37 protein-coding genes and 3 pseudogenes are annotated in these 44462 nt (G+C 43.6%); 14 read left to right on the top strand and 26 right to left on the bottom strand.

Annotated elements, in window-relative coordinates; all coding sequences use genetic code 11:
• Both QUB51_RS24020 and QUB51_RS24025 read left to right on the top strand, forming a co-directional pair.
• Positions 1–746: pseudogene (locus tag QUB51_RS24020) on the top strand (hypothetical protein); the annotation flags it as partial.
• Between the two features lie 368 nt (positions 747–1114).
• Complete coding sequence (locus QUB51_RS24025) at positions 1115–1507, top strand: hypothetical protein (protein WP_333233846.1); 393 nt, start codon at positions 1115–1117, stop codon at positions 1505–1507.
• Positions 1508–1583: 76 nt separating this feature from the next.
• On the opposite strand, the gene QUB51_RS24030 is transcribed toward QUB51_RS24025, so the two are convergent.
• Both QUB51_RS24030 and QUB51_RS24035 read right to left on the bottom strand, forming a co-directional pair.
• Positions 1584–2765, bottom strand: coding sequence for an aspartate aminotransferase (locus QUB51_RS24030; RefSeq protein ID WP_333104198.1), 1182 nt, complete (start codon positions 2763–2765; stop codon positions 1584–1586).
• 99 nt (positions 2766–2864) lie between these two features.
• Entirely contained in the window at positions 2865–4010 is a 1146-nt protein-coding gene (locus QUB51_RS24035; RefSeq protein WP_333211154.1) for an iron-containing alcohol dehydrogenase family protein, read from the bottom strand.
• 201 nt (positions 4011–4211) lie between these two features.
• Here QUB51_RS24035 and QUB51_RS24040 point away from each other — a divergent pair, with 201 nt between their 5' ends.
• Both QUB51_RS24040 and QUB51_RS24045 read left to right on the top strand, forming a co-directional pair.
• Positions 4212–4670 (top strand): DUF29 domain-containing protein, encoded by a 459-nt coding sequence (locus tag QUB51_RS24040; RefSeq protein ID WP_333298339.1) that lies wholly within the window; start codon positions 4212–4214, stop codon positions 4668–4670.
• 97 nt (positions 4671–4767) lie between these two features.
• Positions 4768–5235, top strand: coding sequence for a DUF29 domain-containing protein (locus tag QUB51_RS24045; RefSeq protein ID WP_333298340.1), 468 nt, complete (start codon positions 4768–4770; stop codon positions 5233–5235).
• A 93-nt stretch (positions 5236–5328) separates the two neighbouring features.
• Here the strand turns inward: QUB51_RS24045 and QUB51_RS24050 are convergent, their stop codons facing one another.
• The 7 genes from QUB51_RS24050 to QUB51_RS24080 form a co-directional block, all read right to left on the bottom strand.
• The gene (locus tag QUB51_RS24050; protein WP_333150180.1) at positions 5329–5466 is read right to left on the bottom strand and encodes a hypothetical protein; all 138 of its coding nucleotides are present in this window, start codon (positions 5464–5466) and stop codon (positions 5329–5331) included.
• Complete coding sequence (locus QUB51_RS24055; RefSeq protein WP_333298341.1) at positions 5441–5860, bottom strand: DUF2281 domain-containing protein; 420 nt, start codon at positions 5858–5860, stop codon at positions 5441–5443. Before QUB51_RS24055 ends, QUB51_RS24050 begins: the two co-directional genes overlap by 26 nt.
• A gap of 181 nt (positions 5861–6041) precedes the next feature.
• Positions 6042–6326 (bottom strand): type II toxin-antitoxin system RelE/ParE family toxin, encoded by a 285-nt coding sequence (locus tag QUB51_RS24060; RefSeq protein ID WP_293183690.1) that lies wholly within the window; start codon positions 6324–6326, stop codon positions 6042–6044.
• Positions 6323–6547, bottom strand: a complete 225-nt coding sequence (locus QUB51_RS24065; protein WP_293183692.1) for a hypothetical protein — start codon at positions 6545–6547, stop codon at positions 6323–6325. The genes QUB51_RS24060 and QUB51_RS24065 overlap by 4 nt, the downstream gene beginning before the upstream one ends.
• An 83-nt stretch (positions 6548–6630) precedes the next feature.
• A complete protein-coding gene (locus tag QUB51_RS24070; protein WP_333298345.1) occupies positions 6631–8793 on the bottom strand; it encodes a WD40 repeat domain-containing protein in 2163 nt (720 codons plus the stop codon).
• Between the two features lie 105 nt (positions 8794–8898).
• A complete protein-coding gene (locus QUB51_RS24075) occupies positions 8899–10584 on the bottom strand; it encodes a DNA repair helicase XPB (RefSeq protein WP_333298347.1) in 1686 nt (561 codons plus the stop codon).
• Between the two features lie 224 nt (positions 10585–10808).
• Positions 10809–12674: a hypothetical protein gene (locus tag QUB51_RS24080; RefSeq protein ID WP_333298348.1), complete on the bottom strand. Its 1866-nt coding sequence runs from the start codon at positions 12672–12674 to the stop codon at positions 10809–10811.
• 523 nt (positions 12675–13197) lie between these two features.
• Between QUB51_RS24080 and QUB51_RS24085 the strand changes: the two genes are divergently transcribed.
• Both QUB51_RS24085 and QUB51_RS24090 read left to right on the top strand, forming a co-directional pair.
• Positions 13198–14622 carry an aspartate ammonia-lyase gene (locus tag QUB51_RS24085; protein WP_333057292.1) on the top strand — a complete coding sequence of 475 codons (1425 nt, stop codon included), beginning with the start codon at positions 13198–13200 and terminating at the stop codon, positions 14620–14622.
• A gap of 173 nt (positions 14623–14795) precedes the next feature.
• Positions 14796–15122 (top strand): hypothetical protein, encoded by a 327-nt coding sequence (locus QUB51_RS24090; protein WP_333057269.1) that lies wholly within the window; start codon positions 14796–14798, stop codon positions 15120–15122.
• Between the two features lie 865 nt (positions 15123–15987).
• Here QUB51_RS24090 and QUB51_RS24095 read toward each other — a convergent pair.
• Positions 15988–16320, bottom strand: a pseudogene (locus QUB51_RS24095) (transposase); the annotation flags it as partial.
• A 1125-nt stretch (positions 16321–17445) separates the two neighbouring features.
• On the opposite strand from QUB51_RS24095, the gene QUB51_RS24100 reads away from it, so the two are divergent.
• The gene (locus QUB51_RS24100) at positions 17446–17715 is read left to right on the top strand and encodes a glycosyltransferase (protein ID WP_333057268.1); all 270 of its coding nucleotides are present in this window, start codon (positions 17446–17448) and stop codon (positions 17713–17715) included.
• 23 nt (positions 17716–17738) lie between these two features.
• A complete protein-coding gene (locus QUB51_RS24105) occupies positions 17739–18077 on the top strand; it encodes a hypothetical protein (protein ID WP_333057267.1) in 339 nt (112 codons plus the stop codon).
• Positions 18078–18247: 170 nt separating this feature from the next.
• Here QUB51_RS24105 and QUB51_RS24110 read toward each other — a convergent pair whose 3' ends face one another.
• The 4 genes and pseudogenes from QUB51_RS24110 to QUB51_RS24125 all read right to left on the bottom strand — a co-directional run.
• Positions 18248–18601, bottom strand: coding sequence for a DUF1257 domain-containing protein (locus tag QUB51_RS24110; protein ID WP_006635781.1), 354 nt, complete (start codon positions 18599–18601; stop codon positions 18248–18250).
• A gap of 130 nt (positions 18602–18731) precedes the next feature.
• On the bottom strand, positions 18732–20252 hold the full coding sequence (gene ycf46, locus QUB51_RS24115) for a stress-responsive protein Ycf46 (RefSeq protein ID WP_333057291.1): 1521 nt from the start codon (positions 20250–20252) through the stop codon (positions 18732–18734).
• A gap of 107 nt (positions 20253–20359) precedes the next feature.
• Entirely contained in the window at positions 20360–20710 is a 351-nt protein-coding gene (locus tag QUB51_RS24120) for a hypothetical protein (protein WP_006635783.1), read from the bottom strand.
• A 672-nt stretch (positions 20711–21382) separates the two neighbouring features.
• Positions 21383–22419: pseudogene (locus tag QUB51_RS24125) on the bottom strand (IS5 family transposase); the annotation flags it as partial.
• Here QUB51_RS24125 and QUB51_RS24130 point away from each other — a divergent pair.
• Entirely contained in the window at positions 22364–22687 is a 324-nt protein-coding gene (locus QUB51_RS24130; RefSeq protein WP_333393095.1) for a hypothetical protein, read from the top strand. The pseudogene QUB51_RS24125 and the gene QUB51_RS24130 overlap by 56 nt on opposite strands.
• A 67-nt stretch (positions 22688–22754) precedes the next feature.
• Here QUB51_RS24130 and QUB51_RS24135 read toward each other — a convergent pair whose 3' ends face one another.
• The 9 genes from QUB51_RS24135 to QUB51_RS24175 all read right to left on the bottom strand — a co-directional run bounded on the left by QUB51_RS24135 (position 22755) and on the right by QUB51_RS24175 (position 33073).
• Positions 22755–23561 (bottom strand): WecB/TagA/CpsF family glycosyltransferase, encoded by an 807-nt coding sequence (locus QUB51_RS24135; protein WP_333211143.1) that lies wholly within the window; start codon positions 23559–23561, stop codon positions 22755–22757.
• A 117-nt stretch (positions 23562–23678) separates the two neighbouring features.
• On the bottom strand, positions 23679–24761 hold the full coding sequence (locus QUB51_RS24140; RefSeq protein ID WP_333211141.1) for an NAD-dependent epimerase/dehydratase family protein: 1083 nt from the start codon (positions 24759–24761) through the stop codon (positions 23679–23681).
• A 59-nt stretch (positions 24762–24820) separates the two neighbouring features.
• Complete coding sequence (locus tag QUB51_RS24145; protein ID WP_333263579.1) at positions 24821–26050, bottom strand: glycosyltransferase; 1230 nt, start codon at positions 26048–26050, stop codon at positions 24821–24823.
• Positions 26051–26149: 99 nt separating this feature from the next.
• The gene (locus tag QUB51_RS24150) at positions 26150–27310 is read right to left on the bottom strand and encodes a glycosyltransferase family 4 protein (RefSeq protein WP_333263582.1); all 1161 of its coding nucleotides are present in this window, start codon (positions 27308–27310) and stop codon (positions 26150–26152) included.
• A 1-nt stretch (position 27311) separates the two neighbouring features.
• Entirely contained in the window at positions 27312–28220 is a 909-nt protein-coding gene (locus tag QUB51_RS24155; RefSeq protein WP_333211137.1) for a glycosyltransferase family 2 protein, read from the bottom strand.
• A gap of 62 nt (positions 28221–28282) precedes the next feature.
• Positions 28283–29536, bottom strand: coding sequence for a glycosyltransferase family 4 protein (locus QUB51_RS24160; protein WP_333211135.1), 1254 nt, complete (start codon positions 29534–29536; stop codon positions 28283–28285).
• A gap of 24 nt (positions 29537–29560) precedes the next feature.
• The gene (locus QUB51_RS24165; protein WP_333211133.1) at positions 29561–30502 is read right to left on the bottom strand and encodes a glycosyltransferase family 2 protein; all 942 of its coding nucleotides are present in this window, start codon (positions 30500–30502) and stop codon (positions 29561–29563) included.
• Positions 30503–30512: 10 nt separating this feature from the next.
• Positions 30513–31739 carry a hypothetical protein gene (locus QUB51_RS24170; RefSeq protein ID WP_333211131.1) on the bottom strand — a complete coding sequence of 409 codons (1227 nt, stop codon included), beginning with the start codon at positions 31737–31739 and terminating at the stop codon, positions 30513–30515.
• Positions 31736–33073 carry a flippase gene (locus tag QUB51_RS24175; protein WP_333211129.1) on the bottom strand — a complete coding sequence of 446 codons (1338 nt, stop codon included), beginning with the start codon at positions 33071–33073 and terminating at the stop codon, positions 31736–31738. Before QUB51_RS24175 ends, QUB51_RS24170 begins: the two co-directional genes overlap by 4 nt.
• A gap of 449 nt (positions 33074–33522) precedes the next feature.
• On the opposite strand from QUB51_RS24175, the gene QUB51_RS24180 reads away from it, so the two are divergent.
• Together QUB51_RS24180 and QUB51_RS24185 are read left to right on the top strand one after the other, a co-directional pair.
• A complete protein-coding gene (locus QUB51_RS24180; protein ID WP_333211127.1) occupies positions 33523–34446 on the top strand; it encodes a glycosyltransferase family 2 protein in 924 nt (307 codons plus the stop codon).
• Between the two features lie 70 nt (positions 34447–34516).
• On the top strand, positions 34517–35479 hold the full coding sequence (locus QUB51_RS24185) for a polysaccharide pyruvyl transferase family protein (protein ID WP_333211125.1): 963 nt from the start codon (positions 34517–34519) through the stop codon (positions 35477–35479).
• Between the two features lie 718 nt (positions 35480–36197).
• On the opposite strand, the gene QUB51_RS24190 is transcribed toward QUB51_RS24185, so the two are convergent.
• Positions 36198–37619, bottom strand: a complete 1422-nt coding sequence (locus QUB51_RS24190; protein WP_333211121.1) for an O-antigen ligase family protein — start codon at positions 37617–37619, stop codon at positions 36198–36200.
• Positions 37620–37824: 205 nt separating this feature from the next.
• Between QUB51_RS24190 and QUB51_RS24195 the strand changes: the two genes are divergently transcribed.
• The 3 genes from QUB51_RS24195 (at position 37825) to QUB51_RS24205 (ending at position 42457) form a co-directional block, all read left to right on the top strand.
• Positions 37825–39297, top strand: coding sequence for a polysaccharide biosynthesis/export family protein (locus tag QUB51_RS24195; protein WP_333263585.1), 1473 nt, complete (start codon positions 37825–37827; stop codon positions 39295–39297).
• Positions 39298–39432: 135 nt separating this feature from the next.
• Positions 39433–41769 (top strand): polysaccharide biosynthesis tyrosine autokinase, encoded by a 2337-nt coding sequence (locus QUB51_RS24200; protein WP_333057254.1) that lies wholly within the window; start codon positions 39433–39435, stop codon positions 41767–41769.
• 322 nt (positions 41770–42091) lie between these two features.
• Complete coding sequence (locus tag QUB51_RS24205; RefSeq protein ID WP_039886668.1) at positions 42092–42457, top strand: response regulator transcription factor; 366 nt, start codon at positions 42092–42094, stop codon at positions 42455–42457.
• Positions 42458–42523: 66 nt separating this feature from the next.
• On the opposite strand, the gene QUB51_RS24210 is transcribed toward QUB51_RS24205, so the two are convergent.
• Positions 42524–43021: a hypothetical protein gene (locus QUB51_RS24210; protein ID WP_333057253.1), complete on the bottom strand. Its 498-nt coding sequence runs from the start codon at positions 43019–43021 to the stop codon at positions 42524–42526.
• A 351-nt stretch (positions 43022–43372) separates the two neighbouring features.
• Positions 43373–43615: a transposase gene (locus QUB51_RS24215; protein ID WP_333057252.1), complete on the bottom strand. Its 243-nt coding sequence runs from the start codon at positions 43613–43615 to the stop codon at positions 43373–43375.
• Between the last annotated feature and the right edge of the window lie 847 nt (positions 43616–44462).

A 44462-nucleotide genomic window follows, 5' to 3' on the forward strand; every position in this document is an offset into this window, starting at 1 on the left:
GCGATCCTGAACAGATTTTTGAAGAGTTTCTCGGTGCGGATGCTAATGAAGACCTATTTTGGCAGAAGGTTAAAACTAATTTGCAAGCGGGTAAAGTTCGCTTAGTGTTTGTAGCTGACGAGATTTCCGCTGAAATGCGCCGAGTTGTGGAATTTCTCAACGAACAAATGGACCCCGTTGAAGTTTTGGCCCTGGAAATTAAGCAGTATGTAAGTGAAGACGGTTTGAAAACGCTGGTTCCCAGAGTGATCGGTCAGACAGCGGAAGCACAGCAGAAAAAATCCAGCGCAACGCGCGAAAGAAGGCGCTGGGATGAATCTTCATTTTTTGCCGAAATCAAAGCTAGACGAGGCGCGGACGAGGCGCAAATGGCAAAAGCTATTTACCGATGGGCAAAAAGTCAAGAACCCGAAGTTCAAATCCACTGGGGAACGGGGGATGCCTACGGCGGTTTCGCCGCTCAATTGCCTCAAAAGGGAAGAAAACCTTATCAGTTATTCACTGTAGATATTGCTGGCAGAATGGAGATTTCTGCTAACAATTACGGTTCCCAGCCGCCGTTTAATGCGGAACAAAATTGGCTGGAATTGAGAAGTAAGCTGAGTGCGATCGGTCTGTCGCTACCTATAGAACCGGGTGAGAGAAGGTCGCCGAGTCTGGCTTTGTTTACTTTGCAAGACGAATCGGATCTCAAGCAAGTTATGGAAACTTTTGACTGGATTACTAATGAAATTAAAAAAGCGTAGTTATTGGGAATTGGGATAGGGCATGGGGCATGGGCATTGGTGTCAACTTAAGCTTTTGGTCCACCAGTCCTCCCGCCCACCCGTCAGTCCGCCAGGGAATGAATTCCACGGGGCTTATAGCTAAAGTCCTCTCAAAGAGGACTAATGAGTTCTTCAGTCCTCTTTGAGAGGACTTTAGCTTTGAGGCAGGGGTTTAAACCCCTGCCGGACTATCGGTTTGATGTTAAGTTGACACCAATAGGGCATGGGACGCCGCCTACTTACTTCACTTTCTTGAGAACCGCTATAAATGGTTTCAGAGAAAAGTTAAGAGCGTAGAATGGGAAGTTCCGGTTAAAATAGCTCACCAAAACAAGTGGATTAAGTTTATGATGGTGTTTGAACTTTTTGCACAACTTGTGGGAATTGAAGACCCATTTTCTATCGGTTTTTCTTCTGAGGAGGATGAGGATAGCGAAAACTATAATTATTTTGTTATGGAAAGAAATGAATTTTATAAAAAAGCTCCTCCTCCTAACCTAGGATGTGTTTACTGGGAGATAGACGATCAGTGTTGGGGAGAATATGGAGGAATTCAAGAAGTTACTTTAAGCCGAGATCGATTAATTGTTAGTTTCGATCCTTCAAGACCCAACTCCAATACAGATTACGATGAGGCAATAATTTATTTTTCTGTAAGTGATTCAGAATTTCAGAAGTTGCAGAACACCTTGCAGAAGATAATGCTGGGTTATGAGGATAGGTTGAATTTAATTAATTAGTCACTTGCCTCAAGATTGTACTTGAAAGTCAATGCCCAATTCCCATGCCCTATGCCCCATGCCCCATGCCCAATAACTAATATCGAATATTAGCTTGTTTCAAACGCCGCAATGCTTCTCCCAGTCGATCGCAATCTGCAATTAAACTAATTCTCACATATCCTTCGCCGCCCGGCCCAAAAGCATTGCCAGGAGTCACCACAACACCCGTTTGCTGCAAAACATTGAGGGCAAAATCAGTCGAACTCATGCCCGGAGTGCAGGGAACCCAAAGATACATTGCAGCCAGAGGTTTAGGAATATTCCACCCTAATTCTGCCAATCCTTCCACCATGAAATCCCGGCGAGTCCTGTAACGATTCTGCACTTCGTGCAAGTAACTATCCGGCAATTGCAGTGCTGTTTCTGCTGCTGTTTGCAAAGCGGAAAATATACCGTAATCTAGGTTAGTTTTTAATGTCCGCAAACCTTGAATAATTTTGCTATTTCCTACTACAAAACCGACGCGCCAGCCGGCCATATTGTAGGTTTTGGACATGGTGTGAAATTCCACCCCGATTTCTTTACCGCCGGGAATTTCTAATAAACTTGTCGGTTGATAGCCGTCAAAGGCTAATTCCGCATAACACAAGTCGTGAACCAGCAAGATTTGATGTTTGTGTGCGAAAGCAACAATATCTTTGTAAAATTCGCGGGGTGCTGTTGCTCCAGTCGGATTACTGGGATAATTGAAATAGAGGATTTTGGCTTGTTCGGCTACGCTGTCGGGAATGTCGGCTAAGTCAATTACCCAGTCATTTTCTGGTTTGAGGATGATGTTGTGAACTTTTGCACCGGCGATAATTGGGCCGCGAAATAATACGGGATAAGCGGGACTTGGTACTAATATTAAGTCCCCTGGATTGATGTAGGCGATCGCAAAATGTGCTAAACCTTCTTTAGAACCCAACAGAGGCAATGCTTCGCTTTCTGGATCGAGTTCAACGTTGTAGCGGCGGCTGTACCATTTAGTAATAGTACGGCGGAAACTGGCTGTTCCTTCAAAGGGTGGATAGCCGTGATTGGCAGAATTTTGGATGGCTGCGACAGCCGCTTCTACTACTGGTTGAGGAGTGGCCCCGTCGGGGTTTCCCATTCCTAAGTCTATTAAATCGAGTCCTTGTTCGCGGGCGCGGGCTTTGAGTTCGTCGAGACGGGCAAATACGTAGGGCGGTAGTTTTTGCAACCTGTCAGCAGGGGTAATCCAATCCAAGGTCATTTATTTTTTGTCAGTTGTCAGTTTTCGTGGTTTGTAGTAAGGACTTTCGTCCTTGCTAGCACAGCCTTTTCAGGACTTTAGTCCTTACTACAAACTGTTTTAATTCTTAATCTTTAATTCTCCCACAGGTGCGGTGGTAGAAACCATCGCTGCCATTAATTGTTGGGGAACAACTTTAAAAGGCAGTCGGTGGATGTCGGAATTGGGATTGCAGGCTATGTCGGCGGCGCGCTGCAATTCTGCTATGGTAATGTCTCCGAGTCCGAGGTTTTCTAAAGTTTGGGGTAATCCAATCTCGGCGTAGAATTTTAGCAGTTGCTGTCTGGCGCTAGCGGCGAGTTGATTGTTTTGCAGCATTTCTTCTAGTCGCAGTTGTACTAAAATGCCGTAGGCGACTTTTTCGCCGTGCAATGTGCCGTGACTTGCTAATAGATGAGTTAGGCCGTTGTGGACGGCGTGGGCGGCGACGGTGCGGCATTGGGCGCCACCAATTCCGCCGATTACTCCTGCTAGCAATACCGCTGCATCTGTGACTTCTTGCCAGGTTTCGCTACCGGGTTCTTTGAGGGCGGCGGCTGATTTTTGGAATAAAATATCGCGCAGTATTCTAGCTTGTTGAACGGCGGAAATTATCAGGGTTTGTTCGGAGTGTCCGCTGCTGACTGATGCTTCGTACCATTTGGCGATCGCATCTCCAATTCCTGCTACTAATGTCCGCTGCGGTGCGGTTTGAATTAAGCCGTAGTCGAGTATTAATAAGTCGGGACATCTGGCTAATGTGACATCGTATTGGAATGCACCTTGTTCTGAATAAATGTTAGAAAGGGCTGTCCAAGCGGCACAGGTGGCTGCTGATGTGGGTATGGTGACGATCGGGATTTTGCACTGATGGGCGACGAGTTTGGCTGCGTCTAAGGCTTTGCCGCCGCCAACTCCGATGATGAAGTCGGCTTGATGGGTTTTGGCTGCTTCGCGGAGGGTTTCGAGGCTGGTTTCGCTGCAATCCTTGCCGTATGCTGTTTCGGCGGATTTTAACTGCTGCTGTTCGAGGATTGGTTGCAGGTAGGGTTGGGCGGCGGCGAGGGAGTTGCTGCCGCCGACGATTAGCGGCCGCTTTCCGAAACGGGCGATCGCATCTCCGGCTTGTGCTAAGGCCGATCGACCTCGCAATACACAGGCGGGAGCAATTGTCAAGGAATAAATTGCTGGTGCGGTGGCGGTTTTGGTGCTTTGGGTTTGAGTCATCGAACCACTGGATAAGTGACGAGAAGGTTGACGCTTTGCAGGATTGCTGGATTTTCTAGGATAACTCTAATCTATGCGGAAATGGTAAGTTTTATAAAGTTTTTATTAAGTATTGTTGGGCTGTTGGGGGATGGGAGGACCCAGTTGAGGGGCGATCGGTATGATAAATTTAGGAATATAAGCAATTTCAAGGATAGGGCAATGCTGACTAAACAAGATTGGGACTGGTTAGCAGTGTGTTCTCATTATCAAACGGCTGTCACAGTCCAGACACTTCTCAAAGAAGGAAAATCTATGGAAGCAACGGCAGGTTTAGAATCTTTAATTGAAGCAATGGGGAGAACCGAAAAACGAGCATTAAAAAGCCAGTTAATTCGTTTAATGCTTCATATTATTAAATGGAAATCTCAACCTGAAAAACGAACAGCTAGCTGGGCTATTAGCATTCTATCCGCACGCCGAGAAATAGAAGATATTCAGGAAGAAGTTCCGAGTTTAAATCGTGAATTTATTGCATCTATTTGGGATAAATGTTTTCAAGCAGCCGTGAAAGAGGCTAACACCGAAATGAGGAAAGTTGAATGTCAATTGACTTCCCTTTCTTGGTCTGAAGTTTTTGAGGAGGAATATACTTTATCTGATAACGATGAAGAAAATTAAAGTTTAGATCGATACGAAATCTGGATTCAACCGCCGATTGCCATAACTATTGATTTATGATAAATTTAGGAATATAGGCAATTCCAAGGAAATAAGAATGCTGACTAAACAAGATTGGGACTGGTTAGCAGTGTGTTCTCATTATCAAACGGCTGTCACAGTCCAGACACTTCTCAAAGAAGGAAAATCTATGGAAGCAACAGCAGGTTTAGAATCCTTAATTGAAGCAATGGGGAGAACCGAAAAACGAGCATTAAAAAGCCAGTTAATTCGTTTAATGCTTCATATTATTAAATGGAAAAATCAACCTGAAAAACGAACAGCTAGCTGGGCTATTAGTATTCGTTCGGCGCGGCGAGAGATTGAAGAAAGCCAAGAAGAAATGCCGAGTTTAAATCGTGATTTTATTGAGTCTATCTGGGATAAATGTTTTCAAGTTGCGGTGAAAGATGCCCAGGATGAAATGGGTAAAAAATGTCAATTAACCTCACTTGCTTGGTCTGAAGTTTTTGAAGATGAATATAGTTTGTCGGATGGCGCTTTAGAAGATGGAAATTTTGAGTAAAGTGCGCGATCGCATTTTTGGGACTGACGTAGCCACCTGGTTTCTCAACCCAACCTGTTTACTGATCGGGACTTACGAAGAACCTTATATATGTTAGAATTGAGGCTTAACGTACAACTCCCAGACTTGTTTCACTGCTGCTGCATCTGCTTGAGAAATTGGCCCGATTTTCGCTAGCAACAAAGACTTTTTCAGACAATCTAATCTAGACAAACGTACTGTAGTCATCATAAAGTCCTTCGTCTTCGGGTGCGTAGCCTTTCAAAAAAGCGTCGTGGCTGCGAGTGTAACATTTCTCAATTAAATACTCCTCGCCATCGAGTACGGAAAACTCGGTTAATTCAGGATATGTCAAAAAATCTTCGGCTGTAGCAGGTATAAATGCTGCTAGTATTTTATGGCGTTCTGCTATTGGCAGGCTAGCAATTTCTCTAAGTGATAGCTTGAGAGTAGGTTCGGTTATTGACGAACTGTTAGACTCAGAACTTTCGCTGGATAACTGCTTTTTATGTGACGCTTTTTGCACCAGGAATTGTGCAAAGTCGAGAACTTCTTGTTGTTTCTCCGTTGGCAACTGTCGCAGATTCTCTAACACGGATTGCTCAACATTAATTGTTTCTGCCATTTGAATTACCTCCTTAAGCGTTTATCGGTTGATTTATTACGCCGTCAAGTTTTGTAGTTTCATGTTTGCAAATCACACAGAGCATAATTTTAATCGCTAACATCCTATCCCACCAGCAGTTATGTACAGTCATCCAGCCTTTCATAATCATCCAAGCAATTAGAGGCTGTATTCATAAAACTTAGTAAACATCATCATGAGAGCCAAGAGTCAGCAGTAAAATCTCTGCTTCATCTGTATCAGAATTATGAACAAATTTAAACACAATTCGATTGCTATAGTCAATGGAACAAGACCACCGATCTGATAAATCTCCTTTAAGTTTATGAGTCCGTAAAGTAGGAGCAAATGGCTCTTCAGCAAGTTGTTGTAATGTTTGCTCAACTAAAGAGCGCAATTGCGGATTTTGGCGAACTAAACGCTTGAGCGCACGAGTAAAGGCTGAACTCCAAATTAAAGTTTTCACTCATCTAACTCCGCCATCAAGTCGGCAACTGTACCTCGACGCACATTGCCTATTTCATAATCTTTTTCTGACTCGGCAACTGCTTTCAATAGTTCATCGCGATGCTGTTGCTTAAGACGGTTTTGAATGATATCGATCAGCATATTCTGCTCTTCAGGCGAGAGAGCTTCTACGGTATCTATTGCTTTTTGAAAAATAGAAGTCTTTTCAGCTTGAGTCATGTTTAGGTTAAGGTTGCAATCAGTCTATTATAGCTTAATTTGATTTAACACGGAAAGCATAACTTTCGTCTTTCCCTATTACTTCACCCCTCACACCGCCAAATTTTGATACTCTCATCATTACTGCCACTAACTATAGTGTTTCCATCTGGGCTAACACAGACAGAATTAACCCCGGATGAATGCCCAGCGAGAGTACGAATTTCCTGTCCAGTTTTCAGATTCCAAAGCTTGATTGTATTGTCTCGACTACCACTAACAATAATTTGTCCATCCGGGCTAATAGCTACAGAGTTAACATAGTCTGAATGCCCTCTGAAAGTGCGAAATTCCTGTCCGGTTTTTAGATGCCAAAGCTTGACAGTATGGTCATAACTGCCACTAGCAATAGTTTGTCCATCCGGGCTGATTGCGACGGACGCAACGCAGTTTGAATGCCCAGTAGGAGTGCGGATTCCCTGTTTGGTTTTCAGATTCCACAGTCTGATAGTTTTGTCCCAACTGCCACTAGCAATAGTTTGTCCATCTGGGCTAATGGCGACGGACGCAACGCAGTTTGAATGCCCAGTAGGAGTGCGGATTTCCTGTTTGGTTTTCAGATTCCACAGTCTGATAGTTCTGTCATGACTGCCACTAACAAGAGTTTCTCCGTCTGGGCTAAAAGCAAGAGACCGAATTAAACCTGAGTGACCCTTTAGAGTGCTAATTTCTTGTCCAGTTTCCAGATTCCATAGCTTAATTGTTTTGTCATAGCTTCCACTAGCTAAAATTGTTCCAGTATGGTTAATAGCAACGCAATAAACCGCATCTGAATGCCAAGATAAAGTACGAATCAGCTCTCCTGTATCCAAATTCCAAAGTTTGCTGCAATTTCCCCTGCTGTCACTAGCAAAAGCCTTTCCATTTGGACTAATAACTACGCAATCAACAGATGACTTACCTACGCGATTAAGAGTTTGGACACATTTGAATGACTGAACTTTTTTAGTGAATACTTCTTCTATTTGTTGTTGGCGTTGGGCTTCTGCTTTGGCAGCTTCTTGTATTTGTTGTTGTTGGCGTTGGGCTTCTGCTTTGGCAGCTTCTTGTATTTGTTGTTGGCGTTGGGCTTCTGCTTTGGCAGCCTTTTGAGATTGACGTTCAGCCTCTACTTGCTCAATCAGCTTTTTCAACTCCTGTTCATACTGTTCTCCCTGTCGTCGCTGAATATCCTGAAGAATATCAAAATAAGGTTTCACCCATTCTTCTGCCAACCCATATTCAGCCAATTCATCCTTTAAATTAAACAACTGAGGTTCATAGCCAGGGTCAATATTGAGATAATACAAATCCGCTAAAAATCCAGCCAGTAACTTGTGAATCGCCACAATCAACTGCCGAATCATGCGGAGGGCTTTTTTCTCACTTACTCCCGACGCTAAAAGTGCATCTTTGGCCTCTTCCCAGTCAAAAACTTTGGTAGAAAACAGGGAGACTTCTTGATTATTCAGGAATCCCCAAAAGCCGACGCGAAAAGTTACGGCATAGTCGCTGATATCGCTATATAAAATTGTAGTCGGAACCGGAGATAAAATTCGCTGCAAGCGTTCCACATCAATATCACCAATCGACTCAGTGAAATAATCGCTATAAAACTTAACTGGGCGTAAGACATCCTGTTGAGGATAATGCTGTCTGAGAAAATCTCCCACACTTCTCATCTCAATTGGCAAATCTTCACAAAAGGTTTCCGGGCATCGCTTGCTAATTTTGGGCGGTGATAGTAAGATTAAGAGGCGATGTTGCTGCTGGAGTAAAATCTGCTTAGTTTCCTCTCGATTCAACTTAGAAAACCAAGTATCTTTATCCCAAATTGTTTGAATTTCAGCCAGCTTGACCTGAATATCCTTTGCTTGCAATTCCCGCATCAAATCCCGCTGCAAGGCTGCCAGCTTCAGTCTGTCTTCCTGTTCCTGTTCCTGCAACTCAAGGCGGCGTGCTGTTTGTGCTACTGTTAGCTTTAACAATTCCCGGTCTCTGGTATCTTTCGCCTTCGCGTATTCCAGCATTTCCTGGGAATAACGCTGTTTTGCTTGCTCTATTTCTGTCGAATCAGATGAATTATTAGGATAGGGAATCAGAATATCTCGGTAATTTTGAGAGTTATGGCCGAAGGCTTCTCCTAGTTTGTGGCCGATATTTCTGGCGATGGGTGAGAGCACTGCCGAGATGTAGGGAGCGATAGCGGCGATGATTGTTGGAAGCATAAATGTGGGTGAGGATGCGGTTATTAATAGTGTAGCAACTTGTTGAGATGAAAAAAGCAACTACAAGCGCGTTAATACTGTAAGAGGTCTATTATGCAAGGCTGACTAACCATTGCCTTGAACTTCTATGCGATAGTTGTAGCCCTGTTCAGTCAGAAACAGTTGGCGGTGTCGGGCAAAATCTTCCTCGCAAGTTTGTAGCGATACTAATGTATAAAAACTCGCAGTATGTCCGTCGGATTTCGGGCGGAGAATTCGTCCGAGGCGCTGCGCTTCTTCTTGGCGAGAACCATACTTTCCCGATACTTGAATCAACACATCGGCATCGGGTAAATCGACGGCAAAATTGCCCACGCGAGATAGAATTAATCCGGGAATTTCTTTGTGACGGAATGCTTCGTATAACCGATCGCGATCTGCCTGTTTTGTCTTCCCCGTAATCAGAGGCAATTCGGTAATTTTGGCGATCGCATCCAACTGTTCGAGATACTCACCAATAATTAAAATACGGTGTCCCGCCTCCTTTTGCAACAAACTTTGTACCACATCCAACTTACCCGGATTTTCCGCAGCAATCCGAAACTGATTGCGGCGGGGCGCTAGGGCATATTCCATTTTTTCCGCCTCATTTTGGGCGACGCGGATTTCCGTACAATTGGCAGTGGCAATAAATCCCTGTCCTTCCAATTCGCGCCAAGGTACGTCATAGCGCTTGGGCCCAATCAACGTGAATACATCACCTTCTTTCCCGTCTTCGCGAATCAATGTCGCAGTTAAACCTAACCTGCGTCGTGCTTGTAATTCAGCAGTGATCCGAAATATCGGTGCAGGTAATAGATGGACTTCATCATAAATAATCAGTCCCCACGATTGGGCGTTAAACAACTCGAAATGCGGGAATTCATCATCTTTATTCGATCGATAACTTAGCATTTGGTAAGTCGATAGGGTGACAGCAGCCGTCTGTTTGGTGACACTGCTGTACTCAGCGATCGCATCCTCAGTTAAACTCGTTTTGTCTAATATTTCCCTGCGCCACTGGTGCACTGAAGTCAAACTGCTGGTGAGGATGAGTGTCTTTTGCTTTACCAAACTCATCGCTAACATCCCGACTATGGTTTTACCAGCCCCGCACGGTAGGACGATCGTCCCACTTCCACCTTTTACCTCCCCGTCCTGATAGAATGCCTCTGCTGCTTCTTGTTGATATGCACGCAAATTAAAGGGCAAATCCCCTAAAGTACGATCGCGCAAAGAAATCCCTAATTCGGCACCCTCGACATATCCAGCCAAATCTTCTGCCGGATAGCCCACCGCTAGTAAAGCTTGCTTGAGTACGCCGCGATTCCCGGCATCGACTTGAAAGCAAAGATCCGAGATGCGCTTGCCCAACATTGGTTTAACGCGATCGTCCCGTACCAGCAATTCCGCTAGGGGCAAATCGGCAATTCGCAGTTGTAAATCCGGGCTAGCCGCATCGATTCTTTCAATTACAGTTAATCCATATCGCGTCCCCAACAGTTCAATTTCCTGCGCTACGGACTCAGGAATGGCATACTTGGCATACTTTCGCAAAGCTGCGATCGCGTCTTCAACTGGCATTCCCGCCGCCCGCGCATTCCACACGCTGAGGGGCGTGATGCGATAGGTGTGGATGTGTTCGGGACTTTTGATTAATTCGGCAAAGGGGGCGATCGCTTCTCGCGCCTGTTGTGCTGTGGGGGCGTGAACTTCTAGTAAGATCGATCGATCGCTTTGCACGATCAAAGCATTTTCGAGAACATAATTCATAGGTTGTTTCGATCGCAGATAAAAGGCAGAACAACTTACCACATTACATCTTGCAACATTCTTAAGAACAGGCAAGATGCCTGTTCCACAAGAAATTAATTCTTTGTGGAACAGGCATCTTGCCTGTTCCGAATTAATTTCTTGTGGGGTGGGCCAGAAAGCCCGCCCATAAAAGCCTTATTGAGAATGATGCAACATCTCAGATACCACCGGACACGATCGTACTATTTATCCCGCTGGGGTAAGACGTAGCCGACTTGCCGCAGGGCGTTGCGAAACTTAGTTTCCTGGGATAATGGAACTGCTAAAGTGCGATCGCCCGCTAGCTGACAGAATTTTTTGGTACGGGAATCATTGGCAATCAACACTGCTAAATGGGCGTTAGCACATTCGATTAACTTGACAGTTCCTGCATCTTGCAAACTATTCGATCGTTCTGTAACATCCGTCAGAAATTGCTGTACAGTTTCGGGTAGCGGTTCGATACTTCTTGTCTCTAAAACTTCTTTAAATTCTGCTAGCGGGTATCCGGCTTCAATGGCGGTAAATAGCTTTTGTCGATCGAGTTGCCAGACGACATCTGAAACTTTTTTAGCATAGAGATCGAGGACGATCGCATCTGATGCCGCAATGCCTTCTCCTGCTACAACAATATCTAAATTGGGCAGTACGCGGAGTGTTTGACTGAACTCAATTGCTGGTGGGGTGTAATTGTCAGTCAATCCCAAACAGTAAGCCCCCAAAGCTGTCAGGCGAAAAGAGATTAAGCCGTCGTAGCGGCTGAGAAATCTCAAATCGTCCGTTCCCCAAAGATCGTCAAAATCGCTGGGTATGAGGGACGGATCGGCATAGGCAACATCAATTATTCCCAGGGTAGCAACATACTCAAACAACAGGCAGCGCATATATCTTTCTTGCAGAATATGCCAATCGTGACTGCCAGAATATCCTAAGTTACCATACCCAAATTCAGAAATATAGAGATTGTCGGGATCGCGCGTTACTTCAAACCGATTCCCCGTTGCCAACATATACCTGCTAAATTCGCTAAACAGAATCCATTTACCGACAGGACATTCTGCTAGCTTTGAGGCGATCGCCTCTCTCCGCCCCGCCACCGCTGTCATGCCCCGCGCGCCCTTGCCGGTTTGTCCTTTAATCGCATCAATGCGGCGAAATTCATCAAAAGTGTTTGTTTTTAACCAGCGCTTCCATGCTGTCTGTAATCCTTTGGCAGGTGATTCTTGCAAAGCTTTCTGTCCCGCTTTGGTCAAAGCTAGCTTTTTGCCCGATAGTTCGGCGAATTTGCTTGCTTGGGCGATCGGGGCCCAAGCAAAGGATTTGATGTTACCAACCTCGTAGAATATATCGCCCTTTTCCAAGGTAGCTTGGCGCTGTTCGTCGTTATAAAAATCACCCCCTTGCAATACAGCGGCGATCGCTTTGAGAGTTGCGGCACCAGGTAATGCGGTTTTCTCACTAACGGCAACTTTGCCCGACTGAATCAGACGCAAAACTGCTTCCAAATCCTTTGGGGCTGCCCGTTCCATTTCACAAATAGTCAAAGGAAGTTCGTACTCGGATACCTCTCTTTGAGATGTACGAAAGTTACGTTTTTCTACACGAACCATAAAATTATCTGGCAGTACATCACCAACCAGATTTAAGGAAATTCCTTGAGGTTTTGGCACAAACTTCAGCAATTTTTCTTCAAGATCGTAGGGTATCACAGTGCCGTAGAAGAACAAGCATAGTAGGGATGGTTCTCGGTTGTATCCATAGCGATCGCTGGTTCCCCAGTTTGGTTGTTGTCCGTATTTCGCCACAAATACATCGGCATCATAGCCACCACCTGACCCATGTATAACTTCCGCTACGGCCGCTTTTTGCAAATCGTCTAATTGCGCCCAAACTTGCTTAAGTTTTTCTCCCTGCATTTGCTGTTTAATCCCAGCAACCAGGTCAGCTTTGCGGGTTAATTTACGATCGCCCGACAACAGTGCATTCAGCTTTTTTAAATCTTCAACAATTATTCCTTCCAGTGCCTCTTGGAGGGTAGGAACATCATCTATGGTTTGGTATCGCGGCATAATTTTTGGCAATTCGCCTGCTGCAAAATTGTTTGTGCTACCAAATATAACAACTTTCCCCGATTTGTAATTTGAATTTTTGTGACAAAAATTCAAATTCTGGTTTAATATTTATTTTTAAGCACGCAAATTTATCTGCTCAAGTACAGAAGGAGGCGTTCTAAACAACTCGGAATTACACAACTATTCTTGCACACTTTTAGGTAAATAATCTTAATTTAAGATTTGAGATTTGAGATTTAACTCGGAGTGTGAGATAATTATTTACAATCGTGAGCGAAAGCATCCAGGATACAAGCCCCCGGATTCATCCGTGGAGAAATAAAAAACCTGTATCCGATAAACTTGCCCCCCCAGTTTATCCGTGGGGTCAATGCTTCAATTCTTTAATCGAAAATCGAAAATCGAAAATCGAAAATCGATTGACTTGTATTTTACTGAGTCCGCCGACGCGGTAAAACAGCAGTGGCAGTCAGCATTCTTAAAAAAAATCCCAATTCCTAATTCTCACAAACCAGACGATATGACTCAAAAGCCAACCGCAACCTATCGCACCGAAAGCGACTCGATGGGAGACAAACAAATCCCATCTAATGTCTATTATGGCATCCAAACTCTAAGGGCTATTGAAAATTTCCCGATTAGCGGCATTAAGCCTTTATCAACATACGTTGATGCTTGTGTTTTAATTAAAAAAGCAACGGCGATCGCCAATGGTGAACTAGGCTGCATTCCCCAAGACATCAGTCAAGCAATTGTCCAAGCAGCAGATGAAATCCTAGCTGGCAAATTGCGCGATCAATTTGTAGTTGATGTCTACCAAGCCGGCGCCGGAACTTCTCACCACATGAACGTTAATGAAGTTCTTTCAAATCGCGCTTTGGAAATTATGGGCGATGAAAAAGGCAACTACAAGCGCGTCAGTCCTAACGATCATGTAAACTACGGTCAATCGACAAATGATGTGATTCCGACGGCGATTCGGATTGGCGGATTGTTGGCGTTAGAAAAAACTCTGTTTCCGGCTTTGTCGGATGCCGTAGTCGCCCTAGAAAACAAAGCAGAAGAATTCAAAGATATCGTTAAATCCGGCCGCACTCATATGCAAGATGCCGTGCCGGTTCGACTCGGCGACACCTTCGGCGCTTGGGCGCAAATTCTCAGAGAACATACCTTGAGAATTGACAGGGCATCCGATGATTTGACATCCCTGGGATTGGGGGGAAGTGCGGCAGGAACCGGGTTAAATACTCATCCTGAATACTGTCAAAAAGTTGCTGAAATTCTCTCCGAATTAATTGACCACCCCCTGAAACCAGCAAAGCATTTAATGGCTGCTATGCAGAGTATGGCACCGTTTGTAAATGTCTCCGGTGCACTGCGAAATCTCGCTCAGGATTGCGTTAAAATGTCCCATGACTTGCGTTTGATGGACTCCGGGCCGAAAACGGGTTTGAAAGAAATTCAACTGCCTCCTGTGCAACCTGGTTCGTCAATTATGCCGGGAAAATACAACCCTGTGATGGCAGAAATGACATCGATGGTTTGTTTTCAAGTTATGGGTTACGATAGCGCGATCGCCCTTGCCGCCCAAGCGGGACAATTAGAATTGAACGTGATGATGCCCCTGATTGCCTACAATCTCATTCACAGCATCGAAATTTTGGGCAATACCATCAGCGCTTTGACTACACAATGCCTCGCCAAAATTGAAGCTAAGGGCGATCGATGTCTCGCCTACGCAGAAGGCAGTCTCGCCCTCGTTACCGCCCTCAACACTCACATCGGCTATCTCAACGCCGCCGCTGTCGCCAAAGAATCTCTAGAAACCGGCAAATCTTTGCGGCAAATTGTGCTAGAAAGGGGTTTAATGAGTGCAGAAGACTTGGCAAAAGTTCTAGATTTAGAGAAAATGAGTGCGATGCCAACATCTTCTGCTAACGTATAGGCGATCGCAGGAATCAGCTATAAACTAGAAGGCTGAACTCGATTTAATTCTGCCTTCAGTCTTCTGAGTTCTGCCTCAGCCCTGTCACAGGTTAAAGTTAAACAATTCAGAATTCAAATTTTTTAGATTTAATTCTGATTTTTTTTATAGTCTAAAGTTGGGGAGCAAAATTTATGCGCGCCGGTTCTTTTGCCAAATTAACTCAAGATAAAGAGAACACAACTCAAGTGACATTTCATTATGTGGAAGGTCAGGCTGAAACTTTCACTATTCCGATACCTGCACAAGAACTACAAGAAGAACTGCTGAATTTGTTAAATCAACCTTGGTTGACTTTCCATTTAGCCGATCAAACGGTTTTTATCTGCACAGCCAGGGTGGTAAAAGTAGAAGTAAAACCTGCTATCCCTGAACTGCAAGGTCAAGGAATATTCTCTAACTCGCTGCGAGTTAGTACCATGCAGCGGGCTGCATCTGGTAGATTGCCGATGAATAGTTAGGGTTCATTTGTATTGAGATGATTCTTGATAACGCAGGCGCATATCACCCTGGTTAGGGTGTTCCGTGCCTGCGTTACATTGAGCTTAAGCTGAAGTGCATTGGGAGCATCTCAATGAAAGCAGGCCTCCGCTAGAAATTGGAGTTTTGAGGCAGGAGTTTTGAGGCAGGAGGGAAGAGGGAAGAGGAAGAAGGAAGGACCCAGAAGAAGTGTTTTTACAAATATGAGATGCTCCCAGTGCATTTAAATTGTATAGTCAAATTTAAAAAAAGTCTTGTGGGGAGTAGGGTTTGGCACTCTTAGCCCGCCCCAAAAATACAATTTAGATGCCCAACAGCTTAGACCTATTGTAAAATAATTTTATGATATAATGAAACATTTTGCTTGAGTTAATTGAATCCCAACTCGTAACTTATTTTCACTCTTGTCTTGCCATAGACAGGATAAGATGCTAGAAAGTTCTGTTGTCATTACACAATAAGTAAATCACGAAAAATCAATCTTATATAAATTTGCAATCTTGTCAATTTCCACGTTGATTTGGTATCAACATTCAAACCCTCAAAGCAATAGTTAACGCCAAAGGTGAACTTTGCTGTAGAAAATAATAAAGACAGAAGAGGACTTCGCACCATCCTAACTCTCGAAGAAGATGTCTTAGTCGCCTTGGAATATTGGCAACAATATCGAACATATTTTGGTATTTTTTTTTGTAAAGGACAGAGAAAAACAATCGATATTGTTATGCAATCCCCATTTTTTTTCTGACTTGTTGGTTATATTCGTGGATGACGTTCCAGATTGCCCCGATCTGATTTTATAGCTTTTTCGAGAATGATAATGTTTTTCTCACTAATATCAATTCACTATGAACCTGCACTTAATATAGCTTCAAGGATATAGTCCCAACCACAGAGAGATAAAACTTCTTCATTCGTGAGAGATTTGATAATTATATCTACCTGTTCTTTGAGTTTATCTAAACTCGAATAATTTTCCCACTTGAGGTCTTTTTTTGTATGTTCCCACAATCTTTCAATCGGATTCAATTCAGGACTATAGGCAGGTAAATATATTGGCATTACATGGTCATGCCAGTCTAATAAGAGAGCTTTATGAAAGCTACCATTATCCATGATAATTAGATTGAAATAGTCTGAGTATTTTTCAGCAAATTTATGTAAAAACTCTTGAAAGCAGTTGTGATTGAGCTGAGAAAATTATTGATAATATAGTTCACCTGTTATGGCTATACAACTCCATACACATAGAATTTTCCTCGCTTCCATTGCTTTTTTCCGACTGGTTTTATCCCCTTCAATGTAATCATCATGCCCTGCATAGTAATCAATCCAAATCTACTCTCGTCCTGACACCATATCCTTACAGGCTGTCCTGTTCCGAAATATTTAATCATTACTTTGATAATCTCCCACAGTTTTTTTTTTAAAAGTTTGTCTGTGCAACTTCGTTCACCTTATTGCTTTGGGGTCTTGGGACGAGAGAGGTAATATTTTAATTTATAATGAACTAGGTCATGTACGACTTTATAGCTCACTTTGATTCCGCATTCTTTTTCTAGCCATATCTGTAATTTGCCATAACTTGTTTCCCCCTCTGGCTCTTGCAGTTTTTTGATTAATTTTTATCTAACTTCGGGCGGTATATGTGGAGTCTTACCGGGAGCTTTTTTTTACTGTGAGTAATGAGGTAATTCCACCTTATTTGTAAGCTCTTAACCAACGATATATTGTTGATTCGTCTCGATCGGTGCATCGTGGCTAATTCTTCTCTTGTTTTGATTTTTTTGGTGGCAATTCAGTATAATAGCAGTAATTTTTCTTTACTTACTGCGGTTATAGCCCGTTCGAGTCGATGCTCTAGTTCCTCAACCGTTTCCGGGATTTCTACCTTAAATTTGTTGCCCATATTGCATCTCCTCTACTTTTAGCCTACATGAGCGTGTACCTTCATAGTGAATTGGTATTAATACAAAGCGGTATAATTATAACGTGATTAAGAATAACCATCCACGTGTTGAAATAATTTAATAAGGTGAAACTCCTTTCTTTGGTTCGTCTCAGCTTGACTGTAGCCTGACCAAACAAGCAATAGTGAATTATTGAGCGTACCTATCTGGCGTTGTGATGGACTCTGAAAGCATAAACAAACAAACAAAATATACGCAAGGCTTGGATTTGTGCAATCGCTGAGTGGGTAGAGGTGCATTGATAACGCCTTTGAAAGTCCCTTTGTGGTCTTAATCAAGAATCCCCCCGATTCATCGGTGGGGAGTATCAAATTTCCCCCCTCAATCCGCCTATGTGCCAGTTGAGAGTGCCGAATGTGGGTTGGAAATCATCGGTGATGGGCAAATCCGAGGGGAACTCGAAGCTCAAACAGCTCGCTTAGGCATCGACAGCAGCGTTGTATTTAGTGGCTGGCTGTCTCAGGGGGAGTGCGCCCTCAAAATGCAACAAGCTCATGCAATGGTTTTCCCCAGTGTGCGGGAATGCGGCCCGGCAGTGGTGATGGAGGCAATGGCAGTGGGCTTGCCCGTCATAGCAACGAACTGGGGCGGCCCGGCAGATTAGGAATGAGAATTAAATAACTTACAATGCGTGATGGTTCTTGTGGGATGGGCTCTTATAGCCCGTCCAGAAAGGGCGGGCTATCAGCCCATCCCCTACTCCCCACTTTCAAGAGTGTAAATTATTTAATTCGCGATCCTTATCTGAATTCCACTTGCGGTATTTTAGTAGAACCCGCTTCCAGAGAAGGCTTTGTCAAGGGACTGACAGATGCGATGCTCAAGCTCGCTCAGTCACCAGAATTGCGGCAGAGTATGGGTTGTGCGGGACGGGAACGAGTCCGGCAGCCTTTTGATTGGGAACGCAAAGTCGATCGAATACTTGAAATTTCTCAACAAACGATCGACGATTGTCCTAAGCATTAGGAAGCCGACCATTAAAGGATAAAGCAGCAGCTTTCAGGTTGAAAGCTGCTGCTTGGGAGTGCTAAAAAAGTATGTGGCGGCCCAAAGACCCCCCTCTACCTCCTAGCGATCTAAAAACGGGTTAACCCGTTTGTTTGGTTAACCCGCGAGCTTGGAAATATGCAGTTCAATTAGTTTTGCACTACCAGCTTAACGTTGGCATTTTGCAAACCGCGCTGCTTGACTGCTGCCAAGGTCTTGTTGACTGCGTACTTCTGGTTGATGGAGTTGATTAACTCAGTTTGATTGTGCTTTTTGGCGACGCCCCAGAGGTCGGCAATCAGGTCAAAAGAACCATCGCTATTGCGAGACCAACCCAGGTCATATTCGCCTTCCAGAATCGCCACGATGTCGGAGCGAACGCGCTGACCGTTATAGCCACGAACATCAGCTTCTGACTTGACTGAAATGCCCAAGTCGCGCAGGGAAGCTTTCAGGATTTCGGCATCGGTGATTTTGGTACGCAGTGTGCTAAAGTGAGACATTGGATTTCCTCCTAATAAAACTGAGAGAGAAACAACAACGGTCTGGATTTAACGGTGCCGCTTGGCGGCTCTTGAATCGAACTGCTAGCTGTTGCTAGCCTTTGCTCCTGTTTGGACCAGGAGAAAGCTTTTAAAATTCCATTCGCTGATATTCAGCGACGGAAGACGCAGCGGGCCGTGCACGCTGTCTAGCCCAATCTCGCAGGGCGGTGACCTGTTCGGTCATTGTTTTAGACAGTGGCATTGTGGATTTAATGGCCGCGATGATGTCTAGCTGCGTAAACTCTCGATCTTGAGCGAAGGCTTCGTACATTGCGGCTACTAGCGCTTGCTCAATCTCTGCACCTGAAAAGCCCTCGGAAACATTGGAAAGTTGCTCTAAATCGAAGCGAGTAATTTCCCGACGGCGCTTTGACAGGTGAATCTTAAATATATCTTGGCGTTCTTCTTTGGTAGGCAGATCAACAAAGAAGAGTTCGTCGAATCTGCCTTTCCTCAAGAATTCTCCCGGCAACCGCTCGATTCGGTTGGCTGTTGCCATTACGAAGACTGGGGAAGTCTTTTCTTGCATCCAAGTGAGGAACGAACCGAAAATCCGGCTGGAGGTGCCTCCGTCTGAGTCGGCCGAACCAGTGCCTCCTGCAAACGCTTTGTCTAGTTCGTCGATGAAGAGGAGGGCTGGAGAGATGGATTCTGCGGTTTTGAGGGCATTGCGGAGGTTGGCTTCCGATCGACCCACCATCGAGCCGTCGTAGACTCTACCCATATCTAGCCTCAGCAGGGGCAGTCCCCAGAGGCGGGAGGTGGTCTTGGCAATCAGCGATTTCCCGCATCCCGGTACGCCGAGAATTAACATCCCTTTTGGTTGGGGCAGACCGTATTCTCTCGCCCTTTCTGTAAAGGCGTTGGAACGCTGTCTCAGCCACCGCTTCAGCTCTTCTAAGCCGCCGACTGCATCCAGGGTTTCGTCTTCTTCAATGAACTCTAGAATGCCGTTGCGCCGAATTAATTGCTTTTTCTCCGAAAGAACTATGTCTACTTCTTCTTCTGTGAGGCGCCCAGTCGAAACTTGAGCTTTGCGATAAACTTTTTCAGCTTCGTCCTTGGTCAATCCCAAGGCTGCTTTTAAAAGTTTTTCTCGCCCTTCTGTGGTAATGCGTCGCGATTTCGTTTGTTCCAACTGACCAGACAATACTTGGTTTAGTTCCTTCATGTCTGGCAACGCGAAGTCTAATACCACTACTTCCTTTTCTAGCTCGATCGGAATTTGCTGCAAAGGAGACATCAGTATAATTGTCTTTTGCGTTCCTTTGAAGTGGGCGATCGCATCGCGCAACCACCTCGTTACCGGAGGAGAATCTATAAAAGGATGCAAATCTTTGAAAATGTAGATGCTAGCGTTACTGTTGGGTTCTCGCTGCCTGATCACCCATTCAATTGCTGCCTCTGGCGAGACGGTGTTGTGTTGGGTGGTGGTGCGGGGTTGACCATACTCCACAATGCCGTGAGTTACAGTCCAGATAAATACTCGTCGCTGTGGTTTTGCTTGAGCTATTGTCGAAATTGCTTGCTCACACCGCTCTTCCTCGGATGTCACGAGGTAGATCAGAGGATATTGAGCTTGGATTAGAATACTGATCTCTTCTTGCATATTCCTCGACCCACTAGAGACGGTGCTATCTTTGCTGAATCTCAATGCTGCCATTAGCCCTCTTACTGAAATGTTCAGTTTTAGCTTTTTGGGGAAGCAAGGCATTCTTAGCAGGGAACCAATTCTTCCTCTCCCGGTTTTGCCGTGCTGGCACTGACGCCCGACACCTGCTTTACTGGAAGATCCTGTTCAGCCAATACGCTCGGCTGACTTGTTACGGATGCCAGTTCTCCATCTCGCATTACTACTGAACCCGTGCATTCTGGACAGTTGTATACCCGATGGGTTTGTCCGTAGGAGGCTTCTACTTCGTCAACCAGTTCGGGATTTCCTAGGTAGAAGACAATTGCCCTTTCTGCAATTGATGACATCGGTTCAGTTTCGACTGCGGCTCGGATTTTGAGCTGGCGATGCAGTTCTGGTGGAAGATACAATGTAACTTTTTGCTTTTCTTGCATAGGACAGTGAATTGACTTACCCGGGTATGTATATCAGATTAGCCGCTTAATTCTTTGCTGTCAAGCCTCTATGCTGCTTTAGCGTCATCTTGTAATATTTCGTTACATTTGAGGTAACTCTGGGGCTGTTAACAACGAAAAAGTTAGGGGTGTAGCTGATGAGGCCGAGGTGCAGCGGCAGGTATGGGTAGCGTCAAGGACGATCGACCAACTATAAATATGAACAATAGATATATAGGAGTAGGGCCAACAAATTCTTTGAGTCGCCATCTGGGGTAAGGTGCGCCATCAGTGCCCAGCCCGCTCATGAGTGCGCCGTCATTACTGACAAGTTAAGCTAAAACCCACATTCCGCAGATGTGATGATATTACTGGTATTTTTCAAAAATCAAAGCCATCAAACTTTTTTTAGTCTAACTTTTTTAACTTTAATTTATATTTTTTATGAAAATTAAGTAGTCAAGCAAAATTAATTACATAATTATCTCCAAATTCTTTAACAATAGTCCGGACAGTTTTTGGAACTATACTACAAGCTTACGCGGGGCAAGGAGCATAAAAAAGTCGAATTAAATGTAAGTCAGGGGTGGAGCTGACATTGATTTAATTATCCACAGTGGCTCAAAGTCAAGCGAGCATAAGCCATTGGGCCAAAAACTGTCCGAACTATTGTTTTAAGTCTCCTGATTCGTTAAAATTATCCCAGCTCATCCGATCTAAGAATACATACCCTTCAAAGCAACTAGCTGATAGTTTGGCTCGCCTCTCTACGCTTTTTCCGGCTTTTCCTCTGACTATCGGACGGATGTGGGGTTGGCTTAAACTTACTATTCTATCCTCAATACTCTGTTTATTATTATCAAATAACCATTGCTGTTGGCGATAGACATCTGTAAGGACTAGCAAGGTTTTATATTGCTTTTTGTTCAGGCATTCTATGGTCGCACCTGCATCGATTAGCTGTTGAATATGAGGTAGATTTCTTTTAATATATTGGAGCTGTTTTTTTAGTGCCTGTTTTCTTTTGTTTCGGGTGGGCTGTCTTTGTTTAGCTACTGCTAAGTAGTCTTTTCTTGCTAGATTACGGTAGGTTGTTGGTTTTTTACTGGTTTGATATTTGATCTGTTTATACAGGATGTCTATAATTTTTTCGGTATGAACTCTGGCTTTGTTTAATAGTCCTAAGTCGGTCGGATAGGTAATGTCGGCTGGGGCACAGGTAGCATCTATGATTAATTTTCCGCGATTGGGTGACTCATTTTTGGCGTCCGAATCCTTTTTTTTTATGGTTTAACTGGGGTGATGGAGCGGATTTTTTCAACCATTCGTTCGTTAAGTTTATTAATTAGATTCTGGCTAATTCGTTGCCGAAAATGAACTAATAGAGAGGGGTCAAAGGGTAGCTCGTTACTGTAGCTTGATTGACCAATAAAGTATTGTAGATAGGGGTTTTCCCTAATCTGTTCTACTCTTGGACGATCGCTAATTCCCAGTTTTTTTTTAATGATTAATACTCCCAACGCCATCCGAAAAGATTTGGCTGGTGCACCATGCGCTGTCGGGAAGTTAGCCGCATATTCTGATTCAAATTCATCCCACGGGATTATTTGGGCCATTTTTACCCAACGGTTGAGGGCTGACAATTTACATCCGTTGGTTAGTTCAAAGTCTAAGGGTTGGAGGGGAGCAAGCTCAGCTTTTCTGTACATGATCGCAGGTGGCTATGCACGGGTTTTGACCTATTTTACCTGTTTATCACGGCGACTTTACTCTCGCTCGCGCGATCGAAACCTTTCGCCACGCAATATGCGATCGATTATTCAGCAAGCCCTAATATATTCAGATCATCTCAGTGGGATGTTAAGAACTCGCGATTTGGATAGCGAACTCTTAACCTCCCACTATAATTCCGATGTCAGCGGATTTGATAGAAGTTTTTTTGAACAGGCGATCGCACTTGCACCTCAAAACGATTAGTTACGATGTGTTTGCTTTTTTAGCTTTTACTTGCGATCGCCCATAATTCACCAGAAACGTTTAAATTTCAACCATATAATACTTCTTCTACAGGCGGCGTGGCGTCTGTGGGGTCGAACTGTTTGATTTTCAAAGCTTGTAGCAAAAACAGCCAGATATAAAGCGGATTCAAAAAAACATACCGCTGCCAAAGGCGCCGAGGTTCCTTAATCATCCGAAACAGCCATTCCAAACCTATTTTAGATAAAAAGTCAGGAGATTTAGCCAAATTACCCGCATGAAAATCGTAAGCAGCACCTACAGCAATCAACGGCATTGATAAGTCATCCCGGTATTCGTAAGCCCAGACTTCTTGTCGCGGACACCCTAAACCGACAAAAGTAATTGCTGCACCGCTGTTGCGAATTTGCTGTGCAATTTCTTCTTTCTCTTGGGGCGAAACCTGCCTAAATTTAGAAGGCTGAGTTCCAGCAATAATTAACTTGGGAAAACGCTGGCAGAGATTGCGAGATAAAGCTTCCAGTACAGAAGCTTGAGAGCCGTACAAATAGATAGGTAATCCTTCTTCTGCCGCACGTTCGCAGATTTGTAACATCGCATTCGGCCCGCAAACTCGATCAGGCAATTCCGTATGGTATAGCCAATTTAATGCCCACCTGACGGGCTGTCCGTCTGGCAATACTAAGTCAATGTGATTAATCCGATAACGATGAGTGCTGTCGAGAACCCCAGTCATTACCCCGTGAACCGCTAGGGCAGAAACTGACATTGGTTTTCCGGCGCTGGCTGCCGCAATAATTTTGCTAACCGCCGCTTCATAATTAACGGCATTTACTAATATGCCCAGTACATTCTTTTTCCCTTTATCAATCATGGAGCACCTCTTTAAGTCAACGATCGCAGTTACACTCATAAATCTCCCCTAAGATTTGTTTAACTTTGTATTCTTCACTCGTTTACCGAAATTCCCAGCACATTCTTTTTGCCCCACTCAATCATTGGAATCCTCTTTCAGCCAACGCTCGCGGTTACATTCATAAATCTCCTGTAGGATTTGTTTAACGTTATATTTCATTTTCCAGTTGGGATAGTGACTGGAAAATTTTGAATTGTCGCTAATCCACCAAATGTGATCGCCAATGCGATTCCCTTCAGCATAAGTCCAATTAAACTTGCGTTCCGCAATTGCCTCGCACATCTGGATAGCTTCTAACATCGAACAATTGCTGTACCGGCCTCCTCCTGTATTATAAACTTGGGCGCTTTTGGGAGCTTTATAAAATTCATAAAATGCCGAGATTAAATCAGCACTATGAATGTTATCGCGAACTTGCTTGCCTTTGTAGCCAAACACGGTGTAAGGAGTTCCCGTGACAGCACACTTCATCAAGTAGGCTAGGAAGCCGTGCAATTGAGCTCCAGAGTGATTGGGACCTGTCAAACAGCCGCCGCGAAAACAAGCGGTGTTCATATTAAAATATCGACCGTATTCTTGTACTAAAACGTCAGCAGCTACCTTAGAAGCACCAAACAAACTGTGCAGGCACTGATCGATTGACATATCTTCACGAATGCCACCTTCGTAAGTATGCCCGGGTTCAATTTCCCACCTGTGTTCTAATTCAATTAAAGGCAAATTGTTAGGCGTATCGCCGTATACTTTGTTTGTAGAAGTGAAAATAAAAACCGCTTTGGGACAGTACAGGCGAGTTACTTCTAGAAGATTGAGAGTGCCGTTGGCATTGACTGTAAAGTCTATTTTCGGAGCACGGGAAGCCCAATCATGGCTGGGCTGGGCTGCTGTGTGAATTACTAATTCGATCGACTCGCCGTACCGCTGAAAGATATTGGTAATCGCTTCATAGTCGCGAATGTCCACATCTAAGTGATAATACTTGGTACCCAAAGACTTTTCGAGCAGTTGGCGGTTCCAGTTTGTGGAACCATCAGCACCAAAAAAGAACTGGCGCATATTATTGTCGATCCCAACTATATCTAAGCCTTGTTTGGCAAAGAACTGACACGCCTCAGAGCCAATTAAACCCGCCGAGCCAGTAATGATTGCAACGCCCACGTTTCACCGCCTGAAAAAATATAGTTTTCTTTGTTTTGCCCGATCGAACCCATCAGAAGTTATCCTGATTTTCCATCGAATACATCTTCGCACAATTGGGCAAAGAATAGACCTTTAACATCCCAATCATAGATTTCCCTGACGCGCGTTTGGCCCGATCGACCCAAGCGATCTCGCAATTCACGATCTTGGGCTAAACACACTATAGCTTCTGCTAGACCTTGCACAGTGCGATCTGGGTCAGTAGCAGCCACTTTAATCCCCGTTTGAGCCGTTACTTGAGTAGCCGGACCCCCCAAATCCAAACAAATCGTCGGACGACCAACCCCCATCATTTCCGTGCAGACAAATCCGCCAGAGTCATGCAAACTCGGATGGAGGAGAACGTGAGACTCCCCCATTTTAGAAAGAGTTTCACTGCGAGATAAAGTTCCCCAAAAAAATACTTTATTTGCCAGTCCCAATTCTGTTGCCAAAGCTTCCAAACGCTGCCTTTCCGGGCCGTCTCCCACAATCCAGTATTCCGATTGTTCCAGCTTCGCCTCCGCAAATGCACGGAGTCCCAAGTGCACCCCTTTCCAATGTAAGAGACGACCAACACTGATGAATCTAATTGGTTGCTCCGGCGGGGTAGGAAATTTCTCTAGTTCTTGAATTTCCTGCTGCGATAAACCGACTTGCGAGAAAATCTTCACGTTTTTTGCTTTAAGAAATCGCAGTCGGGCTGCGGTTTCTTCCGTAGTCGCCAGTGCCACGGCACTGCGGCGCGCCGTCAGACCCACAAACGGATCGCGTTCTCCTACGCTTTGAGCCAATGCCCGCAGCGTTTCGTAAATTTTCCCCCGGCGGCTAAAATCTTGCCAAAAAGGCTTTGGTGCTGCTTCTGCACCCCCCACAGGCCCCCAAATAAAAGGATGCGGCAACAGCGCCAGGAAACTGGGAGACCAATGTTTGACATAAGTCACGTGATGTACTATGTCAAAACCAATTTCGCGATCGAGCTTCCGAGCGATAAAATAAGCCCAGATTTGCCACAGATAGTAGTGAAGTTGCAGCAATCCTTGTTTCCCCTTCCAATCTTCGCTCCACCCAAACGGATCAAAATAAACAAAGTGCAGGTTGGGCACTGGGTTCCGCTCTAGTTCTGCTTCAATGTACGATCGACAAAACGTGCGAGTAAATACCCAGCTTTCGTGATGTTTAGCAGATTGGATAACAGTATTCCATCCTACTCCCTCTTCGGAACCCAGATTCGGTTCGCAAGCAAACGCAGATAATAAAACTTTCATGGCTAAGTGGTAATTGCTAAGTGGTAATTGCTAATTTTTCCCTCTACCCTCTTCCATCCCTCCGTTAAATCATTTAAAAAATCCGTTGCCGAACTTGCTTCACCTATTCTCCATCAAAAAAGATGTAACTTCGACGTAAGCTTTAGCTGCTGTTTCGGGAGTTTTTTGAGAAATTATCTGTCGTGACTGCTCTCCCATCGACTCAATCAAATCAGGATTATCTAGAAAAATTTGCATTTTATCCGCTAACTCTTTAGCACTGCTAGGATCGAAAATATAACCGTTCTCACCTGATATAATTAGCTCACAGGAAGCTGCACCATTTGAACACAAGACTGGTTTCCCGAACACCATCGCTTCGGGTACAACCATTCCCCAGACATCCTCAAAAGTAGGGAAAACAAAAATATCAGCTTGCTGAAAATAAGCACCTAAATTTCCATATTCTACCCATCCCGCCCACGTTACTTGCTCTTCAAAATCGCACTCTTTAATAAATGCTTCCAGTTCTTCGCGCTGATCTCCCTTCCCAATAATCAACAGCGAATAATCAACATAACCTTGATTTTTAAGAATAGCGCAAGCTTCTAAGAGCGTTTTAATTCCCTTTCTTGATGTGATCCGCCCTACATACAGAAAAATCGGGCGCTTTAACGGCAAGTTGGGCGGCTGAGTTTGATCTAATAGTTTAATCAAAGCTCCCGCATCAGGTACTAGATAGGTTCTGGTAAAAATTTTATCCTCCGGTACGTTGAGAACTTCTATCAGATATTTTTTACCCGCATTGCTATTGGCAACAAAAGCATCGGCAAACCGCACAAGGATGCGGCGCACAAATGTCCTAAAACTGGAATCTCGAAAGTCTGTATTGGGGGAACTACCATCGTAAATAATGGCAATTTTCCACCTCAGTAGCGGTTTTAAAAACGCAACAATTACAGTCCACAAAGAGAAAGCTTGGGGAAAGACCACATGAGGTCTAAATTTTAGCAAATAGCCGATAATACTAGGCGATACTACAATGAATCCGCGATCGTATCCTGTTTCTATCTTTTCCGTCTCGACAAATTTAGTTTCCCCTACCAACTGAATTGCCGATGCTCCCGGCAGTGTAGGATCGAACCCAGACCAAACACGACCAGTATAAAATACAGTATTCTTAAAAATTTTTGTAAATTCCCTCAAAACAGGCTGCCAGTAAGCTCCCAGTTCCACTTCCGGGACAAGCCAAGCAATGCGGAGTTCATTTCTATCAACCATCCTATTCACCTTGAGTTTTGTTTTTAGTCAATCCCAGTTTGCTCAACACTGAAAGCCAAACTAACCTGCGATAAGGTAGCAGCCAATAAATTGGCCACAACCAGCCACCATGCCGCTGAGTAAATACTTTCCACTCTTGAGCCGGTTGCAAGGTAGTATCTTTGAATGATAAACCTTTCGGTTTGCTCATTTTATCCAATCCTTCACTTAAATTATCAGCAGCCGTTTTGGTCACCTGGGGGTTGAGAGAACAAGTTCCTAAATAGCCAGGAGCAATCCAAACTGTACATCCTTTCTGTCTGGCTCGTAAACCATAATCCCAATCGCCAATATAATGGACAAAAGCTGGATCGAGGTTGCCGATATTTTGCACAACGCTGCGGGGAATTAATACGCAGTTGCCGTGCATAGTATCGCACATCTGAGCCTCTTTTGTTGGTTCGAGGATAGCATATCGGAATGGGTGCAAAGGGTTATTTCGTACCATACCGCCATATGTTGTTTGACCCGTTTCAGGGTCGCAGGTAGAACCGCCAATGATGGCTTTTGTTTCTCCTTTTTCTGATAACTTTTGAGTGGTTTCTAGCAAGACACTTACGGTTTCTGGATAAATAAGAGTGTCATCATTTAACCAGAGGTAGTAGTCGGGATTATCTTTCATTGCTTCGGTGAAAGCCCCACGCATTCCCCCGTTCCAAAATAAGTTCCCATCGCCGGAAAAAATATTGACTTGAGGATAGATTTGACGAACTGCCTCGCTGGTGCCATCGGTACTGGCGTCATCGACTAAATAGGCTAAAATATCAACATCGGCTGGAAGTGCCTGCTTAAAAAGAGCCTCTAAGCAAGCTAATGTTTTCTCTTTACGGTTGAAGCAAGTTAAAAGGGCCGCGATTTTAGTACGGTTCATTATTCGCAATTTGGTGGCTTTTAGCGATAGCTAAGTAAAATTTACTACGTAAAATCTGATGTTTACTTTGGAATGGACACAAGATCGTTAAAAACAGACAAATAGCGATTTGCTTGTATGTCTAAAGTAAATTCTTGTTCCACTTTCTGGCGGGCGCGAATACAAAGTTTTTGATGCCGATTGGGATCTTCTAAAACCCAAGCAATTCCTCGCGCTAAGTCTTCTGTTTCATAAGGTTTAGCTAAATAGCCATTTGAGCAGTGTTCGATCATATCGGGCAGTCCCCCAATATTAAATGCGGCGCTGGGGATGCCACAAGCAAGGGCTTCCATGACTGTATTTGGCAAGTTATCTATCACGGAAGGGGCGACAAAAATATCTGCTGCTGCATAAACCGTTGCTAGGGAAATATCATCTGCGAGTCTCCCCAAATAGTTAGTTTTAAAACCAAGTTCAATGGGATTTTCTGGTTCAGAAGAGCCAAAAACCAGCAACTCTATCCGATCTTTCCAGCCTGATTTACTGAGGCTTTGTAAAGCTGGTACGAGCAAGTTAAATCCTTTCCAGCGATCGCCTGTTCCACTTGCACCTCCAAAGAGTACAATTTGTTTATCTTGAGGCAAATTCAAGATTTCCCGCGCCCACTGACGATTTATGGGTTTGTACTTTTGAGTATTGATGCCATTAGGAATTATTTCAACTCGAAAATCTTTGAATAAAGAACTAGAATGAGCGCATTTAGCTAACCAAACACTAGGGCTAACCAAAGTTAGTTTAAGCTTATCCCAAGCTTTAGCTTTCCGCTGCCACACCCACCGCGACAGATCCGAATCTTTATTACTGTGGAGTTGCGGACAACTACCACAAGATTGAGTATAGCGATCGCAATCTTCACTATAATGACAGCCACCTGTAAAAGGCCACATATCATGCAGCGTCCAAACTAAGGGCTGCTTAAACTTGGGAATACTTTCAACTTGTAAATAACCCCCACAAACCCAGTGTAAATTAATAATATCAGGAGCGAGTATATCCAGTTGATTCGATAGAGCATCTGGCAGCACTTCTGTAGAAAATATAACTGGGTTTCTCTTAGGGTAGAGCCGCAATGGTGCGTTAGATAAAGTTGAAATAATCTTATCAAACTTATTTGCAATACTATGTGGTGACGAAATTACATTGCGATCGCCACTACTCTTATTTTTTACCAGCATTTGCGAAGACACACCAATCCCCTGGAAACCTTGGTGCAGTCGATAAGCGGCGCGGGCAGCCCCCCCTTCACTATCAGAACTATTGAGAAGTACAACCTTCATTTCCCATGCCTCTCCTCTAAATTTCTAGCTGACTTTGCCTGATTTTTTCAAAATTTTATTAACCTTTTTTTGCACCTTTCTTAGCAAGGGGGGATCGTAATCAAATAAAGTTTTTTGTGTAAAATTATCTGCTTGCGTATCCCTCATTGCAAAAGGCGGGTGTTTCATCGGAAATGTTATAGCTTCTACAGGCATATTACTGTAAGGACTGTTGACATCCTCCGTATTAGTTCCCCCTACACCATGTCCGATATTAGAAACTAAATTGACATTGGCAAGAATATTCGTACCCTTTTGAATAAAACTAGCAAAAGTCCACTGACAAGCCCAACTCTGTAATTTTCTTTCATAACAAAGCTGAAAAATATTTTTCCAAACTTTTGCAGTATGGGAGTCTCCCAGTACATCTATCAAAAAATTACCATCGCGAATTTCTGGCCACAGGTTCATATCTAAATCATACTGCTGCCAAGCTCGCCTCCAACTCGCCCAGCTCCAGCAGTGATTATAGCGAGAAAAGTAGTAACTATAATCAGTTCTTTTTCGCCCAAACTGAACATTTTGACCAGAGATTGACAGCATCCGCCGATCGTCTCGGTAACGATCCAGCAATTCTTCAGCAAAGCGGAAAAAAGTAGGATCAGGGAGACAGTCATCCTCAAGAAGAATTGCCTCTTCAACTTTATCAAACACCCAATTCATACCACTAGAAACCCGCAGGCGACAACCGAGATTTACGTCTGCGTAATTCTTCAAAACTTCGCAGTCCCAATCTACTTGGTCAATAATAGCTCTAGCGGCAGCACATTCTTGATCTTCTCCAGGCCTATCTGGACGTGCCCCGTCAGCAATTACTAGCAATTTGGGAGGTTTGGCCTGACGAATTGCCTCAAATACTCTAGCCGTTGTACCTGGGCGTTTGAAAATGATAAAAGCGACGGCTGTTTGGATTTGGTAATTGAACATTTCTGCAACTCTAATTTTTATAGTAGTGTTCAACATCTGAATTAACAATATCAGCAGTCATATCCGATTTAAAATTAAACCACTTGTGAAGCATCACAGCCGCTATGTATGCCAGTGTATCATTGCTCGTCTGATAGGGCAAAAATCTATAGCGAAAACTAGCCATTCTCGGGTCACGTTCTTGGTATAAAATATCTTGGGCAAAGTTACCCCAACGCTCATCTATCAAATCAATTGTCATACCAGCATGAGCCGAAGGTAGCAACATATTAGAGCCGTGAAGACCAATTACTAAGCGGCTTTGTGAATAAACACGGCATATTTCCCTTTCAACTTTTTCATTAAAACTATCCACTCTGTAATCTTCAATCCATTCTGGAAACTTAGTTTTTGTCCCCAAACCAGCGACGGCAAATTTTGCTTCTGGTACTTGCAACCTGATTTTCTCAAATAAGTGCTGAATTTTTAAATTTTGCAATGGCAATGCCCTTTCTCGTTGATTTAGCTTTTTCAGAACTCGGAACAGCCCACTGTTAACTAATAAACGATCTTCCCGCCAAATAAAAGTAATTCTTGTTTCTGGTTCATCAAATTTGTGTTTGGGAACTCTAGTAAACCGCGTGATGTCAAACTGACTAGGGTGAGAATGGGCTTCGCTGACATAAATTTCCTCAAAGCGTTTAGTTTCTTCATCCACAAACTCGGCGAAGCTGGGATAGTAAGTTTGACCATTTTTTAAAGAAATAGGTACTGTCCAGACTTCTGCAACTTCATCAGGAACCATCCACCTTAGAAACTTAGGAACTATCACAACTAACCCGTAGTCAGAGTTGCATTCTAAGTGCCTTTGTGCATTTAGCAACTTCAGCAGGGAATGACCATAAAGATGATCGATACAGTTTAAGATAATTACCCGCTTGCAGGGTTTAAAAATCTCTTTTACAATCTCAAGTTTTTCTGGTTGAGGATTTTGGAGTGAATTGAGTAATGGTTTGCCTAGCCATTCTTTTATGTTAGCAACTTTTGCAAAAACTTCACCTTTGGCTGTATCAACTTGGACGGAGTTTCTGACTCCATGACCTACTCTCAACTCGTCGATTATTTCGCTACCACATCCCACGCACTTACAATCCAGAACAATATGTATCCCTTGCCACAAAATTTTTTGGGCCTTGAGTTCCGTGTCGCAATAGGGGCAATTCGATCGCTGTTCGATTTTAGGTTTAATTTGAATCACTTTACTACTCCTCTGATTCTACAAGCTGCCTTGTATAAGTTAAGCGAGCGCCAGATGAAATTTGCGAATGGGCGCAATTCCTTAATCAAGAAGTTGACTAATATAATTACGTAAAAATAAGTTATCAGAGTAGCTGTGGTTGCTCCAAAAGCTCCATACTTAGGAATCAGCAAAAAGTTCAACCCTACATTTAAAGTAGATCCGACTACAGTCAAATAAAGACCGTAGCGCAACTGACCTTCTATGTTTAAATATGTACTCCGTGCTACTCCAAAGTTACTGCCAAATTGCGCCCAAACATAGATTCCAAGCACCGCTGCTGACTGTGCATATTTGTCACCGTAAAGTAGATGCACTATCCAGGGAGAAAGTAATGATATCGGTATGGCAACTCCCAACCATAAAAATATCATAATATCAGAATAAATTTGAAATTTATTTAGATATTCCTCATAATTGGTCTTTCTCAAATTCGCTAATTTGGGAAAAATAGAGCTGGATATGATCATCGGCAAGAAATCGCAGATTTCCGAAATTTTAACAGCAGCAGCATAATAGCCCAGTTCTGCATTTTTATTCATCGCACCGAGCATTATCTGATCGGTTTTTGAGTACACATAAACTGCAAATCCCGACAAAATTATCGGCCAACTCTCCGATAGCAGTTCCTTACACTTTTCCCCACTGAAGTGCCAATCCTTAATTTTATTCCCCGTAAGCTTATAAAAATATACATAAGCGATTCCTACCAATGCCACCTCTGTCAATCTAACCCAGGCGAAGGCAAGCAGGGGGGCTTTAATTGTCACTAACCCAATTCTGACAGCAGCAACTAAAAAACATACCGAATTTTTAGCCAACACTGTATATTTTGACTGGATTTGGGACTGGAACCAAAAATTGATAGCCTCAAAAGCATTAAAGATAGTTCCAGCAGCGATGATACCTACCAGCCACCGAGTCAGAGTGTCGTTGGGCTTGACTAGCGTAATCACGGTGACAGTTAACAACAAAGTGATGCAGCCACCAGTAAATTGCAGTCCGAAGGCAGTTCCCAGGGTCTCATTTTTGCATTCAGGGTCGCGAGCTATATTCCTCACTACCAGAGTACCCAACCCCATCGTTGCCACCGAACTAAACAGCGACACAAAGGCGATCGCGTAGTTGAGCAATCCAAATTGTGTCGGACCAAGATAGCGAGCCACCCAAAGGCCTACAAACAGACCTAGACCCATCTGCAAGATTTGGTCAGTGAACAGCCAAGCTATGTTACTTAGTACCTGGCGCAGACCCGGACCAAGCTTTTGACCTATACCAGCCAACTTGTCTAACATCGGCAATTTTAAATTGTTACCAAATAAAAATACACTTTTTGAACTTTTTGCAATCTAGCTAGAGTAGTAATGCTTTATAGTCTATCATAAGACTAGCACTTATGCAGCATTTACACCAATCACCCTAACTACAACTTTTCCCACTATGTATTCTAAAATTTCAAATACCATACGATTCGTTTAACCTAAACGAGTATTATTACTCATTTAGGTTTGTTTAGCTCATTTGCTAGAACAACTGAGGAGATTGGTAGGTGTGGTTTAACCCAACTCCTATCCCTACAAATGCAAAGGTGAAAGCATAATCCCTAGTTTACTGGGTATGATCCACTATGCTAAAGCAGGATTAAAAGGCAGAACTGAACTACTGATACCCAAACTTGGTAAATGTTGAGCAAGCAGTCTAGGCGTAGCGAAAGCAAAAAGGATGATAAGTTGGAGTTTAATATATGAAAACACCTGTGGCTTTTTTTGGATTTAATCGCCCTCATACAACAGAGAGGGTATTTGCAGCGATTCGGGAAGTTAAACCGCCTAAACTTCTACTCGTGGTTGATGGACCACGCTCTGATAAGCCAGAGGAAGCTGAAAAATGTGCTGAGGTAAGGGCTATAATTGAAAAAGTGGACTGGGATTGTCAAGTTTATAAAAATTATGCTGAGGCTAATATGGGCTGTAAGCACAGGGTAGCTAGTGGGTTAGATTGGGTATTTAATACAGTAGAAGAAGCAATTATTGTGGAAGATGATTGCTTGCCAAATCCATCTTTTTTTCAATTTTGTGAAGAAATGTTGGATTTATATAGAAATGAACCCAGGGTAATGATGATTAGTGGGACTAATTATTTGGAGGAATGGAAATTAGATCTGCAAAGTTATCATTTCTCGTATTATGGAGGTATTTGGGGCTGGGCTTCTTGGCAGAGGGCCTGGCAATTTTATGATATTAATATGCAGGCTTGGATCAATCCTGACGTGAAAGCAAAAATTAAAGCTATACTGGCTGATGAGGCTCAGTATAAAATTAGAGCGCGGGATTTAGAAAATACTTTTCAGGGTAAGGTAGATACGTGGGATTTTCAATGGAGTTTTGCTCGCTTGGCTCAAGGGGGCTTGTCGATCGTGCCTTGTGTTAATTTGGTGGCTAATTTAGGTTTTGGGTTAGCGGCTACTCATACTGGAACTCTCAATAAGGAAATAGCAGAAATGAAACAATTAGATTTAAGGTTTCCTCTTGAAATCAATGATAATCTGATGGTGGATCGAGAGTACGATCGATTAATGTTTGAAAAATTATTTATCAGCCATGAAAGTTTGATTAATAAGGTGATCAAACACTTAAAAAAAATTCCCGATAAACTCTGGTTAAAATGATTTTTGCCAATTCCAATGAAATGATACGAAATGTCACTGTCAACTTACTCAACTTAATGAAAAATAGGCTATGAAAACTATCTCAGTCTTGGATACCTCAATCTGTAGCTCTAATTTAGGAGACCAGATCATTATGGATGCAGTGAATAGCATTTTATATGAGATGTTTCCTGATCGACTATTTATTAATTTTCCTACTCATGATGTCATATCGAGCGATTCTTACCGCTTGATGAGTAAAAGCAGTTTAATTTTTGTCGGTGGTACTAATTTATTGTCCTCTAACATGAACTCATATAATCAATGGAAGGTCAGTTTAATGGACTCTCTATTTATTACAGATATTACGCTAATGGGTGTGGGATGGTGGCAATACCAAAATCAGCCTAATTTATATACCAAAATTTTGTATGAACGGCTATTAAGTAAAAAATATCTGCACTCAGTGAGAGACAGTTACACAGAAAAACAGCTAAAATCGATCGGGATTAATAATGTAATTAATACTGCTTGTCCTACTATGTGGAAATTAACAGAGGAACATTGTGTCCAAATTCCTCAAGGTAAAGCAGAGTCAGTATTGGTTACTTTTACTGAGTATAATCAAAATCCTAGTTTAGATAAGCAGTTAGTGGAATTACTGAAACAGGAATATAAGTTAATTTATTACTGGACGCAACAGCCCAAAGATTATCAGCACATGAAAGATATATGTGGCGAGGGAGCAATTTATCTTAATCCTAGCTTATCAGCTTTAGATATGGCTTTGTCTCAGTATCCGGTTGATTATGTAGGGACACGATTACACGCTGGGATTAGAGCTTTACAATATAAAAGGAGAACTTTAATTCTGTCAGTTGATAATCGCGCTACAGAAATTTCTAAAGATACTAATTTGCCAGTCGTACAAAGAGATGATTTAAACAGTGTGGCTAATTGGATTAATGCTAAAGAAGAAACTTTAGTAAAAATCCCTTTAACAGCCATTAATGAGTGGAAAAAGCAATTTTTAGCGACTGTCAATAATTATTAGCTAATCTGTTAAGCTGTTCATCATTTAAATTTTCCAGGCTATCTAAGCAAGTATTGGGTTTCAACCTCTGAAACACGCAGTTTAAATGCACAACAGCTTACGCATTTAAACTGTATATTCTAGCAAGCGAGGATGCTTACACTGCAAGGATTTCACGGTCACCCAATAACCTATTTATATGCTTAATTAATTATGAAAGTATTAGTGATTAATACATCGGATATTAGTGGTGGAGCGGCGAGGGCTGCTTACCATTTACATGAAGATTTACAAGGTCTAAATGGGGAGCATCCCGATTTTGCAAGTGCGTCAGTTGTTTTTGCAAGTGAGGCAAGGTAAAATGTTGGTAACATTTATTTTTGGGATAGGCAAGTGTGTAACCATTTTGCTGCCTATCTTTTTTTACCATAACTCGGCTGAATCTTTGCCCAGTCGTCAGGGTTTTGGGCGGGTTATCACCCCTTCAGGTCTACGTCTTAGCTTTCATGTCACCCCTTCAGCTTACATTCAGGACATTCCATTGATTTTAATTCTCGGTTGATGTTTTTTGTTACTCTCGATCTCTCTGTATCATACCTCAATCCAGCAACGCCGATTTTCAGTGTTTAGAAAATATAAAGGCGGTTGTGGAACGCTTGGCTATCGAGCAAAATCAGACTCGTCAGATGATATTATCGCACAGCTTGGCACATCTTCGATCCGCCCAAGGAACTTTACTTCAGTCGAGAGTGCGAGCTACAGAAGGCCTTTGAGGGTTGCTGCTGCTACTGTTGGAAGTGTTACTAGTATTGTCTATGGCAAGTCTAACTGTCAACATTACATAACTCAGCCAAGCATTTCCGATTCCCAGGATCTGAGTTTCTGTGATGTTGCTCATAATAATAGACACCAGAAAACAAATAGGGATTCCCGCGTCTTCCAGCTTGCTACGACTCAAATACCGGACTGCGTAAGCCAAATTAAGAAGCAGGGAAATCATCATTAAGATTAATCCTGGCCAACCGAAGGCTAACAATATTCCGATCGCGCCATTGTGAGGATTTTTCGGTTGAAATCCATTAGTAGTATAAATAAAATAAGCAGGAGTAGCGGGGCCTAACTTATCTTGTTGAAAAAATCCCTCGTATCCGTAGCCAAACCAGGGGCGCTGATTGGCCGCAGCTATTAACTGCGGCCAGAATTCGGTCCGCCCAGTTAGAGTCAAGTCCTTGCCTAACCCACCTACAACAATATCCTCTAGGTTGTCTACTACAAAAACCGTCATAATTATGCTGACCACCAGGAAACATATAATCGCAGTAAATGCCCACTGAAAAGTTAATTTTTTTAGAAAGTTTAGTGAGGACACTGCAATTATTAATATGATAGTAATCACTAGAGCCGCTCCCGACTTATTAGCTCTCACCAGGTAAAAATAAAAGAACATCATTCCCAAAGAAATCCAGCGTTCTTTCTGAGTTTTAGCTCCTTGAAAATAATGCAAATACCAAAATGCCGTACATAAAGCTAGGATTCCACCGAGAGAATTTTTAGCTTGCGTTAGGCCTACAAAATCGCCTGCTCCCGGTGGTTTCATTATAAAACTTGCCAAACCCAGTGCCGTGTATCCCCACCGCCAAAAACGAGATAGATCATCCCATTTATATTGCGCGGCCAAGTAAAATCCGAAAGCAGTAAATGCTGAAAAAGCTAGGGCTGCTCTTAGCGTTACGTCAGGAACTAGAGACCATAATGTAGACAGTGATGGCAGTAATATGTAAAGTAAAAAGAAAGGATTCATGATCAATACTTTGGCAAAAAAATCTATAAACTTGCTACCAAAAGCTTTGACCCTAGAAAATAAAATTAATACTATCCACGGGTAAAAAAAATAAGGCAGCATACTTAAAATACTGCCAGATGTATCTTGCAAATTAGTAAGATGCAAGTAATTAAAAGGAGGTTGTGTGAGAGAGGGAGAGATGAAAATATAAAAAGAAGCAAAAGTTTTTTCTAAAGCCAAACCTATTTTTTTGCTACTGGACAATTGAAATAATAGCAAAGTCGCGATGGCGATTATAGCCATTAGCATCCATATAAATAAAGAATTACCTAAAATCAGCTCTTTCAGCATAGCCGCTTTAGACACTGGTTCAGTCATAATTGCTTTCCTTTATCACAAACAAGCTCAAATTATCTAGATATAAAATATAGGCGTCAACCCGCAACCACGCTAACACAGAAATTAGGCATAAAGCAAAAATACAGCACCGTTTTTTCGGCGATCGCTTAAAATAATGAGCTTTTTGCCCAGCACTAAAAAGGCTACACTTATATAAATCATAGTCAATAAAATTAGGTTGTGTATGGTTAACACCCATTTTCCAAGACAGATAGCCCCGTCGGTTGTGGGTGTTGTCTTGTTTGCTTCCACTGTCCTCGCTGACGCCAGAAGCACCCCGGCACAACTTCCCATCCCGCTAGGCGCAGACCAAGCCCAGACCGTTGCGCCCGTTAGGAGATCGCCCGAAAGCTACAAACTCGGCGGCGGCGATCGCATTCAACTAGAAATACTCGAAGTACCCGAACTCAGCCGCGGCTACGAAGTCCTTTCCGACGGTTCAGTCAACCTGCCCCTGATCGGCTTGGTCTCCATCCGCGGTCGCACCTTAGTAGAAGCCACCAACATCATCCGCAACGCCTACCGCCGCGTCCTCAAAGACCCCATAGTCACAGTCAGCCTCGTCGCCGCCCGCCCCCTCAACGTCGGCGTCATCGGAGAAGTCACCAGGCCCGGAAACTTCACCATTACCCTAACTCCTGGCCCGGGAGCCGCGCCGAGTGTCCAGTACCCCACTGTCACCCAAGCGATCAGACTCGCAGAAGGCGTCACGGGTGTGGCCGACATCCGCAACATCCGTGTCCGCCGTCCCCAACGAGACGGCCCCGATCAAGTGCTCAATGTCAACCTGTGGAAATTCTTGGAGGAAGGAGACATCTCTCAAGACATAATTTTGCAAGACAGAGACACAATCGTGATTCCCACAGTCGCCAACTTCAACCAAGCAGAAGCTCGTCAATTTGCGACGGCAAACTTTTCGCCACCCCCAGAAAAACCTCGATCGATCTCCATCGTTGGTCAAGTCACCCGCCCCGGGGCTTACGTCGTGATCGGTGGCAATACCACCAACGACCTCAGCCGCGAAGGTTTCCCCACCGTCATCCGGGCCATTCAGCTAGCTGGTGGCATCACATCGGATGCCGACATCCGGCAAATCCAAGTGCGGCGCGTCACCAGAAGAGGTGAACAAATTATCCCAGTCAACCTGTGGCAGTTCCTAGAGTCCGGCGACGGCGCTCAAGATACCATCCTCCAGGAGGGAGACACGATCATTGTGCCCAAAGCCACGATCGTTAACCCAGCAGAAGCTGGCGTACTCGCTAGCACTAACTTTGCCCCCGTCGGCATTAACGTTTTTGTAGTAGGAGAACTCAGAACATCCCTCGATCCCTTGAGGCTCCCAGCTAATGCCACACTGAATCAAGCTTTAGTTTCCAGAGGATTTTTTGGCTACGAGAATACCAGAGCTAGAAGGGATAAAGTTGAGCTAGTCCGCCTCAATAACGACGGTACAGCTACTAAACGGACGATCGAAGTCAATTTAACTCAAGGAATTAACGAAGAAACCAATCCTCAACTTCGCAACAACGACATGATTATCGTATCTCGCAGGGGTCTCGTCAATTTTGTCGATCGCATGAACGCTGTAATCGGACCTGTCGGGCCTGCGACGGGAGTGTTAAATTTTATAAACGTTCTCCGATTTTTATTCAGGTAAGAAGGCGGCGGGTGAGGTGAATAATTCCTGGCAAAGGCTAGAATAAACTAAACAATAAGATTACCCAGCCGCGACCTGGCCGCTTCAAAAATATCAACCTCAAAAATATCAACCTCAAAAATACCCAGGCTGAATATGGATAGCAGACAAGATTACCAACCCTTCACACCTAAATCGAATGGCAAACTGCCGGAGTTATCTGCTCAGAACTACAGAGATCACTTTGTTGAGGAGAGAGAAGAAGAAAAGCTAGACTTGTCCTGGCTCTTAGGCGTCGTGCGCCGTCGCTTCCCGGTCATGGCAGCCGCCACCATTGCTTTGAGCGCCCTGGCAGGAACAGCGATCGTCGCCACTTCTAAAAGCATAACGATCGAGTATGAAGGCTCCTTTTCCCTGTTAGTAGAACCCGCCACTGCTGAAGGTTTGCTGTCCAAACAATTAAACAACACCCAAGCTGCCGACTTAGCAAGAATTAATATAGAAGGAATTAGCTTAGTAGACTACGAAACCCAAATTAGGATTTTGCGTAGCCCCAAATTGATGCAGCCCGTGCTTGAGGAATTGCGAGCGTGGTATCCCAAAATGACCTATACGGAACTGATCTCAAAAATGTCCATCAACCGCATCAGCTACACGAAAGATGGCAAACAGCAAGGCACAAAAATTTTACAAGTTCGCTACAAAGATGCAGACAGAAAAAAAATTAACAACGTATTGGACAAAATTTCTAAAGCTTATCTAGACTACAGCTTGCAGCAACGGCTGATGGGCATTAATCAAGGTATTAAATTTATAGATACGGAGCTTCCCAAGCTCCGAGAAAGAGTAGAAGTTCTGCAATTGCAAGTCCAAAGACTGCGGCAGCAGAGCAACTTATTTGAACCTCAGATAGAGGGAAAATCTTTGTCTGAACAAGTTCAAAGCATTCGCGGCAAGCAAGTAGAAATCAGAGTTCAGCTAAAAGGGATGCGAAACCTCTACCAAAGCTATGAAAAACTACTCAAGGAAAATAATCCCCAGGGGCTGCTGATTACCCAAGGACAAGCTTACGGCGGACTCTTAGGTCAAATTCAGAGAATAGACTCGGAATTGTCAATGAAATTAGCTCAGTACAGAGAAGACAGTTTGCCAGTTTTAGCGCTGCGAAAAAGTCGGGAAGAACTTATTTTAACCGCCACTCAACAAGCAAAAGAAGTGGTGATGGGAAATTTAGAGACCCAAATCAAAGAAATTGAAGCGCGCGATCGTGAAATGACCGCTGTGCAAAATGCTCTCAACCAAAAAATTAGAAACTTTTCAGTTACAACCCGACAATACGACAATTTACAGCGAGAACTGCAAGTAGTTACTAAGAGTTTGTCGGACTTCTTGGCAAAACGAGAAGCCTTGCGAATTGATGCGGCTCAGGAGCAAATACCCTGGGTGCTGATAAATCCTCCGGAAATTCCGCGAGACAAATTCGGCAACCCTATAACAGCTACCGTCAAACAAACCAGAAAACAGTTAGCGCTGGCAGTAATTTTAAGCAGTCTGCTGGGCATAGCCGTCGGCTTGCTCGTAGAGGTACTAAATACTGTGTTCCACACTCCAGAATCACTCAGAATGGCCACAAGATTGCCAATACTCGGGGTGATTCCGTTTACCAAGAAAGTCAAGCGCAGACCGCCAGCCAGACAGAGAAAACTAACATCGGCTCGATCGAACTCGAAAGTGGAAGTAGTCGAACAGGTCGAAGCTAGACCTACTGGTTCGATGAGCGGGGCACCAAGTATTTTGAGCGACTTGGACTATCAATTTTTAGAAGCATTTCGATCCCTATACACGAACATTCACTTGCTGAGCGCAGGCACGGCAATTCGATCGCTCTTAGTCGGCTCAGCCGTAACCGGAGACGGGAAATCTACAGTAGCTTTGCACCTAGCAGCCACAGCAGCAGCCGTAGGACAGCGAGTATTGTTAGTAGATGCAGATTTGCGTTGCCCCCAACTGCACGCTAAGTTAGGACTGTCGAACGTGCGTGGCCTGGGCGATGCCATCTCCACAGATATCAGCCTCAACGACGCGATTCAACGAGCCCCGAACCAAGAAAATTTGTTTGTACTCACCGCAGGCCAAATTCCCCCCGATCCGATCAAGCTTCTTTCTTCCAAAAAAATGCAGTATCTGATGGAGCAATTTCAAGCATTTTTTGACTTAGTAATTTATGACACCCCGCCACTAGCAGGCTTGGCAGACACCCACTTGATCGCAGCTCACACAGACGCTACGATTATGGTCGTCCAAATTGGGCAAACGGACCGAGCGCAAGTTCGCAAAGTTTTAGAAGAATTAAAAATTTCTGGAGCTTCCGTTTTGGGAATCGTTGCTAATGGCTGCAAAAACACCGGTCACAGCTACCGCCAACGCCCGGTCGTTTTAGACACGCTCTACGACCAAAAACTATCGGCTTTAGGTACGAAAAATCCTAATTAGACAAATGTTGATGCAGGCGGCCGAGGGCCGCCGTCCTCAACGGGAAACGCACAACCAAGCTATACCCTGATTTTTTGATAATAGTACCATTTGAGAAAGAAAATGATAGACTAACGGACATAGCCTCGTGTGTCAACCGAGATTGCGCGGATATTTAAATTTTGCGGTAATTACTCAGAAAATGATTGAGAAATCAGCAAAAGTGGGTAAACTACATTTAGCAGAGCGCAATCTCAATCAGGAAAAGACACCTTTGAAGGTGAACGTTAGTGTAAACGTTAATGAGAACGTTTCAACCCAGAAACTTGGTAGGGATTATTCTATGAGTACAGTTATGGTTGTTGATGATAGCGTCACTCTGCGGGAGATGATCGCCGACTTGCTCAAAGGTAGAGGACTAAACGTCACGGTAGCGAGTGATGGCGTAGAAGCTCTAGAGCAAATTAAAGCTAACCGCCCAGATTTAGTCGTTCTGGATATCGTGATGCCCCGGATGAACGGCTACGAAGTCTGTCGCAGGCTCAAAAGCGACCCTAAAACCCAAAATTTGCCTGTAGTAATGTGTTCGAGCAAAAGCGAAGAGTTCGATCGCTATTGGGGAATGAAACAAGGAGCCGACGCTTACATCGCCAAGCCATTTCACCCTCAAGAATTGGTCGGGACTATTAAGCAACTGCTGCGAGGTTGAGGTGGAGGAGTAGGGACAGGAAAAAAATTGTCTTCAGCGCTGATTATTTCTGCTCCCGCAGCCTCTCTAAACTACTCGATTGACAATAGTCCAAACATCCCCGTCCGATCGCACGTAGGGAACAGAAATACTCTTAAAACCAGTAATAAAAGGCTTGTAATAAACTTGCCAGTAGCTGGGACTAATTTGGTCGGCGATGGCCTTGAGTCCCTTCACTTCCGCCGCCAGTTCCGCCGCCAGTTCATTAATCCGTTCCGCGTGTCCCTGAGCTAGTAGTCTTCCTTCTTCAACTTGCTCCTCCATCGGACTGATTCTTTGCAACTTTACCGACTGCTGTTGTTTCTGACTCAGTTGAGCAGACAGAGCCGCGATCGCGTCATCTATACCCTTGACTTCTGCCGACACTTGTGCTGTTTCCCTGGCGTGACGCCGATAAGCATCGGCGATCGCTTGGGGCGAATCACCTGCTGGGACAACATCGGCAATACTAAGCTGCTGGCGTTCCAGGCGCAATTCCTCAATTTTAGAGTAAATTGCTTCTATATCTGTCTGAAGTTTGTCCACCTAATTATTACCGCGTGGTTGTTTGATATTTTAGCATATTAACACAAACCAATGACCTAATCGCCCTATAAATAGCATACAGCACTTCCGGATGTTATGAGGTACAGTAGCAGCAATTAGTAAACCAGTTTTTAAGATGTTTCGGATTAATTAAGTCAAGAGCCACAGAAATTATGGTGTCAACCATTTTAGTGGTGGTTGGTGACAAATGGATCGAGAAAGATTTGAGTTGCGACCACCATAATTCAATTGGATTAAAATCAGGAGACTATGGGGAAAAACACAAGATAGAAGCACCCACCGCTTCAATCTACTGGCTTAATTGAATCTACTTTATGCGCGGGTAAATTATCAATTCACGTCTACTGCTCCCGACCACAATTGTGGCACTAAACATTGCTCAATAAATACCTCAAATGCTTTGCCATCCATTGAGTTATCCATTGTCATGAGTGCCACTACTCGCTTCAAACTAATTGCACCAATTACTGTGACTTTTTTCCCTCGGTAAAAAGGTTTAACCGCATAGACTCTCGTTCCTCGTTGTGAACGTGCATGACTTCTGGTTAAACAAGCGTAATACTCCAGTATCATCTAAAAAGACTATATTTTTTGGGTCGATATGCTTGAGTTTTTACCAATAATCTAACCTTAACTTCATGACTCTTTCAGTGCCGGCTTGGCTACCGATCACTGTTTTTTTTTACGATTCTTCTGGGCAAATAACTCACACAATTCTAGTAAGGTTGCATCGGGATGTGCTGCCACTATTTCTCTCAAAGAAGCTGTGGAATTATTCAAATGACTATATCTCGGTTTCCCACTCTCGTTTCGGCTGTAAATTCCCCTCGATTTTTTGTTGCTTGACCAGTTTTTGAACTAAGCTTTTACTGACGGAAAATATCGCTGCTGTTTTTCTGATCGACAGCTTCTGATATTGATGGGCTGCTACTATTTTTGGAAAGCAAATTTACTGAATATGCTTTCATTGGTGTATTTTTTAATCCCACATTCCGCACCCCCAACTGGCACATAGGCAGATGGAGGGGATAAAAGTGAATCATCCGAGATAATAGTGAGTAAAAACACCCAAAAATCTGTGCAACGCTCGCATCACTCAGTTAGGAATTCCTAAAAATTGACATGAGGGCATTAATTCAATCTTCTTAGCCCATTAAAAGTCAAAAATCAGACCATTAATAACTATTAATTCCCAGCATATATCGCCCGCATTATGACAATAATACATCACTGCTGAATCAACAATTATTTAAATGTAAGTCAGTTTTACCAATCAATAATAGACTTCTTTTCACAACAAAAAATAATAAGACCGACAGGTGACTGGAAATAAATTTAAGATAGCTAACCGTTCTGATGTCAAATTAGAAACTTGCTGAATTCCTTGAATACACACGGCATGAATCGATTGAAAACTTTG

This window comes from Microcoleus sp. AT8-A3 (assembly GCF_036705675.1).
GTDB lineage: Bacteria > Cyanobacteriota > Cyanobacteriia > Cyanobacteriales > Microcoleaceae > Microcoleus.

Excerpts from the sequence above, each read along its gene's own strand:
- QUB51_RS24190 (WP_333211121.1), bottom strand. The coding sequence starts at position 37,619 with ATGACTGAACCAGTGTCTAAAGCGGCTATGCTGAAAGAGCTGATTTTA.
- QUB51_RS24080 (WP_333298348.1), bottom strand. The coding sequence starts at position 12,674 with ATGCCGCGATACCAAACCATAGATGATGTTCCTACCCTCCAAGAGGCA.
- QUB51_RS24195 (WP_333263585.1), top strand. The coding sequence starts at position 37,825 with ATGGTTAACACCCATTTTCCAAGACAGATAGCCCCGTCGGTTGTGGGT.
- QUB51_RS24175 (WP_333211129.1), bottom strand. The coding sequence starts at position 33,073 with ATGTTAGACAAGTTGGCTGGTATAGGTCAAAAGCTTGGTCCGGGTCTG.
- QUB51_RS24200 (WP_333057254.1), top strand. The coding sequence starts at position 39,433 with ATGGATAGCAGACAAGATTACCAACCCTTCACACCTAAATCGAATGGC.
- QUB51_RS24050 (WP_333150180.1), bottom strand. The coding sequence starts at position 5,466 with ATGATGACTACAGTACGTTTGTCTAGATTAGATTGTCTGAAAAAGTCT.
- QUB51_RS24065 (WP_293183692.1), bottom strand. The coding sequence starts at position 6,547 with ATGACTCAAGCTGAAAAGACTTCTATTTTTCAAAAAGCAATAGATACC.
- QUB51_RS24135 (WP_333211143.1), bottom strand. The coding sequence starts at position 23,561 with ATGATTGATAAAGGGAAAAAGAATGTACTGGGCATATTAGTAAATGCC.
- ycf46 (WP_333057291.1), bottom strand. The coding sequence starts at position 20,252 with ATGCAAGAAGAGATCAGTATTCTAATCCAAGCTCAATATCCTCTGATC.
- QUB51_RS24165 (WP_333211133.1), bottom strand. The coding sequence starts at position 30,502 with ATGTTCAATTACCAAATCCAAACAGCCGTCGCTTTTATCATTTTCAAA.
- QUB51_RS24160 (WP_333211135.1), bottom strand. The coding sequence starts at position 29,536 with ATGAAGGTTGTACTTCTCAATAGTTCTGATAGTGAAGGGGGGGCTGCC.
- QUB51_RS24110 (WP_006635781.1), bottom strand. The coding sequence starts at position 18,601 with ATGTCTCACTTTAGCACACTGCGTACCAAAATCACCGATGCCGAAATC.
- QUB51_RS24180 (WP_333211127.1), top strand. The coding sequence starts at position 33,523 with ATGAAAACACCTGTGGCTTTTTTTGGATTTAATCGCCCTCATACAACA.
- QUB51_RS24090 (WP_333057269.1), top strand. The coding sequence starts at position 14,796 with ATGCGCGCCGGTTCTTTTGCCAAATTAACTCAAGATAAAGAGAACACA.
- QUB51_RS24035 (WP_333211154.1), bottom strand. The coding sequence starts at position 4,010 with ATGACTCAAACCCAAAGCACCAAAACCGCCACCGCACCAGCAATTTAT.
- QUB51_RS24205 (WP_039886668.1), top strand. The coding sequence starts at position 42,092 with ATGAGTACAGTTATGGTTGTTGATGATAGCGTCACTCTGCGGGAGATG.
- QUB51_RS24085 (WP_333057292.1), top strand. The coding sequence starts at position 13,198 with ATGACTCAAAAGCCAACCGCAACCTATCGCACCGAAAGCGACTCGATG.
- QUB51_RS24150 (WP_333263582.1), bottom strand. The coding sequence starts at position 27,310 with ATGGTTGATAGAAATGAACTCCGCATTGCTTGGCTTGTCCCGGAAGTG.
- QUB51_RS24070 (WP_333298345.1), bottom strand. The coding sequence starts at position 8,793 with ATGCTTCCAACAATCATCGCCGCTATCGCTCCCTACATCTCGGCAGTG.
- QUB51_RS24025 (WP_333233846.1), top strand. The coding sequence starts at position 1,115 with ATGATGGTGTTTGAACTTTTTGCACAACTTGTGGGAATTGAAGACCCA.
- QUB51_RS24040 (WP_333298339.1), top strand. The coding sequence starts at position 4,212 with ATGCTGACTAAACAAGATTGGGACTGGTTAGCAGTGTGTTCTCATTAT.
- QUB51_RS24030 (WP_333104198.1), bottom strand. The coding sequence starts at position 2,765 with ATGACCTTGGATTGGATTACCCCTGCTGACAGGTTGCAAAAACTACCG.
- QUB51_RS24120 (WP_006635783.1), bottom strand. The coding sequence starts at position 20,710 with ATGCAAGAAAAGCAAAAAGTTACATTGTATCTTCCACCAGAACTGCAT.
- QUB51_RS24055 (WP_333298341.1), bottom strand. The coding sequence starts at position 5,860 with ATGGCAGAAACAATTAATGTTGAGCAATCCGTGTTAGAGAATCTGCGA.
- QUB51_RS24145 (WP_333263579.1), bottom strand. The coding sequence starts at position 26,050 with ATGAAAGTTTTATTATCTGCGTTTGCTTGCGAACCGAATCTGGGTTCC.
- QUB51_RS24155 (WP_333211137.1), bottom strand. The coding sequence starts at position 28,220 with ATGAACCGTACTAAAATCGCGGCCCTTTTAACTTGCTTCAACCGTAAA.
- QUB51_RS24105 (WP_333057267.1), top strand. The coding sequence starts at position 17,739 with ATGCGTGATGGTTCTTGTGGGATGGGCTCTTATAGCCCGTCCAGAAAG.
- QUB51_RS24215 (WP_333057252.1), bottom strand. The coding sequence starts at position 43,615 with ATGATACTGGAGTATTACGCTTGTTTAACCAGAAGTCATGCACGTTCA.
- QUB51_RS24075 (WP_333298347.1), bottom strand. The coding sequence starts at position 10,584 with ATGAATTATGTTCTCGAAAATGCTTTGATCGTGCAAAGCGATCGATCG.
- QUB51_RS24045 (WP_333298340.1), top strand. The coding sequence starts at position 4,768 with ATGCTGACTAAACAAGATTGGGACTGGTTAGCAGTGTGTTCTCATTAT.
- QUB51_RS24185 (WP_333211125.1), top strand. The coding sequence starts at position 34,517 with ATGAAAACTATCTCAGTCTTGGATACCTCAATCTGTAGCTCTAATTTA.